The following is a 57,671-nucleotide window of genomic DNA, read 5'->3' on the forward strand; positions in this document are numbered from 1 at the left end:
CGTGGGTGGGCCGCCCACGTGGCGAGATCGGCCCCGACCCGATCGTGATCGACTCGGACAACTACGGCGGCGGGGTCCTCGCCGCGCGGGCGCTCGTCGAGCATGGGCGTCGCAACATCGGCATCATCACGGGCCCCCTCGACATGGAGCAGGCACGCGAGCGCACCCGCGGATGGACCGACGAGCTCGCGCGTCACGGCATCGAGCCCGGCCCCATCGTCCACGGCGACTTCACTCTCGACAGCGGCACGGCGGCGATGGCGCGCCTCCTCCAGCGCGTCCCGACCCTCGACGGGGTGTTCGCCTGCTCGGATCTCATGGCCGCCGGAGCCATGCGCGTGCTCCAGGCCGCCGGTCGGCGGGTCCCCACCGACGTCTCACTCGTCGGGTTCGACGACATCCTGCTCGCCGCGGCGAACGACCCCCCGCTGACGACGGTACGCCAGCCGCTCGAGGAGATGGGTCGTGCTGCCGCCGACACCCTCATCGGCGCGATCCGGGGGGACGACGTCGAGCGCGTGCAGGTGCTTCCCACGTCGCTCGTGCACCGGGAATCGCTGTGACCTCGGCCCCGACGTGACCGCGCGACCCGACCTGATCTTCCGCAGCAGAGAGCCCGCCGGCTCGTGGGAGGACGGCCTCATCGTCGGAAGCGGGCGGGTCGGCGCCGTGCTCCACGGACCCGGCGACGAGCTGCGCATCTCGATGGCGCACGAGCGGTTCTTCCTGCCCGCCAACCCGCGGCCGGCCGCTCCTCTGCTGCATCCGTCGCTGCCGCGGCTCCGAGCGGCGCTCGCGGCTGGAGACTCCGGCTCGGCCGCCGAGATCCTGGGCGCCGCGCTGACCGACGCCGGGTTCACCGATCTCGTCTGGACCGACCCCCTCGCGCTCTGCGGCTCCCTCACGGTGACGACCCCCGGTGGATGCACCGAGACCACGCGCGAGATCGACCTCGTCCGTGGCGTGGCCACGGTCATCTGGCGCGACGATTCGGGTGCCTCCCACCGCGTCGGTGTCGTCGCCCCGCGCGGGAGCGACACGATCGAGCTCGCCCTCGAAGCCGCGGCCGACACCGAGATGCGGATCCGCCTCGCGCTCGCTCCCGTCGATGACGCCCCCGCCGCGTCGTTCGCCCCCGACTACACCGGAACCGTCACGGGGCGCCTGCGCGCGGGCGACACCGGATGCCTCGAGGTCATCGACGCCGACGGTCAGCTTCTCGCCACCGCGACCGCAGCGATCCCCGAGCCCGGCGTCGTCTGGCGGTCGGACGGGGACGCGCTCGAGGCCGGCATCCTCGTGCCCGCGGGGGTGAGACGGACCGTGCGCGTCGATCTGTCGGTCGTCGGGCGGCCGTTCGCTCCCGCGTCCGCTGCCGACGGGGACGGGCGTCTCCGCTCGCAGGAGCGCGCTCATGGCTCGCTCGTCACGACATCGCTGCTCGACCTCGACGGCGCATCCGACACGGTCGCCTCGACGACGGAGCGACTGTGGCACGAAGCCCGCTCGGGGAACCCGCACGCCGTCCGACGCGCGATCGAGATCGCGTACGTTTCGGGCCGGGCGAACGTCATCTCGTCGACGGGCGAGCTGCCCCCGACCCTCCAGGGCGTCTGGCAGGGCACCTGGAGGCCGGCATGGTCGGCCGACTACACGATGAACGGCAACCTGCAGAACGGGGCCCTCGCCGGTGCCGGCGTGACGGGAACGCCCGAGCTCGCGCTCTCACTCCTCAGCCTCGTCCTCCCGCACCTCGACGACTACCGGGAGAACGCGCGCCGGGTCTACGGCGCCGGCGGGATGCTGCTGCCCTCGCGCATGTCGACGCACGGCATCGCCAATCATGTCGATCGGGCCTTCCCCCATGTCTTCTGGACCGGCGCCGGCCCCTGGGTGCTGCGGATCGCGGCAGACATCCTGGCTCTCACGGGCGACCGTTCGATCGTCGACGACCGGCTCTGGGAGCTGGTCGAGGGCGTGCTGGCATTCGGTGAGACCGCGACGGTCGTCGTCGACGGCATCCGTCACTTCTCACCGAGCTACTCGCCCGAGAACACTCCCGCCGGCTCGGCCACGCCGCTCGCGATCGATGCGGCCATCGATGTCGCCGCGTACCGCGATGCCGCCCGCGCGGCCCGTCTGCTCGGGCGCGCCCGGGGCGACGGCTCGCTCAACGACCGCTGGCAGGCGCTCGCGAGCAGCTTCCCCGACCTCGCCGTGGCCCCCGAGGGAACGCTGGCCGAGTGGCTCGACCCGGCTGCGCAGGAGAACGCCGCGCACCGGCACGTCTCGCAGCTGTATCCGCTCTGGTACGAGACCGACGAGATGTTCACGGCTGACACACCGTCGGCGTCCGCGCTGCGGCAGGCCGCCCGACGCACGATCCACGCGAAGATCGCATGGCGTGCCCACGATCCCGCTCCCCCGCCCGGCCGGATGGAGATGGCATTCGGGCTCGCGCAGATCGGTCTGGCCGCGGCCGCACTCGGTGACGCCGAGGCGGCCGTGCAGTGCGTCGAATGGCTCTCGCTCCTGCACTGGCGCCCGTCGCTCACCACGACCCACGACGCCGGCAGCATCTTCAACCTCGATGCCAGCGGCGGGCTGCCCGCCGTCGTCGCGTCGATGCTCAGCCGGTCGACGATGGACTCGCTCCACCTGCTGCCCGCGCTTCCGGCGCGGTGGCCGCGGGGTCGGATCACGGGGCTCCGCGCGCGTGGCGGCATCGTGATCGACAGCCTGGCCTGGGACGAGGTGTCGGCGACGGTCGAGGTGCGCAGACTCCCGGAGGCGTCGTGGCTGTGTCCATCCGGCAGCACGACGGTGCATACCGGATCGGGGTTCACATGGGCGGACGAGCAGCCCGACGCGGACGGTGACGCGCGCATCGTCGAGCTGGGCGAGCACCCCGTCACCCTGCGGATGCGGCGGAAGGCGAGCACCGCGGCCGAGGGCACGACGTCGACATCGTAGGCTGAACGGATGCCCGACCTCGCCTCGCCGCTCATCGCGTGGTACCGAGACAACGCGCGCGACCTGCCCTGGCGACGGCCCGGATTCGGCGCCTGGGGCACCCTGGTGAGCGAGTTCATGCTGCAGCAGACACCCGTGGCTCGGGTGATCCCGCTGCTGGAGGCGTGGCTCGAGCGATGGCCGACCCCGGCGGATCTCGCCGCTGCGGCCCCCGCCGATGCTGTCCGGCAATGGGCCAACCTGGGGTACCCGCGACGTGCGCTCTGGCTGCACCGCGCCGCCGTCGAGATCCGGGACCGCCACGCCGGGGTCGTGCCCCGCGACGTCGACGATCTGCTCGCGCTGACAGGCATCGGCGACTACACGGCACGCGCGGTCGCGGTCTTCGCCTACGGCGATCGGCACCCCGTCGTCGACACCAACACCCGGCGGGTTCTGGCGCGAGCCGTCCAGGGCCGTTCGCAGCCGGGTCCGGCAGCCAAACGCGACCTCGTCGACATGACCGAGATCCTGCCCGACGACATCGCTGCGTCTGCTGTCGTGAACGCGGCGGCGATGGAGCTGGGTGCACTGGTGTGCACGGCGCGGGTACCGCGGTGCGACGCGTGCCCGCTGGCCGACCGCTGCGCGTGGCGTGCCGCGGGCTATCCCGACACCGGCGACACCCGCGTGAAGCAGGCACGCTACGAGGGCAGCGACCGGCAGGCGCGAGGCGCGATCCTGCAGGTCCTGCGCGCCGCGACGACGCACGACGTCGCCGCGGCGGACGTCATCGGCGACTGGCCCGACGCCGCTCAGCGCGACCGTGCGATCGATTCGCTCGTCGTCGACGGCCTCGTCGAAGCCGTCGACGGCCGGCTGCGCCTGCCGCGCTGACGAGACGGAAGAGGGATGCCGCTGTGCCGCGGCATCCCTCTCTCTCAGTCCTCGTCCTCGTCGACCTCACGAGGCTTGACGTACGGGTCGGGCTCCCCCGCGTAGGTGGCGCCGGTCGCGGTGGCCGCGGTGGCGGCATCCCGCTCGCGCGCCTCCCGGAGCAGGTGCTCGATGTGGCCCGCGTTCTCGGGAATGGCGTCGAGGATGAACTCGAGCGTCGGGGTGACCCGGACGCCGAGCTTGCGGCCGACCTCGCTGCGGAGCATGCCCGTCGCCGCGCGCAGGGCGTCGGCCGAGTCGGCGCGCTCCTGGTCGGATCCGTACACGGTGTAGAACACCGACGCGTGCTGCAGGTCACCCGTGACCCGCACGTCGGTGATGGTCACGAAGCCGAGGCGCGGGTCACGCAGCCCCTTCTCCAGCCGCTCCGCGACGAGCACGCGGATGCGATCGGCCAGACGCGACTGACGTTCGCTGGACATACCTTCTTCTCCTTCTTCCCCTCCGCCAGCTCGGCGGATGGATGCAGCGAAGGCGTTGGATGCCTCCTCGATAGTCGGGGTCTCGGGGGTCCTGTTATCGAGGAGGCATCCAACGCCGTAGCGTCTGACGAAATCAGCCGCGCGGCTTCTCCACCATCTCGGTCGTCTCGATCTCGTCGCCGATCTGGATGTCGTTGTACTTGCCGAGGCCGATACCGGCTTCGAAGTCCGTGCGGACCTCGGTGACGTCGTCCTTGAACCGGCGGAGCGACTCGATGGCCAGGCCATCGGCGATCACGACGCCGTCGCGGATGACGCGCGCCTTGGCGTTGCGCGTGATCGTGCCCGAGCGGACGATGACACCCGCGATGTTGCCGAACTTCGAGGAACGGAACACCTCGCGGATCTCGGCCACACCCGACTGGACCTCTTCGTACTCCGGCTTGAGCATGCCCTTGAGCGACTGCTCCACGTCGTCGATCGCGTTGTAGATGACCGAGTAGAACCGGACGTCCACACCCTCGCGGGCGGCGCGCTCACGAGCCTTCGTGTCGGGACGGACGTTGAAGCCGATGACGATCGCGTTGTCGATCGTCGCCAGGTTGATGTCCGACTCGGTGATGGCGCCGACGCCGCGGTGGATGATCCGCAGCTGCACGGAGTCGTCGACCTCGATCTTGAGCAGCGACTCCTCGAGGGCCTCGACGGCACCCGAGACGTCACCCTTGATGATGAGGTTGAGCGACTCGACCTTGCCCTCTTCGAGAGCGCGGGTGAAGTCCTCGAGCGAGATGCGCTTGCGGGCCTTGGCCAGCTGGGCGTTGCGCTCGGCGGCCTCGCGCTTCTCGGCGATCTGACGGGCGGTGCGGTCCTCCTCGGTGACGATGAACACGTCGCCGGCTCGGGGCACCGAGTTCAGACCCTGCACCTGAACGGGGCGCGAGGGGTAGGCCTCCTCGACCGGGTCGCCGTTCTCGTCGATCATGGCGCGGACGCGGCCGTAGGCCGTTCCCGCGACGATCGCGTCGCCGACGCGGAGCGTTCCGGACTGGATGAGCACCGTGGCCACGGAACCGCGGCCCTTGTCGAGCTTCGCCTCGATCGCGACACCGCGCGCCGCCTTGTTCGGGTTCGCCGTGAGGTCGAGACCGGCATCGGCGGTGAGCAGGACGGCGTCCAGGAGCTCCTGGATGTTGGTGCCCTGTCGCGCCGACACGTCGACGAACATGACGTCGCCGCCGTACTCCTCGGCGACCAGACCGTACTCGGTGAGCTGCTGACGGACCTTGGCCGGGTTGGCGTCGGGCTTGTCGACCTTGTTCACCGCGACCACGATCGGCACGTTGGCGGCCTGAGCGTGGTTCAGGGCCTCGACCGTCTGCGGCATGATGCCGTCGTCGGCCGCGACCACGAGGATCGCGATGTCGGTCACCTGCGCACCACGGGCACGCATGGCGGTGAACGCCTCGTGACCCGGGGTGTCGATGAAGGTGATCGCGCGCTCGATGCCCTCGTGCTCGGTCCAGACCTGGTACGCACCGATGTGCTGCGTGATGCCACCGGCCTCGCCCGCGACCACGTTGGTCTGACGGATCGCGTCGAGCAGTCGCGTCTTACCGTGGTCGACGTGGCCCATGACGGTGACCACCGGAGGACGGATCTCGAGGTCTTCGTCGCTCTCGGCTTCCAGCTCGGCGTCGAGGTCGAGACCGAAGCCCTCGAGGAGCTCTTTGTCCTCGTCCTCGGGCGAGACCATCTGGATCTTGTAGCCGAGCTCCTCGCCGAGCACCTCGAAGGTGGCCTCGTCGAGCGACTCCGTGGCCGTGGCCATCTCGCCCAGGTTGAACAGGATCGTCACGAGCGTGCCGGGCTGCACGGTGTAGCCGCGCAGCGCCTCGAGCTTGTCCGCGAAGTCGGCGATCGATGCGCCGCGGCGCAGGCGGATGATCTCGCCGTTGCCCTTCTGAACGTTGACGCCGCCGACGACCGGCGCCGACCGCATCTCGAACTCCTGCCGCTTCGCCCGACGCGACTTGCGCTGCTTGGACTTGCCGCCACCCTTTCCGAACGCACCCGCGGTTCCGCCGCCGGGGCCGCGACCGCGACCACCGCCGCCACCGGGACGACCGGCGAAGCCGCCGCCGGGAGCACCCGGACGCTGGAAACCGCCGCCGGCACCGCCGGGACGACCGGGACCGCCGGGACGCTGCTGGAAGGGCGCGCCGGGACGACCGCCGCCACCGGGACGGCCGGCGCCGCCGGGACGCGGAGCGCCGGGGCGCGGCGAACCGGGACGCGGAGCCTGCGGACGCGGGATGTTGCCGGGCGTGGGCCGCTGGCCCATGCCCTGTGCCGACGCGAAGGGGTTGTTGCCCGGACGCGGACCGGCGGGACGCTGGCCCATGCCCTGCGAGGGGGCGAAGGGGTTGTTGCCGGGGCGCGCGCCACCGGGACGCGGCGGCTGCGAGCCACCGGGCGTCGGGCCCGCGGGCTTGGCCGGACCGGGCTTGCCGGCCCCGGGCGTCGGAGCCGACGGTGCCGAAGGCGCGGCCGGGGTCGCCGACGGCGCGGCCGGAGCCGCGGGAGCCGCCGGGGCGGACGCCGCAGGTGCAGCGGGAGCAGCAGGTGCAGCGGGCTTGGCCGGACCGGGCTTGGCGGCCGGGCCGGGCTTGGCGCCGGCGGGACCGGGCTTGCCGGCAGCCGGACGGGCTGCACCGGGCTTGGCGCCGCCCGATGCCGCGGGAGCGGAGGCCGCAGCGGCGGAGCCGCCCTCAGCCTCGAGCGCAGCCCGCAGCTTGCGAGCCACGGGGGGCTCGATGGTGGACGAGGGGCTCTTGACGAACTCGCCGAGCTCCTTCAGCTTCGCGAGCGCGACTTTGCTGTCGACGCCGAGTTCGGAAGCGATCTCGTGTACGCGTGGTTTTGCCACAATTCTCCTGTCTGAAGGCCCACCCTCGGACAGGGCGGACCGCTTAAGCGCGGACGGGTCTCATTTCGAGCCGTTCACTTCGTGTCCATAGCCGTTCAGCCTTTGCGCTGGTGATCAATCGGGAAATCCTGCGTGTCCAGTGGGCCGGACACCCGCAGGGCTCGTCCGAACGCGCGGCGCCGCAGAGCGGCATCCATGCATTCGCGCGTCTCGTGCACCCACGCGCCCCTGCCCGGCAGCGACGCGGCTCGATCTGCGATCAAGACGCCGTCGCGGGCCACGACTCGCAGGAGTGAGGACCGGGAGGCACGCGCGCGGCAGCCCACGCACGTTCGAACAGGTTCCATTCTACCCCCTCGACCGACTTCCCGGTTTCGTCAGGACTCCAGGATCGAGTCGGGCTGGATGTCGATCTTGGCGCCGGTGAGCTTCGCGGCGAGGCGGGCGTTCTGGCCCTCCTTGCCGATGGCGAGCGACAGCTGGTAGTCGGGGACGAGCGCCCGGACGGCCTTCGTAGCCGCGTCGAGCACGAAGCTCGAGGTCACCTTGGCCGGCGACAGCGCGTTGGCCACGAAGGTCGGCAGGTCGGCGTTGTAGTCGATGATGTCGATCTTCTCCCCGCCGAGCTCTTCCGTGACGGCGCGGACGCGGCGGCCCAGCTCGCCGATGCAGGCTCCCTTGGCGTTGATCGAGGGGTCGTTGGCCTTGACCGCGATCTTCGTGCGGTGACCGGCTTCACGAGCCAGCGAGGTGATCTCGACGAGACCGTTGGCGATCTCGGGCACCTCCATGGCGAAGAGCTTGCGGACGAGTCCGGGGTGGGTGCGCGACACGGTGATGGAGGGGCCCTTCGTGCCCTTGGAGACCGAGGTCACGTACACGCGCAGGCGCGAACCGTGACGGTACTCCTCGCCCGCGACCTGCTCCTCGGGCGGGAGGATGGCCTCGATCGTGCCGAGGTCGACGTGCACCATGCGCGGGTTCGGCCCCTGCTGGATGACACCGGCGACGATGTCGCCCTCCTTGCCCCGGAACTCTCCCAGCACGGCGTCGTCGGCGATGTCGCGCAGGCGCTGGCTGATGACCTGCTTCGCGGCGAACGCGGCGATGCGGCCGAAGTCGTCGGGAGTCGACTCCTCCTCGCCGATGACGGCGCCGTCCTCATCGCGCAGCGGCACGTAGATGGCGACGTGACCGGTCTTGCGGTCGAGCTCCGCACGAGCGCCCTCGGGCAGCTCGCCGTCGGGCGAGGTGTGCTTGGCGTACGCCGTGAGGACCGCCTGCTCGATGATGCGGACGAGTTCGTCGAAGGGGATCTCCTTCTCTCGCTCGACGGTGCGCAGCAGTGAGAGATCGATGTCCATGGGGGCCCTCCATATTCAGCTCTTGTCCGGGCGCGTTTCGCGCTCCCGGCATCCATCCCACGTTACCCGATGGGGCCGTGAACGTGTTTGCCCGGCCCCGACGAGACCGCGGTCGGCGGACGATCTCGCGATACTGGGGGCATGACCGAACGCGCTCCCCGCCTCGCCGACCCCGGACTGATCGGGCTGCTCGGTTTCGTCATCGCCACCCTCACGGCGCAGCTGGAGCATCTCGGACTGCAGAACGAGAGCCCGGTGTTCTGGGTCGGCGCCGTCTTCGGAGGCGTGGTCCAGGTCACCGCAGGGATGCTCTCCTACTTCGCGGGCGACGACTTCCACTTCATCGTCTACAACGCCTTCGGGTGGTACTGGATCTGCATGCCCGGATTCCTGCTCGGCGGCGAGCTCGGGTTCTTCGAGGTCGAGGGCCCCGCACGCGGCGTGTTCACGCTGATGTTCTCCATCCTGGCGCTCGTGTTCGCCCTCTCGGCGGCATCGCGCAACACCGTGCTGCCCGTGACGCTGCTCGCGGTCGCGGTCGGCCTCGGACTGCAGACGATCACGGCGTTCGGCGGGCCGGCGGCCGTCGGTGCGGCAGGCTCGGTCGCGCTGCTCGTGGCGTCGGCGCTCGCAGCGTACATGCTTCTCGAGAAGTTCTACACGCGGACGCTGGGCCGCAGCGTGCTGCCTCTGGGCCCCGCGTGGTTCCGGCTCGCCTCACCTGTATCGATTCAGGCGCATACTGTTTGAGGACCGGGCGGCCCGCGCTGCGGGAGACGACGCCCGATCGTGACATCGGTCGCGACGACGGCTCTGCCGCCGCGACCGCAACGCGAAAGGAACCTCTCACATGACCACCAACGCGCACGCCGCCGTTCTGCACGGCCAGGACGCCCCGTTCACCTTCGAGGAGATCACCCTCGACGACATCCGTCCGAACGAACTGCTCGTGAAGGTCGCCGCCACCGGCCTGTGCCACACCGACCTCGCCGTCCAGCACGGTCACATCCGCGCGGCGTTCCCGTTCGTCCTGGGGCACGAGGGCGCTGGCACCGTCGAGCAGGTCGGCGATGCCGTCGTCGGCTACGCCGTCGGCGACAAAGTCGCGGTGTCGTTCGCCTCGTGCGGCCGCTGCACCAACTGCCTCACGGGACGCGAGGCCTACTGCCGCAACTTCATGGCGCTCAACTTCGGCGGAGCCCGCGAGGACGGCTCGGTCACCATGACCGCTGCCGACGGCTCCGCCGTGCACGGCTCGTTCTTCGGACAGTCCTCGTTCGCCAGCCACGTCATCGTCGAGGCCCGCAACGCGGTGAAGCTGCCCGCGACCGCCGACGTCGAGATCGCCGGCCCCCTCGGCTGCGGCGTGCAGACCGGAGCCGGCACCGTGCTCAACTCGCTCGACGTGCCCGCCGGCGCGTCCGTCATCGTGACCGGCACCGGCGCCGTGGGCCTGTCGTCGATCATGGGCGCGAAGGTCGCCGGAGCCACGACGATCATCGCGGTGGACATCATCCCGGAGCGGCTCGAGTTCGCAGCGAAGCTCGGCGCCACGCACACGGTCAACAGCAAGGACGAGGACGCCGTCGCACGCATCCTCGAGATCACCGGCGGAGTCGGCGCGGACTACGCCGTCGACACCACCGCCGTCCCCGCCGTCGTCGACACGATCGTCGCCGCCACCGCATTCGGCGCGAAGATCGCGCTGGTCGGTGTGCCGAAGCCGGGCACCGAGATCGCGCTCGCCTCGATCTCGGGCTCGGGCAAGACCTTCGTCGGCGCGATCGAGGGCGACGCGGTGCCGCAGAAGTTCATTCCCGAGATGCTCGCGCTGCACGAGGCCGGACGCTTCCCGTTCGACCAGCTCATCACGAAGTACCCGTTCTCGGAGATCGAGCAGGCCATCGCCGACACGCAGTCGGGCAAGGCGGTCAAGGCCGTTCTCGTCATGGACTGACGCACCGCATACGCCGATCGGGCCGGAGCACGCGCATCGATGCGCGCTCCGGCCCGATCCGTCTCGCCGGGCGCGGAAGGCCGTAGGCTCGCGGGATGGCCGAACACGGGGTGCACGACGCGGCGAGCGCCGTCGAACGGCATCCCGCGGCACGTGCGCTGGCTCGGGGCGGCTACGTCGCGAACGGTTTCGTGCACCTGTTGATCGGGTCGCTCATCGTCGCGGTGGCCTTCGGCGGCGAGCGCGACGCCGATCAGACGGGGGCGTTCCGCGCGGTCGCTGAGCTTCCGCTCGGTTTCGTCGCGCTGTGGGCTGCGGCCGCGCTCCTGACCGCGCTGGGCGTGTGGCATCTCGCGGAGGGCATGCTCGCCTCGCGGCGCCGGCGGGGCGCGGCCGTCTGGGGGCTGCGGGTCTCGGAGTGGGGACAAGCGGTCGTGTTCCTGTTCTTCGGCGGCCTGTCCGCCGCGGTGGCGCTCGGCGCCCGCCCGCAGGCCGACGAGTCCGCGCGCGACGCGAGCCGCGGCATCCTCGCGCTTCCCGGCGGTGTATTCGCGATCGTGCTCGTCGGAATCGGCGTCGCGATCGCCGGAGTGGTCTTCGTCGTCATGGGCGTGCGCCGTTCGTTCCACACGAAGATGACGCTCCCCGGCGGTGCCGTCGGCCGCGCCGTCGAGGGCCTCGGGGTCGTCGGCTTCATCGCGAAGGGCATCGCCCTCGGCTCGCTGGGCGGGGTGCTCATCGTCGCCGCCGTGCGTTCCCGCGCCGACGAGGCCGGCAGCCTGGATGCCGCCATCCGGGCGCTGCTCGACCTGACGTTCGGCCCCGAGATCGTGGTCGTCGTGGGGGCCGGGCTCATCGCCTACGGCGTGTTCACGGTCTTCCGCGCGCGCTACGCCGACCTCTGAACCCGCGGTCTTCCCGACGGCTGCCCACCTTCGGGCGCACGTCGGCACGTCGAGCGCAGCAAGAAGTGCGCCGGATGCCGCGAACTGCGCGGCATCCGGCGATGAACGCTGAGATCAGCGGGCGGTGAGTCGCGCGACGGCGTCGGCGACCGCGACGGTCTCGCGCTCCCCCGTGCGGCGGTCCCACAGCTCGACCTGGCCGTCGGCCGCGCCGCGCCCGACGATGACGATGCGCGGCACGCCCACCAGCTCGGCGTCGCCGAACTTCACGCCGGGCGACACCTTCGGGCGGTCGTCGTAGACGACCTCCAGGCCCGCTGCCTCGAGCTCGCTCGAGAGCTGCTCGGCCAGCTCGAAGGCCGCGGCATCCCGGCCCGTCGCCACGACGTGCACGTCGAAGGGAGCGACCGATGCGGGCCAGATCAGTCCGCGCTCGTCGTTGTTGAGCTCGGCGATGATCGCGAGGATGCGGGTCACGCCGATGCCGTACGAGCCCATCGTGACCGTGACGAGCTTGCCGTTCTCATCGAGGACCTTCAGCCCCAGCGCTTCGGCGTACTTCCGGCCGAGCTGGAAGACATGGCCGATCTCCATGCCGCGCGCGATCGAGACCGGACCCGAGCCGTCGGGAGCCGGATCGCCCTCGCGCACGGTGGCGACCTCGACGAACGCATCGGCTGTGAAGTCGCGGCCAGCGACGAGCGAGTGCACGTGCTTCTGGTCGATGTTCGCGCCGGTGATCCACGAGGTGCCGTCGACGACGCGCGGGTCGAGGACGTAGCGGATGCCGGTCGCCGACTCCTCGCCCAGCACCGGGCCCTCGGGCGACCAGGGGCCGATGTAGCCCTTGACCAGCAGCGGGTTCTTGGCGAAGTCCTCGGCCGTCGCCGGCTCGACCTCGGCCGGCGCGAAGGCGACCTCCACGCGCTTGTCGTCGACGTCGCGGTCGCCGGGCAGGCCCACGACGACGAGCTCCCGCGTGCCGTCGAGGTGCGTGAGGGCGAGCACGACGTTCTTGAGCGTGTGCGCCGCGGTGAACTCGCCCTCGAGGTTCGCGTTGACGTGTGCCACGAGCGTCTCGATCGTGGGGGTGTCGGGCGAGTCGAAGATGACCGGCTCCGGCAGCCCGTCGATCGGCCCCGCCTCGGGGACGACCGTCGTGAACGCCTCGACGTTCGCGGCGTACCCGCCCGCGGAGCGCACGAACGAGTCCTCGCCGACCGGGGTCGGGTGCAGGAACTCCTCCGAGCGCGACCCGCCCATGGCTCCGGCATCCGCCTGGACGATGACGTACTCGAGACCGAGACGCTGGAAGATGCGCTCGTACGCGTCGCGCTGGGCCTGGTAGCTCGCCTCGAGCCCGGCGTCGTTCGCGTCGAACGAGTAGGCGTCCTTCATCGTGAACTCGCGGCCGCGCAGCAGACCGGCGCGGGGGCGCGCTTCGTCGCGGTACTTGTCCTGGATCTGGTAGATCGTCAGCGGCAGGTCCTTGTACGACGAGTACAGGTCCTTCACGAGCAGCGTGAACGCTTCTTCGTGCGTGGGGGCGAGCAGGTAGTCGCCGCCCTTGCGGTCCTGCAGACGGAACAGCAGGTCGCCGTACTCCTCCCAGCGACCCGTCGCCTCGTACGCCTCGCGCGGCATCAGCGCCGGGAAGTGCACCTCCTGGGCGCCGGCCGCGGCCATCTCCTCGCGCACGACGCGCTCGATCTTGGCCTTGACGCGCAGGCCGAGCGGCAGCCACGCGAAGATGCCCGCCGCCTGCGGTCGGATGTAGCCGGCGCGGATCAGCAGCTTGTGACTGGCGACCTCGGCGCCCGCGGGGTCTTCACGGAGCGTGCGGAGGAACAGGTGCGACATACGGGTGACCACGAGTCGAGTCTACGGATGCCGCGGGGCCACGACGTGCGCACGAACATTCGTCACCCCGTCGCGTCTCGCATCGCCGACAACACGCGCTCGGCGGCATCCACGACGTCCGGCGCCTCCATGATCTCCACGACATTCACGCCGTCGGTCGCGAGGAGGTAGGAGCTGTCGGGACGGATAGCACCGACACCCCGCACGGCTTCGGTCGCGCCCGCGACGTCGACCGGCACCGGGACGTCGCGTCGGCCGTCACCTGCCGCGAGTCGGTCCCATTCCCACGCGCCGCCGGGGTAGATCGTCACGATGACCGCGTCGAGACGCGATGAGTTCGGCGTGTACCAGCGACAGACGGTGCCGAGCCCCGCGTCGCGCGCGATCTCCATGTGAACGTCCGTGCCGAAACCCGACGGGTACCCCTCGACGAAATCTGTCGTGCCGAGGACGTCCGCCACCGAGACCCGTTCCAGCAGCTCATCACACGTCGTCGGAGACCACCACGAGGAAGTGCGCGCGGCCGGCATCGGACGACCGGCAGCGGGCAATGCATCTCGGAACTCCGGGACGACGGCGTCGAGACGACGAGTCGTTGCTGTCTCATCGACTCCGTACCCCGACTCGTTGAATACCGCACTGACCGTCACCAGAACCCAGGTATCACCGTCCGAGACGGCACGACGACACCCGGACCCGTCATAGAGGAACCCTTCGCAAACAGTGCTCTCGTATCGGGCAGCAACCTCACCGGGCACGACGCTGGAAGGCAGCGCGTAGGCAAGAACGCTGTCGCCGCTGCTCGGCGAGTACCAGCGACAGTCGATACCGCCGAGCAATGCGACCTCGGGAATCGCCAGATCCGCCGCTTCGTCGAAGTCTTCGCCGAAAACGCTCGAGAGGAACACCCGGTCTGCCACCTGCGTGCAGTCGCCGCCGAAGGCGATCACCGGCGCCGTGAGCTGCTGCTCGGCGTCGGGGGTCGAGGTCGCCGTGGGCATCGGCTGCGGAGTCTGGGAGGGCGTGGGTGTCGGGGTCGGCGTCGGCGTGGACGTCTCGACGGGAGTCGCGATGCGGTCGTCGGGGCGGAGGGCCGCGAAGGCGACGCCTGCGACGACGACGGCCACGAGGGCGGACGCGGCCGCTCCCGCGACGATGCGCGAGCGGCGCGCGCGGGCGGCGCGCAGCCGTTTCACGCCACCGATGACGCGATCACGCAGATCGCCGTGCTCGTCCGGGGTGAGCTGATCGTTCAGGTCCACGATGCCTCCAACGCCGTCATCTCGTCTCGTAGCCGGCTCTTCGCCCGTGAGAGGCGTGACTTGACCGTGCCGACGGGGATCCCCAGCGTCTGAGCGACATCGCGCTCGGGGTAGCCCTCGAGCACGCTGAGGACGACGACGCTCTGCTCACCGGCCGGCAGCTGCTTGAGCGCCGCGAGCACGCCGCTCTCGTCGTGGGCCGACGGCGCCGCGGATGCGGACGCCGCTGGGGTCTTCGCCAACAGCGCTCGGTAGCGCCGTCCCGATCGCTCGAGATTGCGCGCCGTGTTCGCAACGGTCGTCAGCAGCCACGGCAGCGGCGATCCGTCGACCAGGCGCACACTCGCGCGCTTGCGCCAGAGTTCGAAGAACGCGATGGCGACCGCATCCTTCGCGTCCTCGCGATCGGTCAGCAGCCGGGTCGCGTGCCGGAACAGCCGCGACTCGTATCTGTCGAACAGGTCTCCCAGCGCGGACTCGTCGCCCGCCCGCAGTCGCTGCCATGCAGCGGCTTCATCATCTCCCACACCCTGTAGTGTCCGGCACCGCCGCAAAGGTTCGCGGCCGCGCGAACTAATCTGAGCGGATGACGACCGTGCTGCTGACCGGGTTCGAGCCATTCGCGGGAGACGCGACCAACCCGTCGGGCGATGCCGTCCGTCGAGTGGCCCGGGAGTGGGACGGCCCCGAGAATCTCGTCACCGCCGTGCTTCCCGTCGAGTTCGACGGCGCTCGCCGCAACCTCCTCCAGCTCATCACGGCCCACGAGCCGGATGTCGTCGTCGCCACGGGGCTGGCCGGCGGACGCACCGGCGTCACGATCGAGCGCGTCGCCATCAATCTCATGGACGCGCGCATCCCCGACAACGCCGGCGACCAGCCGGTCGACGTCCCGTCATCGTCCGGCGGGCCAGCCGCCCATTTCGCGACCCTGCCCGTCAAGGCGATCACGGCCGCGATCACGGGTGCCGGCATCCCCGCCACCGTCTCGCACTCGGCCGGCACCTTCGTCTGCAACCACGTCATGTTCACCGCGCTCGATGTCGACGGTTCCCGGCTCCGCCGGGCGGGTTTCGTTCATGTGCCCTACGCGACCGAGGACGCCCCCGCCGGTCAGCCCTCGCTTCCGCTCGCCGACATCGTGAGTGCCCTGCGAATCGCGCTGCGAACCGCACTCGATACCGAGGTGGATGCGTCCTACGCCGCTGGCACGATCGCCTAGTGCGATTCCGCTTCAGCTGGAGAGTGCGGTGAGCATCCGAGACAGCACCTGAGCTGCCAGGTCAATGTCGCTCTCGTAGATGCTCACGACATTCGTCCCGTCGGTCGCGAAGACGCGCACCGTTCCGTGACCCCGATCGACGCCGAACGAGTCCGCGGCGCCGGCGACCTCGACGGCGACCGCCGCCTCGGCGTTACCCGCACGAAGTTGCTTCCACTGCCAGCCGAGACCAGGGGCGACGAGAGGGGCGAGGATGCGGAACTCGTGCGTGTCGTAGTCGAGCCGCTCACCGTCGGAGAACATCGGGCAGGTTCGCGCGATACCGGACGAGGCGAACAGGACGTCCTCGGGTTGCTCCGACCCCTCCCAGTAGCCATGTCGATACGGTCCGACCATGTCCTCGAGACCGATGGCCTCCCCCAGCTCGACGCAGTCGGGGATGGACCAGGTCTGGTCGATGCGGTCGACGGGGCGTGGCTTCGTCGCCGACGCGAGGTTCCGCGACACCGCCTCGACGGCTCCGCTCAGAAGCTCTTCCGGCGCTTCATGGACCTCGGAGCCGACGATTGCGCTGACCCAGTCGTCTCCCACGCGGACGCCGAAACGACAGGCGCTCGAATCGTAGTTCGGTTCGCAGAACGCGACCGAGTAGGCGGCGGCGATCTCGTTGGTCACCGCCGCGGCGGGTAGCACCATCGTGGTGAGGTTCCTGACACCCGCGGCGGGCTCGACGCCCTCCGCCGCAAACCAGGTGCAGGCGAGACCTCCCACGGTGCCGACGGGGTCGGGCTCCACGGGAACGGGACGCTCCGGCTCCCACAACGCGATCTGCTCGGCGACGGTGATCGAGCCCGCACCGAGAAGCTCGTCGCGCTGCTCGACCGTGAGCATCTGGTCGCAGTCGGCGTCGAACGCCCGGACGGGCTCGAGGTTCGGTGTCGGCGTGGGTGTCGAAGAGGGAGCGGCCGTAGACGGGGTGGCCGGCGCCGGTGTCTCGGCCGCACGTTCGACGGGAGCGCATCCCACCACGAGAGCGGCGGCGAGCGCGAGGGGCAGGAACGCAACAGGGCGACGGAGCACGCCCCCAGCCTGGCAGGACCGGCATGCCGGCCCCGGCATCCGCCGTCGAAGCGTTATGGAACCGATCTCAGGCGGTGACGACCTGTGCCGTACCGAGGGGCGCGTCGGGGCCGAGCTCGTCGGCGATACGGCGGGCCTCTTCGATGAGCGTCGCGACGATCTCCGATTCGGGCACGGTCTTGATGACCTCGCCCTTGACGAAGATCTGTCCCTTGCCGTTGCCCGATGCGACGCCGAGGTCAGCCTCGCGAGCCTCACCCGGTCCGTTCACCACACAGCCCATGACCGCGACGCGCAGCGGCACGGTGACATCCTTGAGGCCCGCGGTGACGTCGTCGGCGAGCGTGTAGACGTCGACCTGCGCCCGCCCGCATGACGGGCACGAGACGATCTCGAGCTTGCGCTCCCGCAGGTTGAGCGACTGCAGGATCTGGTGTCCGACCTTGACCTCTTCGGCCGGCGGCGCCGACAGCGAGACACGGATGGTGTCGCCGATCCCCTCGCCCAGCAGGATGCCGAACGCGGTGGCGCTCTTGATCGTGCCCTGGAAGGCGGGACCGGCCTCGGTCACGCCGAGGTGCAGGGGCCAGTCGCCGCGCTCGGCGAGCTGCCGGTAGGCCTTGACCATGACGATCGGGTCGTTGTGCTTGACCGAGATCTTGAAATCGTGGAAGTCGTGCTCCTCGAAGAGCGAGGCCTCCCAGACGGCGCTCTCGACGAGCGCCTCCGGCGTCGCCTTGCCGTACTTCTCGAGCAGGCGCCGGTCGAGAGAGCCGGCGTTGACGCCGATGCGGAGCGAGACGCCCGCGGCCTTCGCCGCGTTCGCGATCGCTCCGACCTGGTCGTCGAACTTCCGGATGTTGCCCGGGTTCACGCGCACCGCGGCGCATCCGGCGTCGATCGCCTGGAAGACGTACTTCGGCTGGAAGTGGATGTCGGCGATGACGGGGATCTGGCTCTTCTTGGCGATGATGTGCAGTACATCCGCGTCGTCCTGCGAGGGAACGGCCACGCGCACGATCTCGCAGCCGGATGCCGTGAGCTCGGCGATCTGCTGGAGTGTCGCGTTGATGTCGGTGGTCGGCGTCGTCGTCATCGACTGCACGCTGACGGGGGCTCCTCCCCCGACGAGCACCTTTCCGACGCGGATCTGCCGGCTCTTGCGGCGAGGGGCGAGGACGTCCGGAACCTGGGGCATCCCGAGATTGACAGCTGGCACGGGCACAGCCTACGCGGCACCGCCGCAGACGGGCTGGGAGCCGCGCGACGCCGCATCCCCGACGCGGGTGTGATAATTTCGCCCCATGCGCACGCGCCTCTCCTGGTGGCACACCGCCTAGGCGGTGTGTTCGACGTGCACACGTTTCAGACCGCCCGGCGTTGAAGGCCCGGCGGTCTTCTTCGTGGGGCGGGCGCTCCGACGAAGAAAGACGACGATGACCGGTTCCCTCCCGACCCTGACCGATCTCGCCGCGAGCGGTGAGCCGTTCGCGCTCATCGCGCGCGACGGGGCGAGCGTCGAGGTGCTCCGCGGCGACGTCGTCGACGTGGACCGGCTCGCCGACATCCCGCTGGACGATCCCGACGGCACGCCGCGCGAAGTGCTCGCCCTCGTGCCGTTCCGTCAGGTCGTCGAACGCGGCTTCGTCTGCCACGACGACCGGGCACCGCTGCGCTGCCTGCGCGTCGCCGACCACGATTTCCTGCCCCTGGCCGAGGCGCTGCGCCAGCTGCCGTCGGAGCGGGTGCCGCTCGAGGACGCCGGGTTCGACATCTCCGACGACGATTACGCCGACATCGTCCGCCGCGTCATCGCCGACGAGATCGGCCGCGGCGAGGGCGCCAACTTCGTCATCCGGCGCGACTTCACCGCAACGGTCGAGACGGATGCCGTCACCGCCGGCCTCACCTGGTTCCGGGCGCTGCTGCAGCACGAGCGGGGCGCTTACTGGACCTTCCTCGTCGTCACCGACGGTCATGTCGCGGTCGGCGCCAGCCCGGAGGCCCACGTCAGTGCGCGCAGCGGGGCTCCCGCCGAGCCGGGCACCAGCATCGTGACGATGAACCCGATCTCCGGCACCTTCCGGCACCCCCGCGGCGGCGCGACGGCCGAGACCCTGACGGAGTTCCTCTCCTCCACCAAGGAGACCGAGGAACTGTTCATGGTCGTCGACGAAGAGCTGAAGATGATGTCGGCCGTCTGCTCGGACGGAGGCCGCATCACCGGCCCCCACCTGAAGGAGATGTCGCGCCTGACCCACACCGAGTACATGCTGCGCGGCTCGAGCACCATGGACCCCCGCGACATCCTCCGCGAGACCATGTTCGCCCCCACCGTCACGGGGTCGCCCATGCAGAACGCGTGCACGGTGATCGCACGGCACGAGCCCACACCCCGCGGCTACTACTCCGGGGTCGCCGCCTTGTTCACGCCCGCGGCGGGCGGCGGGCACGATCTCGACGCGCCCATCCTGATCCGCACGGCCTATCTCGTCGACGGCCGGCTGCGTGTTCCGGTCGGCGCGACGCTCGTGCGGCACTCCGACCCGGCGGGCGAAGTGGGCGAGACCCACGGCAAGGCGGCCGGCGTCCTGGGCGCGATCGGCGCCGTCGACCGCGACGAAGCGCCCGCGGCGATCGCCGACACGACGGCGGTCGACGAGGACGCACCGGCCGCGCACCGCCCGCGGCTCGGCGACGATCCGACGATCGCGGCCCTGCTCTCCTCGCGCAACGCGCGCCTCGCCCAGTTCTGGCTCGACCCGCAGGCCGCCGAGGGTGGACCCTACGCGGGCCGCGAGGTGCTGGTCGTCGATGCCGAGGACCGCTTCACCACGATGCTCGGGCACCAGCTGCATCATCTCGGGTTCGCCGTTCGCATCGCTCCCTGGCACGAGGTCACGGATGCCGCGGTCGACGAAGCCGGCCTCGTCGTCTTCGGTCCCGGCCCGGGTGATCCGCGCGACGGCGCCAGCCCCCGCATCGCCCGCATGCGCGAGCTCGTCGGCCGACGCGCCGATGCGGGCAGCCCGCTGCTCGCGGTGTGCCTGAGCCACCAGATCCTGGCCGACCGGCTCGGCATCGCGCTCGCCCCTCTCGCGTCGCCCCACCAGGGCCTGCAGAAGAGCGTGGATGTGTTCGGACAGCCGGCATCCATCGGGTTCTACAACACATTCACGGCGCGCGTCGCCCCGGGCACCGCCCGCCTCGGCGACACCGAGATCGCGGCCGACCCGTCGTCGGGTGACGTGTACGCGCTGCGCGGCCCCGCGTACGCGTCCGTGCAGGGGCACCTCGAGTCGATCCTGTCGCGAGATGGCCTGCCGACGCTCGAGCGGCTCATCGGATTCGCCCTCAAACCCGTCCCCGCCTGATCGCCGCCGCACCGGCGGCGAGGGCGTCAGCCGAGGATCGAGATCGGGTTGAAGACGTCGGCGAGGATCAACGTCCCGCCCATGACGATGAGCCCGATCACGACGACGAAGGTGACGGGCACGAGCTTCGTGGCGTCGACCGGGCGCGGACGCGGGCGGCGGAAGAGCTTCGCCCAGGCGCGCTTGATCCCGTCCCACAGGGCCACCACGACGTGTCCGCCGTCGAGAGGCAGCAGGGGCAGCAGGTTGAAGATGAACAGCGCGATGTTGAGCGAGCCGAGCAGGCTCAGCACCTGGAAGGCACGGTCCTGAATCGGCGCGTCGGTCGCGGCAACCTCGCCCGCGATACGCCCCGCGCCGACGACCGACAGCGGCCCGTTGGGATCGCGCTCCCCACCGGTCACGAGAGCGACGCCGGTTTCGTAGACCTTGACCGGCAGCTGCCAGATGACGCTCGCGACGGCGCCGAGCCGCTCGACCGCCGCCTGCGGTCCGGTCCAGATCGGCTGCGGCTCGTTGACCCGGGTGCCGGTCATGCCGACGAACCCGACCTCCTTGACCTCGGTCGCGCCGTCCGCCGTGGTCACGGGACGCTCCGCGGCGATCGGGGTGACCTCGAGCGTGACGCGGTCGCCGTCGCGCTCGACGACGATCGGGATCGTGCGTCCCGGCGACGCCTGGATGATCGCGGTCGCCTCGACATAGCCCGACACCTCGGTCCCGTCGACGGCGACGATGACGTCCCCGGGACGGATGCCGCCTGCCGCGGCCGGTGAGACGGGATCGCCGGGCTCGCATGTCGTGCGCTCGACGCCGGCCGGAACGACGCACTCGTTCACACCGGCGATCGTGGTGGAGACGCTCGGCAGCCCGATCGCGCTCAGCGCGATGCCGAAGAGCACCATCGCGAGCACGAGGTTCATCAGCGGCCCGCCGACCATGATGACGATGCGCTTCCACACCGAGAGCTGGTAGAACGCCGGACGCGTGTCGTTCTCGACGAGGGTCTCGGCGTTGGCGAGACGGGCGTCCTGCACCATCGCCCCGAAGAAGCGACCACTGCGCCGGGTGGCGGCGTCGGGCTCGTCGGGTGCCGGCGGGTACATGCCCGACATCGAGATGTACCCGCCGAGAGGCAGCGCCTTCACGCCGTACTCGGTCTCACCGAAGCGCCGCGACCAGAGCGTCGGCCCCAGGCCGATCATGTATCGGCCGACGCGCACGCCGAACAGCTTGGCGGGCACGAGGTGGCCGACCTCGTGCAGCGCGATCGACACGGCGAGCCCGACGACGAGCAGGACGACGCCGATGACGAAAGCGAGGACGGTCACGACCGCTCAGAGTACCCGCCGAGTCTTTGAATCGGCCCAGGCCGTAAACTCCCACCATGGAGCGGGCGCAGAGTGCGACAGTGCGGCGTGCTCGCGCGCTGCGGGGAACCGCCTCGGCCGCGATCGCCACCGTCTTCGCTGCCACCGCCCACACCATCTCGGGCGGGCTCGCGCCGCTCTGGCTCATCGTCGTCGCGACGCTGCTCGCGGCCCCAGCAGCCGTCTGGCTCGTCGGCCGCGCCCCGTCGGCCTGGCGGACGGGCCTCGTCGTCCTCGCCAGCCAGGGCCTGTTCCACACCTTCTTCTCGATCGCGGGCACCGCTGATCCGACGGCACCGGTCCCGCACGCCCACGGCGGGGCGCTCCCCGCCCTCGCGCCTCTCGCGCACACGCACGCCGTGAGCTCCGGGATGACGGCGACGCACGTTCTCGCCGCCCTCGTGACCGTCGCGACGCTGGTCGCCGGCGAACGCCTGGTGCGCATCATCCATCGCGGTATCCGGCGGTTCGTGCGGCTGATGTCACCGTCGGTCCGTACGCGGACGCCCCTGCTCCGTCCCGTCCCGCGCCGCGAGCGCGTCGCGGCGGCACGTCGTCTCCGTTCCTCTCTGTCTCTGCGGGGTCCGCCGGTCGCCACCGCGTGACCTTCCCTTCCCGCCGCGGGACGGCACGACGCCGCCCGCATGTTCTGAGAGACGACAATGACCCGCACCATCACCGCGCGCCGCCGCGCGCGCCTGGCCGTCGGCGTGACCGCCGGCGCCGCCCTCGCCCTCGCCCTGCCGCTCGCCGCGTCCGCACACGTGCACGTGACGCCGGAGGAGGTCGCCGCCAACGGCTCGACCCGCATCGACTTCTCGTTCAGCCACGGCTGCGACGGGTCGCCCACGACGGCGCTCGTCGTCGACATCCCCGCCGAGGCACAGGGAGCGACCCCCGTCATCGACGGGGCGTGGACCATCACCACCGAAGCGGGCGAGAACGGCATCCCCACACGCGTGACATACACGGCGGTCGCGCCCATCCCCGACGCCTACGCCGCCTCTGCCGGCATGAACGTGATCTTCCCCGGCTCGGCCGAGGGCGAGAGCTTCGCCTTCCCCGTGACGCAGCAGTGCGAGGCCGGCGAGGCCGCCTGGGTGCAGGTCGCCGAGGACGGCCAGGACCCGGACGACCTCGAGTACCCGGCTCCCGTCGTGGTCGTCGGGGCGGCAGCGACCGACGCGCACGGCGGCCACTCGGAGGGCGGCCACTCGTCCGCCGGCGCGGCGGATTCCGGTGCCGAGACCGCCGCGGCATCCGCTCCCGCGGCCGACCCGCTGCCGATCTGGCTCTCGGCCGGGGCTCTGGTCGTCGCGGCCGCGGCGCTCGTCCTGGCCATCACCCGCCGACGCGCGTGAGCACACCCGGGGCGGGCGCGTCAATCGCCGCGGCCGCCCCGGGACCGGGGTGAGACAATGGTGGCAATGCCTACCGACGCCCCGAACCTCCCTCCCGTCCTCCGCCCCGAGAGTCCGCCGCGCCGCTCCCTCACCGAGCTCGCTGCGCACGTCGGCGGCCGGATCGTCGGCGGCGCCTCCGACGTCGCCGTCACGGGCATCACCCTCGCGACGGCCGACCTGCGGCCGGGCGAAGCGTTCGTCGCGATCCAGGGCGCGGTGCGGCACGGCGCCGAGTTCGCGGCGCAGGCCGCCGAGACGGGCGCCACCGCGATCGTCACCGACGCCCGTGGGGCCGAGCTCGCCGTCGATGCCGGCCTGCCCGTCGTCGTCGTCGACGACCCTCGAGCCCGGCTGGGCGATCTCTCGGCCTGGGTCTACGGAACCGGCCGCGAGGATCACCTCCCGCTGCTGTTCGGCACGACCGGGACGAACGGCAAGACCAGCGTGTCCCACCTCATCGAGGGGATCCTCGGTCAGCTCGGCGTCGTCACGGGTCTGTCCTCGACGGCGGAGCGCCACATCGCGGGCGAGGTCATCGTTTCGCGGCTCACGACCCCCGAGGCGTCGGAGTTCCACGCCCTGCTCGCCCTCATGCGCGAGCGCGGCGTCGAGGCGGTCGCCGTCGAGGTGAGCGCGCAAGCGCTGACCCGGCACCGCGTCGACGGAGTGGTCTTCGACGTCGCCGGGTTCACCAACCTCACCCACGACCACCTCGACGACTACCGAGACATGGCGGAGTACTTCGAGGCGAAGCTGCCGCTCTTCCTCGCGGACCGGGCGCGACGCGGGGTGGTGTGCCTCGACTCCGACGCCGGCGCGCAGATCGTGGCGCGTGCTGAGATCCCCGTGACGACGATCATCACTCCGGCGATCGCCGAGACCCCCTCGGCGACGGCGGACTGGACCGTCGAGGTCGTCGAGGAGCGGCAGGACGGCACCGAGTTCCGTCTGGTCGGGCCCGGCGGGCGACAGCTCACGACGACGGTTCCGGTCATCGGGCGGCACATGGCAGCGAACGCAGGTCTCGCGATCGTCATGCTGCTCGAGGGCGGCTACGCGTGGGATGAGCTCGTGCGCGTGCTCGACGGGCAGCGCATCGACGCTCACCTGCCCGGCCGCACGCAACGCGTCTCGGGCGATCGCGGCCCGGCCGTGTACGTCGACTTCGGGCACTCCCCCGACGCGTTCGAGAAGACCCTCGCCGCCGTGCGGCGCGTGACCCCCGGGACCGTCGTCATGGTCTTCGGGGCCGACGGCGATCGCGACAAGACCAAGCGGCACGACATGGGGGCGACGGCCGTCCTCGGCAGCGACATCCTGATCGTGACCGACCACCACCCGCGCTTCGAGGATCCCGATGCGATCCGGGCCACCCTGCTCGAGGGCGCTCGGCGAGCGCGACCGGATGCCGACATCCGCGAGTCGTCGCCGCCGGAGAAGGCGATCGTCGAAGCCGTCTCGCTCGTGGGCGAGGGCGACGCGATCCTGTGGGCCGGCCCGGGACACCAGGACTACCGCGACATCCGCGGAGTCCGCACGCCCTACTCGGCTCGCGAACTCGCTCGTCGAGCGCTTCGGGATGCCGGCTGGCCGGTGCCCGAGCCCAGTTGGGCCGTGCCCTACGCCGATTGAGCGTGTTTGTGGTCGGACCACTGTGAAAAATCAGCGGTCCTGCACCGTCCTGTCGCTCCCGTGCACGATTGCCTCACCCTCTGCGGGCCGGGCGTAACGTCGGCCGCAGGCACGCCGCGGCAGGCACGACCAGCGCCTTCCCCGCTCCCCGGCGGGCCTTCCGACAGGACGAAGGACCCACGATGAGCACAGTCATCCCGACCACGACAGCACACGACGACGACGCGGTCCCCGCCGCGTGGGAGGGCTTCGCCCCGGGACCGTGGCAGGACGACATCGACGTCCGCGACTTCATCCAGCGCAATTACGAGCCTTACACCGGCGACGCGTCGTTCCTCGTGGGACCGACTTCCCGCACGACCGGGCTCTGGCAGACGCTCAGCGAGATGTTCCCGGCGGAGCGCGAGCGCGGCGTGTACGACGTCGACGCTCTCACCCCCTCGACGATCACGTCGCACGCTCCGGGCTACATCCGGCGAGAGGACGAGCTGATCGTCGGTCTGCAGACCGACGCGCCGCTGCGTCGCGCGATCATGCCGAACGGCGGATGGCGCATGGTCAAGGGGGCCCTCGAGACGTACGGCTATCCGGTCGACCCGACCCTCGAGACGATCTTCACGCGCTACCGCAAGACCCACAACGACGGTGTCTTCGACGTGTACCCGCCGGCTGTCCGCCGCGCCCGCAGCAGCCACATCATCACCGGCCTTCCCGACGCCTACGGCCGCGGCCGGATCATCGGCGACTACCGGCGCGTCGCCCTGTACGGCACCGACGCGCTCGTGGCGGCGAAGAACGTCGAGCGGGCGGAGCTCGACATGCACCCCTCGACGGAGAACATCCTGCGCTCGCGCGAGGAGAACGCCGAGCAGATCCGCGCCCTGCACGAGCTCGCCGAGATGGCCGCCTCGTACGGCTTCGACATCACGCGGCCCGCCGCCACCGCCCGCGAGGCGATCCAGTGGCTGTACTTCGCCTACCTCGGCGCGGTGAAGGAGCAGAACGGCGCCGCGATGAGCTTCGGGCGCAACACCGCGTTCCTCGATGCGTACATCCAGCGCGACATGGCCCGCGGCATCCTCACCGAGGTGGAGGCGCAGGAGCTCGTCGACGACCTCGTCATCAAGCTGCGCATCGTGCGATTCCTTCGCACGCCCGAGTACGACGCACTGTTCTCCGGCGACCCGACCTGGGTGACCGAGTCGATCGGCGGCGTCGGCGAGGACGGACGCACGCTCGTGACCAAGACCGCCTTCCGGTTCCTGCAGACGCTCTACAACCTCGGCCCGGCACCCGAGCCCAACCTGACGGTGCTGTGGACCGACGCGCTGCCCGACGGCTTCAAGGAGTTCTGCGCGCAGGTCTCGATCGACACCTCGTCGATCCAGTACGAGTCCGACGACCACATCCGCGCGCTGTGCGGTGACGACGCGGCCATCGCATGCTGCGTCTCGCCGATGACGGTCGGCAAGCAGATGCAGTTCTTCGGGGCTCGGGTCAACCTCGCCAAGACTCTCCTGTACGCCATCAACGGCGGACGCGACGAGGTGAGCGGCAAGCAGATCGCACCGGCCGCCGCCCCCGTCTCGGGAGACGTGCTCGGGTACGACGACGTGCGCGAGCGCTTCCGGGTGATGATGGAGTGGCTCGCCGAGACGTACGTCGACGCGCTCAACTGCATCCACTTCATGCACGACAAGTACGCCTACGAGCGTCTCGAGATGGCACTGCACGACGGCAACGTCCTGCGCACCATGGCATGCGGCATCGCCGGCCTCTCGGTCGCCGCCGACTCGCTCTCGGCCATCAAGTACGCGAAGGTCGAGCCGGTGCGCGATGCATCGGGGCTCGTCGTCGACTACCTCGTCCACGGCGACTTCCCCACTTTCGGGAACGACGACGACCGCGTCGACGAGATCGCCCGCGAGCTGGTGTCGGACTTCATGTCGATGATCCGCAAGCACCAGACGTACCGCGATGCGGTGCACACCCAGTCGGTGCTGACGATCACGTCGAACGTCGTGTACGGCAAGGCCACGGGCAACACCCCGGACGGTCGCCGTGCCGGTCAGCCCTTCGCTCCGGGCGCGAACCCCATGAACGGGCGCGACACGCACGGGATGCTGGCGGCGGCGCTGTCGGTCGCGAAACTGCCCTTCGACCAGGCCCAGGACGGCATCTCGTTGACCACGACGGTGACGCCGAGCGGTCTCGGGCGCACGCCCGACGAACGGGTGCGCAACCTCGTGGGGCTGCTCGATGCGCAGATGGCGTCGGACGGCTACCACCTCAACGTCAACGTGCTGACGCGCGAGACGCTCGAGGATGCGATGGTCAATCCCGACAAGTACCCGCAGCTGACCATCCGGGTGTCCGGCTACGCGGTCAACTTCGTGCGGCTGACCCGCGAGCAGCAGCTCGACGTGCTCAGCCGTACCTTCCACGCGGGGGTCTGAGTCCCGTGTCCGCCATCCTGGTGCCGGGTGCGGCCTGCACCGCCGATCTGAGCGACCCCCGTCACGACCGTCTCGCCGCGCGGCGGTCCGGGCATGTCGCGAGCGTGCACTCCTGGGAGCTCGTCACTTCCGTGGACGGCCCCGGCACCAGGATGACCCTCTTCCTCGCGGGATGCCCGCTGCGCTGCCAGTACTGCCACAACCCCGACACGTGGCGTCAGCGCGACGGCGAGCTCACCGCGCTCGATGACATCGTCGCCCGGCTGCGCCGGTACCTGCCGGTCTTCCGGGCGACGGGAGGAGGGCTGACGATCTCGGGCGGCGAGCCGCTGCAGCAGGCGGCCTTCGTGGCGCGCCTGGCCCGAGCCGCCGCCGAGCTGGGTGTCCACGTCGCCATCGACACATCGGGGAACCTCGGCCGCGCAGCATCCGATGCGCTGCTCGATGATGTCTCGCTCGTCCTGCTCGACGTGAAGTCGGGCCTGCCCGACACCTACCGCGAGGTCACCGGCCGAGACCTGCAGCCGACGATCGACTTCGGCGACCGCCTCGCCGCCCGCGGCACACCCGTGTGGATCAGGTTCGTGCTCGTGCCCGGGCTCACGGATGCCGCGGAGAACGTCGACGCCGTCGCCGACATCGTGGCCCGCTGGCAGAACGTCCACCGCGTCGAGGTCCTGCCGTTCCATCAGATGGGCACGTCGAAGTGGGAGCGACTCGGCATCCCCTATCCGCTCGCCGGGCGGCCGACGCCCGACGCGGAGCTGCTCGCGCGGGTCCGCGGTCAGTTCGCGGCGCGAGGTCTCACCGTCTACTGACGTCGGTCGTCATCGCGTCGCGCCGATCGCCCGGTCAGCGGCGTTCCGCGCCCAGGACTCGGCCTCCGCGAGCGACTCCCGCGTGAGCTCGCTCGGCGGACGGTGTGCGTCGACGACGCGCTCGACGGTCTCGACGATCCCGAGGAAGCTCAGCACGCCCGCGTGGAACGCCTCGACGGCCTGCTCGTTCGCGGCGTTGAAGACCGCCGGGTAGGTTCCCCCCGCTCCGCCCACGCGTTTGGCGAGGGCGACGGCCGGGAACGCGGCGTCGTCGAGCGGCTCGAAGGTCCACTCGCCCGAGCGCGTCCAGTCGAGCGGGGCGCCGACGCCCGCGACTCGGCGCGGCCAGTCGAGGCCGAGCGAGATCGGCAGGCGCATATCAGGCGGCGAGGCCTGGGCGATGGTGGAGCCGTCGATGAACTCGACCATCGAGTGCACGACCGACTGGGGATGCACGACGACGTCGATGCGGTCGTAGTCCACGCTGAACAGCAGGTGCGCCTCGATGACTTCGAGACCCTTGTTGACGAGCGTCGCGGAGTTGGTCGTGACGACGCGTCCCATGTCCCAGGTCGGGTGAGCGAGCGCCTGTGCGGGGGTCACGGCGGCCAGCTCGTCACGGGAACGTCCGCGGAACGGCCCGCCGGATGCCGTGAGCACGAGCCGACGGACTTCGTCGGGCTCGCCCGACCGCAGGGCCTGCGCGATCGCGGAGTGCTCGGAATCGACCGGAACGATCTGACCGGGCGCCGCGAGGGAGGTGACGAGCTCGCCGCCGACGATGAGCGACTCCTTATTCGCGAGCGCGAGCGTGCGCCCCGTTTCGAGGGCGGCCAGGGTGGGCCCCAGCCCGACCGACCCGGTGATTCCATTGAGCACCACGTCGGCCTCGACATCACGGACGAGGCGTTCCGCGTCGGCCGCGCCGAGTGCGGTGCGGGTCACACCGAACCGCGCCGCCTGCTCTTCCAGCATCCGGGCGTTCGACCCCGCAGCGAGCCCGACGACCTCGAACCGGTCGCGCCGGGAGTCGATGACGTCGAGCGCCTGCGTCCCGATCGAACCGGTGGAGCCGAGGATGAGGACGCGACGCATGCCGTCAGCCTAGGTGCTGCGGGTGTGCCGGGCTGGTTGCCGCGGCGGTGGGTGACCTCAGCCTGCGGCGGGCGCGGGCGTGCGCTGAACGCCGAGGATGTCGACGACGAAGACGAGCGTCTCGTTCTGGAGCTCGCTGCCCTCCTGCGCACCGTAACCCGCGGCCGGCGGGATGACGACGAGCACCTGCGAGCCGACCTGCTGCCCTTCCAGGGCCTGCTGGAAGCCGGCGACGACCCCGTTCGTCGGGAACGCCGCGGGCTGGCCGCGGTCCCAGCTCGAGTCGAACACCGAGCCGTCCGACCACTTCACACCGGTGTACTGCACGAATGCGGTGTCGCCGGGCTGGATGGTGGCCCCGTCGCCGGTCTTCAGGTTCGCCAGCTGCACCTCGGTCGGCGCATCGGTGCCGGGGAGGGTGATGGTGGGGGCGCCGTCGTCGGCCAGTTCGACCGTAGGCATCCCGTCGACGGGCGCCTGGTCGGTGCCGGTCGCCCGAGTCGGGAGCTTCTCGACGCCCTCCGCGACGACGACCACGGCCGTCCGGCCCTCGCCGAACGCCGACCCGGGAATAGCCAGAGCCGCCGTCGAGCCGAGCGGCGCGCACTCGAGCGCCGCGACGAACACCGAGTACTGCTGGGTGTCGAGCAGCACCGGCACGAGACCGGAGTCATCGGGAGAGGTGTCGCGCGACTGCTCGAGCAGCTCGCCCGTCGCGCCGTCGTAGATCGCGTACGAGCCGGAGACCAGATCGCCCGAGTGGAGCTCCTCTCCGTCGCCGCGGGTCGTGAGCGTCCGCTCGATCTCGGCGGGCTCGAGGCCCGGGTCGACCTTCGCGGTCAGCTCGGGCGCCGAACCGGAGACCTCGATGCTGTCGGAGGACTCCCCCGGCTGGGCGTTCACGAGGCACTGCTCCGATGCACCGGAAGCGTTCGGACTGGGCGACTCGGTGGCCGTGTCACCGCTCGCACAGCCGGCGAGCGCAAGCGCCGAGACGGCGACGACGGACAGAGCAGCGAACGGGCGCAGACGCACGGAGAACCTCTTCGATCGGGGAGACGGAACTGTCATCCTCTCGCACCAGCATCAGTGCGCGCTGAGAACCCGAGGCGCCTCCGTCAGAGCTGTGGAGAGTCACGGACGATGTCGGAGGTCCATGACATGATTCGAACATGCATTCGAATGGCGGGCTCGGTGGCGGGATGGGCAGCGACGCTGACGTCGCTGAGCTCGCTCAGCTGGTCGCGGATGCCGAGGGGGCGGCGGACGTGGTTCGGGCTGGCCAGGTGCGTGAGGTTCGGGTTCTCGCCGCAGCCGGGGTACTCGCGGAGAAGCAGGCTGCTGGGTCGTCGGAGAAGGTCAAGGCGCGGGAGATGGCGTTGCGGGGCATCGCCGCCGAGCTCGCCGGTGTGTTCGTCGCGACCGACCGGACGCTGCAGCGGCGCATCGACGAGGCGCGCGATCTGGTGGAGAACTATCCGGTGACGATGGCGGCGTGGGAGGACGGGCGCATCGTCCGCGGCCACGTGCGGGTTATTCAAGAGACGGGATGCCTGGTGCCTGTGGAGGAGCGGGCGGAGTTCGAACGGCTCGCGATCGAGCGGTGCGAGGGCGAAAGGCCCAACCGTGTGCTGGAAGCACTGCGGATGATCGCGGAACGGATGAACCCGCGGACGTTCACCGAGCGGCACGAAGAAGCCGCCGCCGGGCGGTGCGTACGCGTGCAGGCCGGCGCCGACGGAATGTCAGATCTCATCGCAACCCTGCCGACCGTCATCGCCGACGGGATCGTCGACCGACTCACGCGGCAGGCGCGGGAGATCATCAACGCGCGGGCACAGGCCGACGAGGCGAGCGTTGACGTTGACGCTGACGCTCGAGCCGACGCTCGAGCCGATGGCAACGGTGGCGGCCCCGATGCCGACACGACGATCGACGACGGGTCCTCGTTCGTCGGCGACGCCAGAACCATCGATCAGGTCCGCGCCGACGTATTCAGCGACCTCCTCCTCGCCGGGACGCCCGCCCTCGACCCCACCGGCACCGGTGACGGCGACGGAACGCTGGGAGCGATCCGCGCGCACGTGCAGGTCGCGGTGTCGGCACTGACCCTGATGGGTCAGGACGAGGGGCCGGCCGACCTCGCGGGGCGCTCCCCCATCGACGCCGCCACCGCGCGCGAACTCGCCGGCAACGCGTCCTCGTGGGATCGGCTCCTCACCCACCCCGTCACCGGCACCGTGCTGGAGTGCGACAGCTACCGGCCCACCGCGGCCATGGTGCGACTACTCCGGGCCCGGGACCGGCACTGCCGATTCCCCGGATGCCGGCAACCCGCCATCCGCTGCGAACTGGACCACACCATCGCCGCATCCGACGGCGGGGCGACACACGTGTGCAACCTCGCCAACCTCTGCAAAAGACACCACGACGTCAAACACCACACCCGATGGCGAGTCCGACAACTCCCGGGCGGGCGTCTGATCTGGACCTCACCCACCGGACGGGTCTACCGCGAAGACGCTCCGCCACCGCTGGTGGCATTCACGACCGCGGGACCACCCGGGCCGGGAGTTCCACCGTTCTGACGATCCGTACTCGATACGGCCTCGCCCGCCCACGTCGGTCGTGTGCGCTCGCACAACATGTCCGCGGAGTTATGCGTTCCGCAGTAGCCTCGTCTGGTGAACGCTGACGCAACCGAGCCGCAGTCCGGCGAGCCCGGCGAGCACGACGAAGCCGCAGCCGCCGTCGAAGCAGTCCCCGGAATCGGTCTCACCTACGTGATCGGCCGGTGGGTGCTCGCACCACTGGCTCGCATGATCTACCGGCCGCGCATCGAAGGCCGCGAGCACTTCCCCCGGAAGGGCGCCGTCATTCTGGCGAGCAACCACCTCTCCTTCATCGACTCCTTCGTGATCCCCATGGCGTCGCCCCGTCCGGTGCGGTTCCTCGCGAAATCGAGCTACTTCGACGGGACCGGATTCCGCGGGTGGCTGTCGCGGGAGTTCTTCTACGCCGCAGGCGCGTTCCCGGTCCGCCGCGGAGCAGGGCAGGCCGCGCTCGATGCGCTGGACCAGCAGAAGAAGATGCTCGACGCCGGATGGTCGACGGCGCTCTACCCCGAGGGCACACGCTCTCTCGACGGCCGCCTCTACAAGGGGCGCACCGGTGTCGCCTTCCTCGCGCTGCAGACCGGAGCACCCGTGATCCCCGTCGGACTCATCGGGACGAGCGACATCATGCCCGTCGGGGCGAAGTTCCCGCGGCTCCGCCCGCGCGTGACCGTCCGCTTCGGCGAGCCGCTCGACCTCAGCCACCACGGTTCGGCGGACTCCGGTCGCGCCCGCCGCAACGCCACCGACGAGATCATGGCCGCCATCCACGCCCTGTCGGGTCAGGAGCTGGCCGGCGCTTACAACGAGGCCCCGCCGCAGAACACCGTCGAGCGGATCAAGCAGGCTCTGCCGCACGAACGCCGCTGACCAGACCGGTCATTCCTCGCCCGAGACGAGGATCGTCGGCTCGTGGCGCACCGGGAAGTTCACCGAGTTCGCGATGAAGCACCAGGCATTCGCCTGAGCGTGCGCCTCGAGCGCGGCTTCTCGCATCGACGCCTCCGCGACGACGACCCGCGGCCGCAGGACGACCTCCGCGAAGGCGCCGCCACCGCGCCCGTCCTCGCGCATCGTCCCCGTCGCGTCATCCGTGTACGAGACGACGACGACCCCCACCGTCACGCACGCGTGAAGGTACGAGAGCAGGTGGCATTCGGAGAGCGCCGAGAGCAGCAGGTCCTCCGGGTTCCACCGGCTCGGATCTCCGCGGAACGGCTTGTCGCTCGAGGCCGCAAGCGACGGCTTGCCGTCGATGCTCAGCGTGACGGCTCGGTCGTACTCTCGGTAGCCGCTCGTTCCGGTACCGCGATTCCCGGTCCACTCGGCCCGCACGGAATAGCGGTGCTCACCCAACATGCGGACAGTCTGACACGCGGCACCGCGGGGCCCGCGACGGTAGGCTGTCGGGGTGCCGCAGACCTTCGCCGTTCCCGCCGCCGTCGAGCTCGCGGTCGTCGAGCGCAGCGGTTTCATCGAGTCCCGTCACGCTGGCGCAGCGGTCGTCCTGGGAGCCGACGGCAGCCCGATCCGCACCCTCGGCGATGTGGACGCACCGATCCTCCCGCGCTCGACCCTCAAGCCCCTCCAGGCACTCGCCAGCATGACCGCCGGAGCCTCGCTCGAGGGTGAACGGCTCGGCCTGGCCACGGCCAGCCACTCCGGCACCGATCGGCACGTCTCGGTCGTCCGCGGCATCCTGAACGACGCCGGCCTGGGCGAGGACGATCTCGGCTGCCCGCCGGCCTGGCCCGGCGACACCGCGACGCGCGACGAGATCGTGCGGGAACTCGGCACCCCCACCCGTATCCGCATGAACTGCTCCGGCAAGCACGCCGCGATGCTGGCTGCTTGCGTCGCGAGTGGCTGGGACACCGCCACGTATCTCGACCCCGAGCACCCGTTGCAGGTGCATACACGGGAGGTCATCGAACGGCTGACCGGCACGAAGGCCTCGGCGATGGCGATCGACGGATGCGGCGCCCCGGTCTACGCGATGAGCCTCATCGCACTCGGACGCGCGATCCAGCGCATCGGAACCGCGAGCGAACGGTCGCCGTTCGCGCTGCACCGCATGGCGGGCGCCCTCGTCCGGGCCGTTCGCGAGAACCCGTGGACGATCGATGGTCCCGGGCGACCCGACACCGTCGCGATCGAACGGCTCGGAGTGTTCGCGAAGACGGGTGCGGAGGGCGTGCTCGTCATGGTCGCCCCCGATGGGACGACGGTGGCCCTCAAGGTGCTCGACGGCAACGGCCGCGCCGCGTCGGCCATCGCACTCACCCTGCTGGTTCGGGCAGGCGCCCTGGAGGCCGCCCCGGTGGCCCGCGTGATCTCTCATCTTCCGCTGACCGTGCTCGGCGGCGGACAGAACGTCGGCATCATCCGGCCGACGGTGTAGCGGCTCCTCACGAGGGAGCGCAGAAAGGACTGCCATGCGCATCAGCGTTCCCAGCGAGGTCAAGAACAACGAGTACCGCGTCGCGCTCACGCCGTCGGGTGTGCACGACCTCGTCGTCAACGGCCATGACGTGTTCGTCCAGCGCGGCGCCGGCGCGGGCTCGTCCCTTCCCGACTCGGAGTACGCCGACGCCGGAGCTGTGCTGCTCGACGACGCCGACGAGGTCTGGGCGCGCGCCGAGCTGCTGCTGAAGGTCAAGGAGCCGATCGCGAGCGAGTACCACCGCTTCCGCGACGACCTGGTCCTGTTCACCTACCTGCATCTCGCGGCCGATCGGCCGCTCACCGAACGCCTCGTGGAGAGCGGCATGACCGCGATCGCCTACGAGACCGTGCAGCTCCCCGGCGGGGGTCTGCCGCTCCTCGCGCCGATGAGCGAGGTCGCCGGTCGCCTCGCCCCGATGGTGGGCGCCTCAACGCTGCTGCGCTCGGCCGGCGGTCTCGGCCTGCTGATGTCCGGTGTCCCCGGAACCCGGCCCGCCGCGGTCACGGTCATCGGAGGCGGAGTGGCCGGCGCGAACGCCGCCTACATCGCGGCCGGCCTCGGGGCGGACGTCACGATCTTCGACACCAACATCCAGCGCCTGCGCTTCCTCGACGACCACTTCCAGGGGCGGGTCAAGACCGCCGCCTCCAACCCGCTCGATCTCGAACGCGCGGTCGTGGCTTCCGATCTCGTGATCGGATCGGTGCTGATCCCCGGCGCCAAAGCCCCCAAGCTCGTTCGCAACGAGACCGTCGCCCGCATGCGGCCGGGCTCCGTGCTCGTCGACATCGCCGTCGACCAGGGTGGCTGCTTCGAGGACACTCGGCCGACGACCCACGCCGATCCCACTTTCCGCGTGCACGACACGGTGTTCTACTGCGTCGCGAACATGCCCGGCGCCGTGCCGAACACGTCGACCTCGGCTCTGACGAACGCAACGCTCCCCTATGTGCGGCAGATCGCCCGCCACGGCTGGCGCCAGGCGCTGCGTTCCGACCCGGCGCTCGCGGCCGGGCTCAACACCGCCGCGGGCGAGGTCGTGAACGAAGGCGTGGCGGCGGCGCACGACATCACGGCGGGTTCGCTGAGCGAAGCGCTGGGCTGAGAGGCAGCACGACCCGGCGGACGCGATCCGTCCGCGTGTCGATGACCCACGCGCGCCCGCGGCCCGGAACGGCGTAGGGCGGCAGCAGCCGGCTGCCCGTCACGAGCCGCAGTTCGGTCGCGCACGCGGCGTCGACCACGAGCTGACATCGTGTCTGCGCACCCGCCGCCGCTCCGCGCCAGCGGCCGATCCATGCCTCCGGGGTGCCCCACACGACCCTCCCCGGCTGCAGGGACGTCGTCTGTTCCACAGACGTGACCTCGAGGCCTCGACCGCGCCAGTGATCCAGCACGGCCTGCGTGGCCCCCGTGGGCGGGGCGACGAACGCTGTGGCCCAGCGCGGCTCGAACGCATCGGGGAGCGCTCCCTCGCCGCGGGGCGGAGGAACGTCGCCGGGATCGGCGAACTGGACGAGCGACCGGCCCCATCTCCCCCGACCGGCCGGTGCCGAAGGGTCGTGGTGCGACGGGTCACCGCCGAACGCGACGTGCTCCGACCGCGAGACCGCTGCGAGCACCGCACGGTCGGGCAGAAGGTCGACGATCCTCCCGACGGCTCCCGCGATCCGCTGCGCCGCGCAGACGAACTGGATGCGGCGCGCTCGAGCGCCGCGCGCGACGCGCTCCAGCATCGCCGCCGCGGCAACGCTGTAATCGTCGGGCAACGCCGCGAGCAGGCGGTCGAGATCGTCGACGACGATCACCCATCCCTCCGGGACGTCGTCGAGCGCGGTGACGACGTCCCACGCCGCTTCGAGGTCATCGGGCACCCAGCACAGCCGGTCGGCCGGCACCTGTGCGGCGATGGTCCGCAGAAGCGTCGTGCGCCCCGACCCCGCGCGTCCGAGCACCGCTGCTCCCGGCGCACGTCCGTCGAGGACCACGACGTGCCGACGCTGCTCGGCCGGCTCGTCGGCCAGGCCCAACACCAGGGTGCCCTCCCGCCGCACGTCGGCGAGCGGGACGTGATCGGGCAGCGGCGGCAGCCAGGGGCGACGGGCCGGGGGCCCTCCCGCGGCGTCTCGAGCGATGGCCGCGATCGCCTCGGGCGGGCACAGGCTCACCCGCAGCAGGTGCGGCTGCGCGTCCGTCGGACGCCTCACCAGCGCGGCACCGCGGTCCGCGCGTCCGCCCGGCAGCGCCGCAGCCTCCGCCGACCCGAGCACGGCGCGTGACTCCGCACCATCGGCCACGCGCAGGGCGATCCGCAACGGGGCATTGGCGAGCACCGCTTCGCGGAACCCCGCCGCTCGCTGCGTCGCCAGCACGAGATGCATCCCGAGCGCGCGGCCGCGTGCGGCGATGTCGGCGAACAGATCGTGCATCGCGGGGTGAGCGGCCGTGAGTGCGGCGTATTCGTCGACGACGACGACCAGCCGCGGCAGCGCGCCGGACGCCTCGGCGATGTCACGTGCCCCGAGCTGGGCGAGGACGCGCTCCCGGCGCCGCACTTCGGCGGCGAGGCTCTCGATCGCGCGCACGGCGTTCCGGTCGTCGAGATCCGTCACGACACCTGCCACGTGCGGCAACGACGTGAGCGCGTCGAAAGCGCGACCGCCCTTGAAGTCGATGAGCAGGAAATTCACGCGCGACGGCGGCAAGGCCCGCGCCAGCGCCGCGATCCAGGTCACGAGCAGCTCGCTCTTCCCGCTGCCGGTCGCCCCCACCACGACCGCGTGGGGACCGTCGTCGACGAGGTCGATGACCATCGGGTCGCCGCGGCCGGCGCCGAGAACCGCGGTGAGCCCCGCGCCGCCCGGGTGCGGAAGATCGTCGAACGGCAGCGGCCTCACATCCTCGCCGCCCACGGTGGCGGCCCGCTCGCGGAGCAGCGCGACGATCGTCGTCGCCTGGGCCCGCCCGACCGACTCGGGACGGACCGTCCAGGAGGAACCGCCATAGCCCAGCACCGCTTCATCGACCCCCGTCACGCGCACGAGGGCAGCGCATTGCGGCGGCGGGGCGACCGAGTCGACGCACACGATCGCGATGTCGGCGTCGGCGGGCGGCACCCCTCGTCCCCACCAGAGCCGCAGTCCTCCAGTCACCGACGCGTGCGGGAGCTCACGGGCCCAGTCCTCCGCCGCGGCGACGAGCGAGACCTCGCCCGGCCCGTGCACGAGGCAGATCTGCACCACGAGGGCCCGGGCGATCGACGCCGCAGGGGCCGCCGGCCCGACGATCGCGATCCCCGCCGTGAGCGGAACCGTGACCGGCGCGTTGCGCACAGTGGCGGCGGCCTGCCGGAAATCCGGCGGGGCGTCGCCCTCGACACGCGTGCGAGACGGTGCGTCGCCCGATCCCACGACCACCAGGTCGCGGGAGGGTCTCGGACGCCACAGGTCGTCGGGGGCGGCCAGGAGGCGGGCGACGTCCGGCGTCGCGCGCCAGCGATCGGCGCGCTCGTGCGCGTGCCGCTCCTCCAGCTCCGCGTGAGCCGACCGCAGGCCGGCGGCGGCGCGGGCCGCGGACCTGCGTCGTTCTCGACGGGCCACGCGCACCCCGTCGAGCACCGACGCGACCGCGACGAGGGGACCGAGCGCCGCGAACCAGAGCACCGTCGGCGACCCGGTCAGCTGCCAGAGGACGACGGCGCCCGCGACCGGGACCATGAGCGCCCACACCGGGAGAGGTGGACGCCGCGTCTCGGGGTGCGGCGTCGGCAGACGGATGGGGTCGTCGAAGGGAACGGTCGGATGCACGCGCCCGAGTCAAGCAACGCGACCGCCGTGCCACCCTCCGGCTGCGGCAGAAGGTGGAGGGCCGGGCTCAGTCCGCGTTCGGGGAGGAGGCGTCGTCGGCGCCGCGGAAGTGCGCGTCGAGCACGATGATCGTCACGTTGTCGCGGCCGCCGTTCTCGAGGGCGGCGGTCATCATCGCCGAGACCGCCGCAGCGGGATCGGGGTTCTCGAGCAGGAAATGCAGGATGCCGTAGTCCGTGAGCTCCTTGGTGAGACCGTCGCTGCAGATGACGAAGCGGTCGCCGTCGACGACATCCAGGCGGACGTAGTCGGGGGTGACGCCGTCGCTCGGGCCGACGGCGCGCGTGATGACATTCCCGTACGGGTGCTGCTCCGCCTCCTCGGGGCTGAGCCGCCCCGCGGCGACGAGCTCCTGGACGACCGAATGATCCGTCGTGACCTGAGCGATCGCCTGGTCGCGCAGCAGGTAGACCCGCGAGTCGCCGATGTTCAGGGTCGTCCACTGCGGTTCGCCGTCGACGATGTCGAGGTACACACCGGTGACGGTGGTGCCCGTTCCGTCGTCGGTCGTCTCGGGGTGATCGGCGATGTCGCCGACGGCCCGCTCGAGAGCCTCCTCGATGTCCTCGGGCGTGACGACGCCGCGATCGGCGACGCGGCGGAGACGGTCGACGGCACTCGCGCTGGCGATCTCGCCACCGATGTGTCCGCCCATGCCGTCGGCGACGATGAACAGCGGATACTGCGCGAGAACGGCATCCTGGTTGCTGTCGCGTCGACGTCCGGTGTCGGTCGCGGCGGCCCACCGGAGTTCGATCGCACCGGACGGGACGTCCACGATCCGGGATTGGGTCGTGGGGTCGGGCACGCTGTCACTCTTCTTTCGTCGACGGATGGGCGTGTCACACTCTAGTGGACGCACCCACGAAGCGGGATTTCGTCAGCCCGCAGCCGGGTCGGACGGCAACGGGAAGAGCGCATCGATCGTGGCGAGCTCCTCGGCGCCGGGATGCCACGCCGAGGCCGCCGCGGCGTTGGAGCGCACCTGCTCGGGAGAGGTGGCTCCGGCGATCACGCTGCTCAGCGCGGGCTGCGCCAGGAGCCAGCCGAAGGTCGCCTGCACCATCGTGATGCCCCGCTCGTCGCAGAACGACCGGTACGCCTCGATGGCGTCCCACGGCGCGTTCTCCCACAGGTGCCGACGTTCCCGCGCGACGCGGGAGTCGGCGGGGATGTGCTCGCGCGTGAACTTGCCGGTGAGCAGGCCGTTGTGCAGCGGGAAGTACGGCAGGAAGCCGCGCCCGAAGTGCCGGACGGCCGGCAGCACCTCGCGCTCGGCGGCCCGTGCGAGCAGGCTGTAGTGGTTCTGCGCCGAGACGAACGGCACATCGCCGCGAGCGCGGGCGACGGCCTCGGCTTCGGCGATCTGCCAACCGGCGAAGTTCGAGTGACCGATGTAACGGACCTTCCCCTCGCGGACGAGCTCCGACAGTGCGTCGAGAGTCTCCTCGATGGGTGTGTCGGGGTCGGGCGTGTGCAACTGGTAAAGGTCGATCCAGTCCGTCTGCAGGCGCTCCAGCGACGCCTCCACAGCGCGACGGATGTAGGCGCGCGAGCCCTTCGCACCGGGCAGCCCGAGGTCCACCGCGCTGTGGCCGAACTTCGTCGCCACCACGACGCCGTCTCGGCGTCCCCGTAACGCCTCGCCCATGAGGGTCTCGGACAGACCGGGCTCCCCGCCGTAGATGTCAGCGGTGTCGAAGAAGGTGATCCCGGCGTCGAGAGCGGCGTCGAGCACCGCGACCGTGCCGTCCAGGGTCTGCGTCGGTGTGCCGCGCCGCCCGAAGTTGTTGCATCCCAGCCCGACGGCCGAGACGAGAAGGCCGGAGGATCCGAGTCGGCGGGTCTGCACTGCGTCGTCCATCCCTCCACGGTAGACCCCGAGGCGGGGTGCCGGCGCCCGAGACGACGAGGAGCCCCCGTCGTGCGACGAGGGCTCCTCGGGTGTTCACTGCCGCGGGGCGTCCGGAGCGGGAGGCTCGGTGGTCGGCGGCGTGACGGGCGGCTGCGCAGCCGGCGGCGGGTAAGCACCTGCCGGGGGCGCCGGCGGCGTGGCGGGCGGCGGGTAAGCACCTGCCTGCGGGGCGCTGGGCGCAGCAGGCGGAGCGTATCCGGCGCCGGACGCACCGTAGGCGCCCGCTGCGGGAGCGGCGCCGCCATCGGGCTGCACGGGGATGCCCTGCCAGACGGTCGTGTCGCGCAGGAAGGAGGTGCGCCACGGCGAGGGCTGCACGTTGGGGTTCCACGGCGAGCTCGAGAACGCTGCGATGCCGAGCCAGATCAGCCATCCGAGGCCGGGGATGATGTACAGCAGTACGAGCGGCCAGTCCTTGCCGAGCTTCTGCCCGACACGGACGCTGGCCAGAGCCAGGGCGATGATCGAGAGGTAGCTGAAGATGAACCCGATCGCCGGGATGTTGCTCAGCACGGCCGTCGCGACGAGCGCGCCCAGCATGACCCAGGGAGAGATGTCACCGAGCTTCGCGAAGACCAGCTCGCGGTAGACCGGCACCCAGGCGCGCCACTTGCCCTGCACACCGGCCTTCTCGAAGATCTTCATGTAGAAGAACGAGCTGATGATGTAGCCCGCGAGCGTGAGGATCAGGATGATGGGAAGGATCAGCAGGATGAGGGCGAGAAGAGCGCCCGCCCCCGTGCCATCGTCGTAGTAACCCGACATGAACGACCTCCTCAGTCGTGACCTGGACGACGCGCTCGCGCCGTCGGTCGCCGCTCATGCTAGCGAAACACGGGCTGTCTCGTGGGACGATGACGGCCGGTCCACCGACGATCAGACGACGAGTTCGAGCTCGGCGGATGCCGCCCCCTCACGGAGCACCCATCCGTTCGCATCCGCCCACGCGACGAGATCGGCTCGCGACGCCACCGCCGCGGCCGAAAGCGCGAGCGCGCGGGTCAGCTCGCCCTTGGCGTGCTTGTTGAAGTGGTTCAGCGCGCGTACCGCCCCGTCGGCGCCCGCGGAGACGACTCGCACGAAGGCCGATGACATCGCCGCCGGCACCGGAGCGAGCGCGACGTAAGCCTCGGATCGAAGATCGAGGACGAAGGACGCGTTCGTCTGCCCCAGCGCGGCGGAGCCTGCGGCAGCCCAGTGGCGCCGGAGCGGCGGGATGCCGGGAAGAGACGTGCCGGCCGCGAGACGGTACGCGGGGATCGGGTCGAGTGCGGCGACAGGACCGAACGGCGCCGACTGGATGAGCACGTGCTCCGCGAGCCAGTCCCGCGCCGCGGAATCGAGACTCGCCGGGCCCAGCGCATCGAACAGCACACCCGTGTAGCGGTCGACGGCCGGCATCGTCGGAGACGTCGTCAGCTCGGCGTTGACCGCGACCTCGCCCCGCTGACGGGCGCTGAGCTTCAGCACCCGCGCCGCGGCATCCGGATCCGCCGAAAGCTCGACGAGGGCGGCGACAGCGGCGCGTCGCTCGGGCGCCAGCTGCGGCAGCGCGAGCGCGTCGATGTCGAGCGGCGTACCGGCGCCGCCGGCACGCTTGGTCTCGGACGGGGGCAGCAGCACCAGCATCCGGATGTCTCCCTTCAACGCGAGAGACCGCACCCCGGAGGGTGCGGTCTCTCGTAGACGCGATATGGGTCAGGCCAGCGCGGCGTTGCCCGCCACGATGGTGAGCTCGTCACCCTCCATCGACAGGAAGCCGTCCTGCGCGTTGGCGACGATCTTCTCGCCGCCCGGCTGCGTGATGCGCACCTGGCCCTCGGCGAGGATCGCGAGCACCGGCTCGTGACCCGCCATGAAGCCGATCTCGCCCTCGACGGTCTTGGCCACGACGAGGGATGCCTCACCCGACCAGACCTCCGCCTCGGCGGAGACGAGCGTGACCGTCAGAGCCATGTCAGCTGTTCTCCTTCTGGATCTTCGCCCACTTCTCTTCGACGTCGCCGATGCCGCCGACGTTGAAGAAGGCCTGCTCGGCAACGTGGTCGAAGTCGCCCTTGACGATCGCGTCGAACGACTCGATGGTCTCCTTGATCGGGACCGTGGAGCCCTCGACACCGGTGAACTTCTTCGCCATGTAGGTGTTCTGCGAGAGGAACTGCTGGATGCGACGCGCACGCGACACGACGATCTTGTCCTCTTCGGAGAGCTCGTCGACACCGAGGATCGCGATGATCTCCTGCAGTTCCTTGTTCTTCTGCAGGATCTGCTTCACGGCGGTCGCCACGCGGTAGTGGTCCTCACCGATGTAGCGCGGGTCGAGGATGCGGCTCGTCGAGCTCAGCGGGTCGACGGCGGGGTAGAGACCCTTCGACGCGATCTCGCGCGAGAGCTCGGTCGTCGCATCGAGGTGAGCGAAGGTCGTCGCCGGGGCGGGGTCGGTGTAGTCGTCGGCGGGGACGTAGATCGCCTGCAGCGAGGTGATCGAGTGACCGCGCGTCGAGGTGATGCGCTCCTGGAGCACACCCATCTCGTCGGCGAGGTTGGGCTGGTAGCCCACGGCCGAGGGCATACGGCCCAGCAGCGTCGAGACCTCGGAACCGGCCTGCGTGAAGCGGAAGATGTTGTCGATGAAGAGCAGCACGTCCTGCTTCTGCACGTCGCGGAAGTACTCCGCCATCGTCAGGGCCGACAGGGCGACGCGCAGACGCGTCCCCGGCGGCTCGTCCATCTGGCCGAAGACGAGGGCGGTCTTGTCGAAGACGCCCGCTTCCTCCATCTCGTGGATGAGGTCGTTGCCCTCACGCGTGCGCTCGCCGACACCGGCGAACACCGACACACCGCCGTGGTCCTGCGCGACGCGCTGGATCATCTCCTGGATGAGGACGGTCTTGCCGACGCCGGCACCACCGAAGAGGCCGATCTTTCCACCCTGGACGTAGGGGGTGAGCAGGTCGATGACCTTGATGCCGGTCTCGAACATCTGGGTCTTCGACTCGAGCTGGTCGAAGCTCGGCGCCTGGCGGTGGATGCCCCAGCGCTCGGTGACCTCGATCGTCTCGCCCTCGGCGGCGTTGAGAACGTCGCCCGTGACGTTGAAGACCTTGCCCTTGGTGACGTCGCCGACGGGGACCGTGATCGGCCCGCCGGTGTCGCGAACCTCCTGACCGCGGACCATGCCGTCGGTCGGCTTCAGCGAGATGGCGCGGACGAGGTCGTCGCCGAGGTGCTGAGCGACCTCGAGGGTGATCTCGGTCGACTCGCCGTCGATCGTGATCGTGGTCTTGAGCGCGTTGTAGATGTCGGGGATCGAGTCGTGCGGGAACTCGATGTCGACGACGGGGCCGGTGACGCGCGCAACGCGGCCGACGACCGACGTGGCTTCGGCAGTGACGGTGGTCATGTCTGTCTCTTTCGGTTGGTCTTACTTGCCCGACGCCAGAGCGTCGGCGCCGCCGACGATCTCGGCGATCTGCTGAGTGATCTCGGCCTGGCGAGCGTTGTTGCGCAGGCGGGTGTAGTCGGTGATGAGCTTGTCGGCGTTGTCGCTCGCCGACTTCATCGCCTTCTGCGTCGCGGCGTGCTTCGCGGCGGACGACTGGAGCAGCGCGTTGAACACGCGGCTCTGGACGTAGACCGGCAGCAGCGCGTCGAGCACCGTCTCGGGGTCGGGCTCGAACTCGTACAGCGGATAGACCGGAGCCTGGTCCGCCGTCGCGGCGTCGGCCTCGACGACCTCGAGGGGCAGCAGACGGACCGCTTCCGGCGTCTGCGTCATCATGCTGACGAAACGGTTGTACACGAGGTGGATCTCGTCGACGCCGCCGTCTTCGCCGCCCTGAGCGTAGGCGTCGAGGAGAGCCCCGGCGACCTGCTCGGCCGTGCTGAAGTGCGGCGTGTCGGTGTCACCCGTCCACTCCCCCGCAGCGCGCATCCGGCGGAACTGGAAGTACCCGACGGCCTTGCGACCGATGAGGTAGTAGTCCACTTCCTTGCCCTGCGACCGCAGCAGCTCGGCCAGCTCGAGACCCTCGCGGAGGATCTGCGAGTTGAACGCGCCCGCGAGGCCGCGGTCGGAGGCGAAGATGACGACGGCGGAACGACGGATCGTCTCGCGCTCGGTCGTCAGCGGGTGCTCGACGTCGGAGTGGGTCGCCACCGCGGAGACGGCACGCGTCACAGCCCGCGCGAAGGGGGAGGACGCGCGGACGCGTCCCATCGCCTTCTGAATGCGCGAAGCCGCGATGAGCTCCATCGCCTTCGTGATCTTCTTGGTCGTCTGAGCAGAGCTGATCTTCTGCTTGTAGACCCGGAGTTGTGCGCCCATAAGTGTGTGTCGTCCTCCGCGTCAGCCGCGGCGGCCCTTGACGATCTGCTCCTGGTTCACGTCATCGGCCTCGGCGGCGGCGGTCTCCTCGTGGCCCGGCTTGTTGATGGCCTGGCCCTTCCCGCCCTGGAACTCGAGCACGAACTCGTCGACGACCTTCTCGAGCTCGGCGACGGTGTCGTCGCCGAGAACGTTGGTCTCGCGCAGCGTGTCGAGGATCGACGTGTTGCGCTTGAGGTAGTCGAGCAGCTCGCGCTCGAAGGTCAGGACGTCCTCGACCTCGATCGTGTCGAGCTTTCCGTTGGTTCCGGCCCAGATCGAGACGACCTGCTCCTCGACGGGGTACGGCGAGTACTGCGGCTGCTTGAGCAGCTCGGTCAGACGCGCACCACGCGCCAGCTGACGACGCGACGCGGCGTCGAGGTCGGACGCGAACATCGCGAACGCCTCGAGCGAGCGGTACTGAGCGAGCTCGAGCTTCAGCGTTCCCGAGACCTTCTTGATCGACTTGACCTGAGCGTCACCGCCGACGCGCGACACCGAGATGCCGACGTCGACCGCCGGACGCTGGTTGGCGTTGAACAGGTCGGACTGCAGGAAGATCTGGCCGTCGGTGATCGAGATCACGTTGGTCGGGATGTACGCCGAGACGTCGTTGGCCTTGGTCTCGATGATCGGCAGACCCGTCATCGATCCCGCGCCCAGGTCGTCCGAGAGCTTCGCGCAACGCTCGAGCAGACGCGAGTGCAGGTAGAAGACGTCACCGGGGTACGCCTCGCGGCCCGGCGGACGACGCAGCAGCAGCGACACGGCGCGGTAGGCCTCGGCCTGCTTCGACAGGTCGTCGAAGATGATCAGGACGTGCTTGCCCTCGTACATCCAGTGCTGGCCGATGGCCGAGCCGGTGTACGGAGCGAGGTACTTGAAGCCGGCGGGGTCGGATGCCGGAGCCGCGACGATCGTCGTGTACTCCATGGCGCCGGCGTCCTCGAGCGCGCCCTTCACCGAAGCGATGGTCGAGCCCTTCTGACCGATGGCGACGTAGATGCAGCGAACCTGCTTGTTGACGTCGCCCGACTCCCAGTTGGCCTTCTGGTTGATGATCGTGTCGATCGCGATCGCCGTCTTGCCGGTCTGGCGGTCGCCGATGATCAGCTGGCGCTGACCGCGGCCGACGGGGATCATGGCGTCGATCGCCTTGATACCGGTCTGCATCGGCTCGTGGACCGACTTGCGCTGCATGACGCCGGGAGCCTGGAGCTCGAGGGCGCGGCGCCCGGTCGTGGCGATCTCGCCGAGACCGTCGATCGGGTTGCCGAGCGGGTCGACGACGCGGCCGAGGTAGCCCTCGCCGACACCGACGGAGAGAACCTCGCCGGTGCGGGTGACCTTCTGGCCCGCCTCGATGCCGGCGAAGTCGCCGAGGATGACGACACCGATCTCGTGCTCGTCGAGGTTCTGCGCGAGACCCTCCACGCCGTTGTCGAAGCGGACGAGCTCGTTCGCCATGACGCCGGGCAGACCCTCGACGTGGGCGATGCCGTCGGCCGCGTCGACGACGGTGCCGACCTCGGTCGCGGCGGCCCCGGTGGGCTCGTACGCGGCGACGAAGTCTTTCAGCGCGTCACGGATGACATCCGGGCTGATGGACAGTTCTGCCATGGTGTTCCTTCGGTCCTGAGTCTGAGGGTCCGGATGCATCCGGCCGGTGCGCCCCTGCGGGCGGTGAGGTGGGTCAGCCCGCCAGTCGCTGGCGGAGATCGGAGAGGCGGGAGGCGACGGTCGCGTCGATCACGTCGTCGCCGATCTCGATGCGCAGCCCGCCGACGACCGCGGGGTCGACGACGAGGTTGAGCGCGACGGGCGTGCCGTAGCGGTTCGAGAGGGTCTCGGCGAGGCGGGCGCGCTGCTGGTCGTTGAGCGAGGTCGCCGTGCGGACGCTCGCGACGACGCGGCCGCGCTGATTCGAGACGATGCGGATCGCCCGCTCGAGCAGCTGACGCACGCGGCGCTCGCGCGGACGCTGCACGATGGCCGACGCGATGAGCCGCGTGGCGGCGCCGGCGCGACCCTCGAGAAGACGATCGACGAGTGCCCCCTTGGCCGAGGCCTCCCCCAGCCGGCTGCCGAGGGCGAGCTCGAGCTCGGGGTTGGCCGAGACGGTGTGCAGCACGCCGAAGAGCTCGTTCTCGAGGTCGCCCTGGTCGGCGACCGCCGCGGCGCGGATCGCCAGTTCCTCGACGGCGTCGACGAAGTCGTCGACCGAGGACCAGCGCTGTGCGACGGCGGTGCGCAGCAGCGACACGGTCTGCGGCGCGAACGCCGGACCGAACACGTCGCCGACGACCTTGTCGCGAGCCTGCGGCGAGGCCGCGTTGTCCGTCAGCGCGCCGCTCAGCTGCGGCGAGTCCGCCAGAGCCCGCGCGGCGACGAACAGCTCACCGGACACGTCGAGCGTGAGCCCGGGGGTCTCGGCGATGGCCGCCGTCGTCGCGACGAGTGCCTGAGTGGTCGCGCTGCCCATCAGTTCGACGCCTTCTCGGAGGCCTCGAGCTCGCTGAGGAAGCGGTCGACGACGGCCTGAGCCTTCTGGTCGTCGGACAGGGTCTCGCCGATGACGCCGCCGGCCAGGTCGAGGGCCAGCGTGCCGACCTCGCTGCGCAGCGAGACGACGGCCGCTTGACGCTCGGCCTCGATCTGCGTGTGCGCGGCCGTGGTGAGGCGCTCGGCTTCGGCCGATGCGTTCTGCTTCGCCTCGGCGACGATCTTGCGACCGTCCTCGCGAGCGGCGTCGCGGATCTCGCCGGCCTCCTTGCGGGCCTCGGCCAGCTGAGCGGTGTACTCCTCGAGTGCCGCCTCGGCCTTGCGCTGGGCTTCATCGGCCTTGGCGATGTTGCCCTCGATGGCCGCGCTGCGCGCATCGAGCACGGTGTTCAGGCGCGGCATCGCGTAGCGCACCACCACGAAGATGATGACGAGGAAGCAGACAGCCGACCAGATGATGTCGTAGGCCGCCGGGAGGATCGGGACCTGGTTGGATCCCTCCTCCGCCGCAAGCGTGACAAGAGCGTTCAGCATCCTGTCTCCTTATCTGTGGGTCGCGTCGGGATCAGAGCGCGTTGAAGATGAACGGCGTGACGATGCCGATCAGCGCGAGGATCTCGATGAACGCGACACCGATGAACATGGTGCTCTGCAGGCGGCCGGCGAGCTCGGGCTGACGGGCGGTCGACTCGATGGTCTTGCCGATCATGATGCCGAGGCCGATGGCCGGGCCGATGGCCGCGAGGCCGTAACCCACGGTCGCGATGTTGCCGGTGACCTGGGCGAGAACCGTCGTTGCGTCCACTGGTGTTTTCCTTTCGTAGGGCGAGCAGCCGGTCAGCTGCTCGTCAGTGCTCTTCCGCGACCGCGAGCTGGATGTAGACCGCGGTGAGGATCGTGAAGACGTAGGCCTGGAGGATCGAGACGAAGATCTCGAAGAGGGTGAAGGCGAAGCCCATCGCGAGCGTTCCCGCCGCGAGCGGCGTGAAGGCGTTGAGGCCCAGCAGGAAGAACTGCGTCGCCGCGAAGAACAGGACGAGCATGAGGTGGCCGACCATCATGTTCAGCAGCAGTCGCAGGAACAGCGACACCGGGCGAGCGATGAAGGTCGAGATGAGCTCGACGAGCGCGATGATCGGCAGCAGGTAGACCGGCACGCCGCTCGGCACGAGCGAGTTCTTCAGGAAGTGTCCGACACCGTGCTTGCGGATGCCCGCGTAGATGAACATGACGTACGCCACGAGCGCGAACACCAGCGGCGCACCGGCCACCGAGGTTCCCGCGATGTTCATGCCGGGGATGACGCCGGTGAGGTTCATGAACAGGATCGTGAAGAACATCGCCGTCAGCAGCGGGAGGAAGCGGCGCCCGTCCTTCTCGCCCAGGACCTGGTACACGACCTGGTCGCGGACGAAGCCGAAGCCGAATTCGACCACGCTCTGGAACCGGCCCGGCACCACCGAGAGTCGGCGCGTGCCGAGCACCAGGAAGATCACCAGCGCCACGGTCGCGATGACCTGGACCATGCTGATCCGGGTGAATTCGAAGGGCGTGCCTTCGAACAGCAGTGCCGGCGGGAAGAAGTCGGAGATGGACGGCGGGTGGAACTCGTTGTCCGATGCCGCCGCTGCGACAATCGTCGTCGCTTGAGTCAACGTATTGGCTCCAGCTTCTCGGGCCAGCCAGGACTAGCTCGGTGAGGGTTAGAAGGGGAACAACTCCAGCGGGGCCTCAGTGTCGCCACTGCACACCAGCCGCAGAGTGTACTCCCACACTACCAAAGGTTACGGCTCGACCTAATCCTGGATCGTGTCGCGCGTCGGAAGCGCGACATCCGATGCCCCGGAGAGCCGCATCCGGCTCAGCACGACCAGATCGACGACGAGCGACGCGATCGCCGCCACGATGACCGCGAGGGCGAAGATCCCCCGCTCGAGCCACTCCACCTGGAACAGCAGGAGCAGCGCGACGATCACGAGGACGAACTTCAGCAGCCATCCGCCGAGCACGACGGCGAAGAAGATCTGGAGCCACTGCGGGTGCCCGTACCAGTGGTTCCCGATCAGGATGCTGAGCGCCGTGAACGCCGGGAAGACGATGCCGACCAGCGCGCCCAGCACGCCGCTCCACGCGCCCTCCGCGCCCGCGACGAGTCCGCCGACGAGCGCGAGCGCCGCCGCGACGACGACGCCGACGATCAGCCCCCAGGTGAGCGCTGCGCGCAGGATGGGCGTGCTGGAGATGCGGCGGCGAGCGGCGGGATCGGGGATGTTCGCAGTCACGAGGAGGGCTCTTTCACGGGGGCGGTCGGGCGCTGAGGGCGCGCGGGGATGAAGGTCACCACGAGGCACGCGGCGACACCGAGGACGAGGAAGCCGAGGCCGAAGAGGTAATCCCCCGGCCAGGCGGCGGTGGTGCCGATGTACATCAGCAGCACGGAGAGGCTGACGACCGTCGTCCACGCGTAGAAGATCAGCACGGCGTCGCGGTCGCTGTGTCCCATGTCGAGCATGCGGTGATGCAGGTGCTTGCGGTCGGGTGAGAACGGCGACTTTCCCCGCGACATGCGGCGGATGACCGCCATCCCGAAGTCGAGCAGCGGCAGGAGCACGACGACGACCGGCAGCAGGATGGGGATGAACGCACCCAGCAGCTGCGAGCGGCCGAAGACGTCGTTGTCGCCCGTGGCCGGGACGAGAGTGCCGGTGACGAGGATGGCCGAGCAGCTCATGAGCAGTCCGATCATGAGCGCTCCGGAGTCGCCCATGAACAGCTTCGCGGGGTTCCAGTTGAGGGGCAGGAAGCCGGCGCAGACCCCGAGGAGCACGACCGCGAGGAACGACGCCAGGTTCGCGTAGCTGCTCGCGCCGAAATCGCGCCCGAGCAGGTAGGTGTAGGTGAAGAAGACGCCGTTCGCGATCAGCGCGACGCCCGCCACGAGGCCGTCGAGGCCGTCGATGAAGTTGACGGCATTCATCACGACGACGATCGAGAACACCGTGATGGTGAAGCTCGCGGCGCTCGACACGACCGTCTGTCCGCCGAGCGGGATCGTGTACATCTGCACTCCCCCGAAACCGACGACGATGGCCGCCGCGGCGAACTGCGCACCGAGCTTGATGAGCCAGTCGAGGTCCCACAGGTCGTCGGCGACGCCGATGACGACGATGAGGGCGGTTGCGGCGAGGATGGCCCAGATCGGTTCGGGCTTGGCCCAGAAGATCGCGAAGAACGGGATCTGCGACGAGGTCAGGATGACCGCCGTGGCACCGAGGAACATCCCGACGCCGCCGAGCCGCGGCGTCGGCGTCTTATGGACGTCGCGGTCGCGGATCTCGGGGTAGAGCTTGTACCGCAGGCTCACCTTGAGGACGAGCCACGTCAGCCCGAAGGTGACGAGGGCCGTGACCACGAAGGTGGCCAGGTAGAGCCTCACGCGACGCTGCCGCCGGCGGCCTCGCCGGTACCGCTTCCGGAGCCGGGCTCCATCGGCGTGCGGTTCGCCGCCTCGGCGTGCTCGGGCTCCGGGTCGGGCTCGAGCAGGTCTCCGAGCACGTAGCGCAGCGCCTCACGGCTGACCGCTCCCTCGCGCAGCACGCGCACGGGAGCGGGGTCGGAGCCCACCAGCGTCGTCGCGTCGATGATCGTCGAGGCGATGCCGGTCGCGGCCGGGCCCCCGTCGAGGTAGACCGAGACGCTGTCGCCCAGCATCCGCACCGCGTCATCGATCGTGACGGCGGCGTTCATCTTCGTGCGGTTCGCGCTCGAGACCGCCAGAGGCCCGCATTCCTCGAGAAGCTCGAGGGCGAAGCGGTCGGCGGGCATCCGCACGGCCACGGTTCCTCGGGTCTCCCCCAGATCCCACGACAGCGACGGCTGGGCCGGCAGGACGATCGTCAGGCCGCCGGGCCAGAACGCTTCGACGAGCCGTTCGACCGGTTCGGGCACCTCGGCCACGAGCGCGCGCATCGTCGCGATGCCGGCGACGAGCACGGGGGGCGGCGACTGGCGACCCCGTCCCTTCGCGGCGAGCAGCTTGGCGACAGCCGAGGCGCTGAAGGCGTCGGCGGCGACACCGTAGACGGTGTCGGTGGGCAGGACGATGAGATCGCCGCGACCGATGGCCTGGCGCGCCTGGCGCATGCCGGGGAGGACCTGGGTCTCGTCGCGGCAGTCGAAAACGGGAGACATGACCGCTCCAGTGTACGGCGGACCCCGACCGCTCTCAGGAGCGGACGGCCGTCGTGGTGCGGTCGCGCATCGTGAGGTCGGGATGCGTGGCCGTCGCCGACCACCCGTCGGAAGCCAGGATGCCGCGGATCGCGGCCCCCTGCAGCTCGCCGTGCTCGATGACGATGCTCCCCCCGGGATGCACCAGCCGGAGCCCGACTCGCGACAGGGTCCGCACGACGTCCAGGCCGTCGGCGCCGCCGTAGAGCGCTGCCGGCGGGTCCCACAGCCGCACTTCGGGATCGCGCGGGATCGCGTCGTCGGGCACGTACGGCGGGTTCGACACGAGCACCGAGACGGTGCCGTCGAGCTCCGGGAACGCGTGCTCCAGATCGATGAAGGCGAGGCGGGCGTTCGGAGCCCCGACGAGGGCGAAGTTCTCCTTCGTCCAGATGAAGGCGTCGACGGAGTTCTCGGCTGCGTGGACCCGGGCGTGGGGGACCTCCGTCGCCAGCGCCAGGGCGATCGCACCCGACCCGGTGCCGAGGTCGACGGCGACGGGCTCGGGACCGGCGGCGGCACGCAGCAGGTCGATCGCGATCTGCGCGACCGACTCCGTCTCGGGACGCGGCACGAAGACACCCGGGCCGACGCGGAGCTCGAGATGGCGGAACGGCGCGACGCCGGTCAGATGCTGCAGGGGCTCGCGCGCCGCGCGGCGCGCCACGAGGTCGGCCAGTCGCGCGGCCTCCTCCGCGCCGATCGAGTCACCGCGGAAAACCGCGGCCGACAGCTCGCCCCGTCCGATGCCGAGGACGTGCGCGGCGAGGAGCTCGGCGTCGACCTGCGGGGTCGGAACGAAGGCGGCCTCGAGCTCGGCGGTCGCGGCACGCAGGACCTCGGTCAGGGTCGATGCGGGTGGGGGCGCGGTGCTCATGGCGCCGACAAGCCTAATCACGAGTGCGGATTCGTCACATTCGGCTCCCTCGGCGAGGGGCGACAATAGGCTGGGGCGACGATCCCGCCGCGACGCGGCATCCGCTCGAAAACCCGAAAGGCAGACATGTCCGACCCGGTCACCCACGGCATCCACCCCGACATCACCACCGCGTACGGCAACACGCCTCTCGTGCGGTTGAACCGCGTCAGCGAAGGCCTGCCGGGCACGGTGCTCGCCAAGCTCGAGTTCTACAACCCCGCGTCATCGGTCAAGGACCGCCTCGGCATCGCCATCGTCGACGCCGCCGAGAAGGCCGGCGCTCTCCAGCCCGGCGGGACGATCGTCGAGGGTACGAGCGGCAACACCGGCATCGCGCTGGCGATGGTCGGCGCGGCCCGTGGCTACCGCGTCATCCTCACGATGCCCTCGTCGATGTCGATGGAGCGCCGCCTGCTGCTCAAGGCCTACGGCGCCGAGCTCGTGCTCACCGACCCGTCGCTGGGCATGAAGGGCGCCGTGTCGGAGGCGGAGAAGATCGCCGCCGAGACGCCCGGCGCAGTCCTCGCGAAGCAGTTCGCCAACGAGGCCAACCCCGACATCCACCGCCGCACGACGGCCGAGGAGATCCTCCGCGACACCGACGGTCAGGTCGGCTACTTCGTCGCGGGCATCGGCACGGGCGGCACGATCACCGGCGTCGGCCAGGTGCTGAAGGAGCGCATCGCCGATGTGAAGGTGGTCGCCGTCGAGCCGAAGGACTCCCCGCTGCTGACCGAGGGGAAGCCCGGCCCCCACAAGATCCAGGGCATCGGGCCGAACTTCATCCCGCCGATCCTCGACCAGGGCGTCATCGACGAGGTGCAGGACGTCACCTTCGACGACGCGATCCGCGTCGCGCGCGAGGTGGCGCAGAAGGAAGGCATCCTCGTCGGCATCTCGTCGGGTGCGGCCGTCTGGGCCGCGCTCCAGGTCGCGGCGCGCCCCGAGGCCGAGGGCAAGAACATCGTCGTGATCATCCCGTCGTTCGGTGAGCGCTACCTCTCGACCCCGCTGTTCGAGGACCTGCGCGAAGACTGATGGGATCGCTCCGAGCACGCATCCGCGAAGACCTGGCCGCCGCGAAGCTGCGCGATCCCGCGGCTCGCAGCGGCCTCGAGATCGCGGTGCTGTACCCGGGGCTGCACGCGGTCTGGTCGTACCGCATCATGCACCGGCTGTGGCTCCGGCGCGCGCGCTTCCTCGCGCGCGCCGGGTCGCAGCTGACGCGGTGGCTCACGGGCATCGAGATCCACCCCGGAGCGCGGATCGGCAGGCGATTCTTCATCGACCACGGCATGGGCGTCGTGATCGGCGAGACCGCCGTCGTCGGTGACGACGTCATGCTGTACCACGGGGTGACTCTGGGCGGCCGCACCCGTCACGCCGGCAAGCGGCATCCCACCCTCGAAGACGGCGTCGCCGTCGGCGCCGGCGCGAAGATCCTCGGTCCGATCACGATCGGCGCCCGAAGCGTCGTCGGCGCCAACGCGGTCGTCACGAAGGACGCCCCCGCCGACTCGGTGCTCGTCGGCGTGCCCGCCCGGCCCCGTGCCCGCCGCGAGGGCGAGGACACCCGCGCGGTCCTGACGGCCCCCGAGTACCACATCTGACCCCTGTCGCCGGCTCCCGTCGACTCGCCAGAAACGGCGGGTGCGGGGGCCGCCGGATCCGCAGATCCTGGCGAGTCGACGCGGGAGCGGGAGGTCAGTCGTCGGCGAGAGCAGCCAGCCGGGCCTCTTCGTCGGCGGCGATGCAGCTGTCGATGACGGGTCCGAGGGCGCCGTCCATCACCTGATCGAGGTTGTAGGCCTTGTATCCCGTCCGGTGGTCGGCGATGCGGTTCTCGGGGAAGTTGTACGTCCGGATGCGCTCCGACCGGTCCATCCCCCGGATCTGCGAGCGGCGGGCGTCGGATGCCGCGGCATCCCGCTCCTCCTGCTGCTTCGCCAGCAGCCGGGCGCGGAGCACGCGCATGCCGGCCTCGCGGTTCTGCAGCTGACTCTTCTCGTTCTGCATCGAGACGACGATGCCCGTCGGCACGTGCGTGATCCGCACGGCGGAGTCGGTCGTGTTGACCGACTGCCCGCCCGGGCCCGACGAACGGAAGACGTCGATCTTCAGGTCGTTCGGGTCGATCGTGATCTCCTCGGGCTCGTCGACCTCGGGAAAGACGAGCACGCCCGTCGTCGAGGTGTGGATGCGCCCCTGCGACTCGGTGGCCGGCACACGCTGCACGCGGTGCACCCCGCCCTCGTACTTCAGGTGCGCCCACACCCCCTGCGACGGGTCGGAGGACGAGCCCTTGATGGCGACCTGGACGTCCTTGTACCCGCCGAGGTCGGACTCGTTGCGTTCGAGCAGCTCGGTCTTCCATCCGCGCGAGGCGGCGTACTGCATGTACATCCGCAGCAGGTCGGCGGCGAACAGAGCGGATTCCGCTCCCCCCTCGCCCTGCTTGATCTCCATGATGACGTCGCGGGCGTCGTCGGGATCGCGCGGGATGAGCAGGCGGCGGAGCCGCTCCTGCGCCTCGCGCAGCCCCTCCTCGAGGGCCGGCACCTCCGCGGCGAACGCGTCGTCCTCACGAGCGAGCTCACGAGCCGCCGCGAGGTCGTCGGATGCCGCGACCCACGCATCGTGGGCCGCGACGATCCGCGACAGCTCGGCGTAGCGCCGGTTCACGCGCTTGGCGCGCGCGGCATCGGCGTGCACCGCGGGATCGGAGAGCTCCTCCTGAACCGCGCGGTGCTCGTCGAGCAGCCCTCGGACCGACTCGAACACGATCAGCGGATGCTGTTGTCGTGCCCGCCCGAGTGCGTGGTCGGCGCCGGGATCGACTTCTGCATCTGAACGAGGAACTCGACGTTGGACTGCGTCTCCTTGAGCTTGTCGAGGATGACGCCGAGCGCGTGCTGCTGGTCGAGCCCGGCGAGGGCACGGCGCAGCTTCCACGTGATCTTGACCTCGTCGGACGAGAGCAGCATCTCTTCGCGACGCGTCGACGAGGCGTTGACGTCGACGGCGGGGAAGATGCGCTTGTCGGCCAGCTGACGCGACAGACGCAGCTCGCTGTTGCCCGTGCCCTTGAACTCCTCGAAGATGACCTCGTCCATCTTGGAACCGGTCTCCACCAGCGCCGTCGCGAGGATCGTCAACGAACCGCCGTTCTCGATGTTGCGCGCCGCGCCGAAGAAGCGCTTGGGCGGGTACAGCGCCGACGCGTCGACGCCGCCCGTCAGGACGCGGCCCGACGTCGGAGCCGACAGGTTGTACGCGCGGCCGAGGCGCGTGATCGAGTCGAGCAGCACGACGACGTCGCGGCCGAGCTCGACGAGACGCTTGGCGCGCTCGATCGCGAGCTCGGCGACCGTGGTGTGGTCCTCGGCGGGACGGTCGAATGTCGAGGCGATGACCTCGCCCTTGACCGTGCGCTGCATGTCGGTGACCTCTTCGGGACGCTCGTCGACGAGCACGACCATGAGGTGGACCTCGGGGTTGTTCTGCGCGATCGCGCCGGCGATCTGCTGCAGCACGATCGTCTTGCCGGCCTTGGGCGGCGCGACGATGAGACCGCGCTGGCCCTTGCCGATCGGGGCCACGAGGTCGATGATCCGCTGAGTCAGCTTCTCGGGGCCGGTCTCGAGGCGCAGGCGCTCCTGCGGGTACAGGGGCGTCAGCTTGCCGAACTCGACGCGGCCGGCGGCGTCCTCGACGGAGAGGCCGTTGATCGAGTCGACCTTGACGAGTGCGTTGTACTTCTGCCGGCTCGACTGCTCGCCCTCGCGGGGCTGCTTGATCGCGCCGACGACGGCGTCGCCCTTGCGCAGGTTGTACTTCTTGACCTGGCCGAGCGAGACGTAGACGTCCTGCGGGCCGGGCAGGTAGCCCGTCGTGCGGACGAAGGCGTAGTTGTCGAGGACGTCAAGCACACCGGCGATCGGGATGAGGACGTCGTCCTCGCTGATCTCGGTCTCGAACTCGTCGCCGCCCCCGCCCTGGCCGCGCCGCTTGTTGCGCTGGCGGCCACGGCCGCTCTGGCCCGGGGCGTCGTCGTCGTCCGGACCGTTGTTGCCGCCCTGGTTCTGGCCGGCGCCCTGGTTCTGGTTGCCGCCCTGGTTCTGGCCGGCCTGGCCCTGGTTGCCCTGCGCGTTGTCCTTGTTGCGGTTGCGGTTGCGGCTGCGCGACCGGCTCCGCGAACGACCGGACGACTCGCCGTCGCCCTCTCCGGACTCGGACTTCGACGAGTCATCGGAGGATGCGTCGGCGTCCGGCGCCTGCTCGGCGGGCGTCTCGGTAGCGGCTTCTGCGGCCGGAGCGTGGGCGGATTCGGCCGGCGCGTCGGTGCTCGGGGCAGCCTCGGCCTCCGCGTCCTTCTTCGCGTTGCGGCCGCGGCCGCGGCCACGCGCCGGCTTCTTCGGCGCCTCGGGGGTCTCCGCGTCGGCAGCGGCCTCGGCGGCATCGGTGGCCGGAGCAGTCTCATCGGCCGTCGACGCGGCCTCCGCCGAGACGATGTCCGCGGCGGGTGCAGCCGTGTCGGACGCAGCCTCGGGGGCGGCGGTCTCTGCGGACGCGTCGGTCGCGACGGCGGGCACCTCGTCGGTTGCGGGGACATCGGTGCTCTTGGCACGACGGGGCGCGCGCTTGCGCGGCGCCTTCGCCGGCTTCTCGGCGGGCTCCGCCGGCGCAGCAGCCTCGGCGGTCTCGGCGGGGGCGTCCTCCACCGGGGCGGCAGTCTCGGCTGCGGGAAGGTCCGACGCATCGGATGCCGCGACCTCGGCGGGCGTCTCCTCGGCCGGGGCAGCCTCCTCAGCGGGCGTCTCGGCGACGGCATCCTGCTGCTCGGCCGCTTCCTCGGTCGGCGCGTCGACGGTCTCGTCGATCGTCAGGTTCTCGGAGTTGGACTCCACGAGTGCTCCTCTTAAACGGTGGATATGTCAGAACCGCGTCCAGCGCCGTCCACGGCGGGCGCCATCCACCTGCCACACGCGTCCGGCCGACGGCACGGGGTATGGATCAGGGGTGTTCGCGGTGATTCGCAGAATTGCGACGGAGGCTCAGATCACAAAGGTGTGGAACCCTCCGTATGGTCCCTCACCATACCACCGCGCACATCGACTGCCAGCATCCGCGCGTCCCATGGGGTGTCTGTGGTATATGCGGCGACCTCGGCGGCGGCGAGGCGCTGCCCCGGCCCGTCGGCCAGCACGAGGACGCTCGGGCCCGCGCCCGACACGACCGCCGCGAACCCCTCGGCGCGCAGCGCCCGCACGAGCTTGTCGGTCTCGACCATCGCCTGCGCCCGGTAGGACTGGTGGAGCTTGTCCTCGGTGGCGGCCAGCAGCAGATCGGGGCTCTGCGTGAGGGCCGCGACGAGCAGCGCCGAGCGCGAGAGGTTGAAGATCGCGTCTTCTCGGGTGACCTGCAGCGGGTCGAACCCGCGCGCCACCGACGTCGACATCGTGAAGTCCGGCACGAACACCAGCGGCGCGACGCCGCGGTGGACGAGGAGCTTCTTGTGCTGCGGGCCGTGCTCGTCGACCCACGCGATCGTGAGGCCGCCGAACAGGGCCGGCGCGACGTTGTCGGGGTGCCCCTCGAGCTCGGTGGCCAGGCGCAGCAGCGCATCGGCGCCGATCTCGACGTCACCCGCGAGAAGGCCCTTGGCCGCGAGGAGGCCGGACACGACCGCAGCGCCCGACGAGCCCATCCCCCGCCCGTGCGGGATCGCGTTGACCGCTTCGAGGCGCACGC

The 57,671-nt window shown here is 70.4% G+C and carries 52 protein-coding genes (2 of these 52 running past the window's edge); 19 read left to right on the plus strand and 33 right to left on the minus strand.

The annotated features are described in order from the left end of the window. The 3 genes in view from CI089_RS01710 to CI089_RS01720 are tightly spaced (at most 13 nt apart) and all read left to right on the plus strand, a layout consistent with a single transcriptional unit that may run on beyond the window. Positions 1–563, plus strand: partial view of a LacI family DNA-binding transcriptional regulator gene (locus CI089_RS01710; protein WP_094259988.1) — the 3' portion only. It extends 439 nt beyond the left edge of the window; only the last 563 of its 1,002 coding nucleotides appear in the window; its start codon lies beyond the left edge, outside the window; the stop codon is at positions 561–563. Positions 564–576: 13 nt separating this feature from the next. Then, positions 577–2,973: a glycosyl hydrolase family 95 catalytic domain-containing protein gene (locus tag CI089_RS01715; protein WP_179223199.1), complete on the plus strand. Its 2,397-nt coding sequence runs from the start codon at positions 577–579 to the stop codon at positions 2,971–2,973. A 9-nt stretch (positions 2,974–2,982) separates the two neighbouring features. Continuing rightward, positions 2,983–3,849, plus strand: coding sequence for an A/G-specific adenine glycosylase (locus CI089_RS01720; protein WP_094259990.1), 867 nt, complete (start codon positions 2,983–2,985; stop codon positions 3,847–3,849). A 44-nt stretch (positions 3,850–3,893) separates the two neighbouring features. Here the strand turns inward: CI089_RS01720 and rbfA are convergent, their stop codons facing one another. From rbfA to nusA, 4 genes are all read right to left on the minus strand, one after another. Continuing rightward, a complete protein-coding gene (gene rbfA / locus CI089_RS01725; RefSeq protein ID WP_023955127.1) occupies positions 3,894–4,331 on the minus strand; it encodes a 30S ribosome-binding factor RbfA in 438 nt (145 codons plus the stop codon). 133 nt (positions 4,332–4,464) lie between these two features. Beyond that, positions 4,465–7,260 (minus strand): translation initiation factor IF-2, encoded by a 2,796-nt coding sequence (infB, locus tag CI089_RS01730; RefSeq protein WP_094259991.1) that lies wholly within the window; start codon positions 7,258–7,260, stop codon positions 4,465–4,467. Between the two features lie 95 nt (positions 7,261–7,355). Further along, positions 7,356–7,607: a YlxR family protein gene (locus CI089_RS01735; RefSeq protein ID WP_023955131.1), complete on the minus strand. Its 252-nt coding sequence runs from the start codon at positions 7,605–7,607 to the stop codon at positions 7,356–7,358. A gap of 30 nt (positions 7,608–7,637) precedes the next feature. After that, positions 7,638–8,624: a transcription termination factor NusA gene (gene nusA, locus CI089_RS01740; protein ID WP_023955133.1), complete on the minus strand. Its 987-nt coding sequence runs from the start codon at positions 8,622–8,624 to the stop codon at positions 7,638–7,640. A gap of 141 nt (positions 8,625–8,765) precedes the next feature. Between nusA and CI089_RS01745 the strand changes: the two genes are divergently transcribed. The 3 genes from CI089_RS01745 to CI089_RS01755 all read left to right on the plus strand — a co-directional run bounded on the left by CI089_RS01745 (position 8,766) and on the right by CI089_RS01755 (position 11,486). Then, positions 8,766–9,374, plus strand: a complete 609-nt coding sequence (locus CI089_RS01745; RefSeq protein ID WP_094259992.1) for an acetate uptake transporter family protein — start codon at positions 8,766–8,768, stop codon at positions 9,372–9,374. A gap of 100 nt (positions 9,375–9,474) precedes the next feature. Further along, positions 9,475–10,581: an NAD(P)-dependent alcohol dehydrogenase gene (locus CI089_RS01750; RefSeq protein WP_094259993.1), complete on the plus strand. Its 1,107-nt coding sequence runs from the start codon at positions 9,475–9,477 to the stop codon at positions 10,579–10,581. 95 nt (positions 10,582–10,676) lie between these two features. Continuing rightward, a complete protein-coding gene (locus CI089_RS01755) occupies positions 10,677–11,486 on the plus strand; it encodes a DUF1206 domain-containing protein (RefSeq protein ID WP_094259994.1) in 810 nt (269 codons plus the stop codon). 114 nt (positions 11,487–11,600) lie between these two features. Here CI089_RS01755 and CI089_RS01760 read toward each other — a convergent pair whose 3' ends face one another. The 3 genes from CI089_RS01760 to CI089_RS01770 are packed head-to-tail and all read right to left on the minus strand — an operon-like array spanning position 11,601 to position 15,135. After that, positions 11,601–13,358 carry a proline--tRNA ligase gene (locus CI089_RS01760; protein WP_094259995.1) on the minus strand — a complete coding sequence of 586 codons (1,758 nt, stop codon included), beginning with the start codon at positions 13,356–13,358 and terminating at the stop codon, positions 11,601–11,603. 50 nt (positions 13,359–13,408) lie between these two features. After that, positions 13,409–14,608 carry a hypothetical protein gene (locus CI089_RS01765; RefSeq protein ID WP_094259996.1) on the minus strand — a complete coding sequence of 400 codons (1,200 nt, stop codon included), beginning with the start codon at positions 14,606–14,608 and terminating at the stop codon, positions 13,409–13,411. Further along, the gene (locus tag CI089_RS01770; protein ID WP_256977367.1) at positions 14,599–15,135 is read right to left on the minus strand and encodes an RNA polymerase sigma factor; all 537 of its coding nucleotides are present in this window, start codon (positions 15,133–15,135) and stop codon (positions 14,599–14,601) included. Before CI089_RS01770 ends, CI089_RS01765 begins: the two co-directional genes overlap by 10 nt. Before the next feature lie 59 nt (positions 15,136–15,194). Between CI089_RS01770 and pcp the strand changes: the two genes are divergently transcribed. Continuing rightward, positions 15,195–15,830, plus strand: coding sequence for a pyroglutamyl-peptidase I (gene pcp, locus CI089_RS01775; protein WP_179223200.1), 636 nt, complete (start codon positions 15,195–15,197; stop codon positions 15,828–15,830). A 12-nt stretch (positions 15,831–15,842) separates the two neighbouring features. Here pcp and CI089_RS01780 read toward each other — a convergent pair whose 3' ends face one another. Both CI089_RS01780 and ispG read right to left on the minus strand, forming a co-directional pair. Next, positions 15,843–16,910 carry a hypothetical protein gene (locus CI089_RS01780; protein WP_094259998.1) on the minus strand — a complete coding sequence of 356 codons (1,068 nt, stop codon included), beginning with the start codon at positions 16,908–16,910 and terminating at the stop codon, positions 15,843–15,845. 67 nt (positions 16,911–16,977) lie between these two features. Next, on the minus strand, positions 16,978–18,108 hold the full coding sequence (gene ispG / locus CI089_RS01785) for a flavodoxin-dependent (E)-4-hydroxy-3-methylbut-2-enyl-diphosphate synthase (protein WP_023955151.1): 1,131 nt from the start codon (positions 18,106–18,108) through the stop codon (positions 16,978–16,980). Between the two features lie 238 nt (positions 18,109–18,346). On the opposite strand from ispG, the gene CI089_RS01790 reads away from it, so the two are divergent. Beyond that, positions 18,347–20,284 carry an anthranilate synthase family protein gene (locus tag CI089_RS01790; protein ID WP_094259999.1) on the plus strand — a complete coding sequence of 646 codons (1,938 nt, stop codon included), beginning with the start codon at positions 18,347–18,349 and terminating at the stop codon, positions 20,282–20,284. A gap of 26 nt (positions 20,285–20,310) precedes the next feature. On the opposite strand, the gene CI089_RS01795 is transcribed toward CI089_RS01790, so the two are convergent. Then, complete coding sequence (locus CI089_RS01795) at positions 20,311–21,615, minus strand: M50 family metallopeptidase (protein ID WP_094260000.1); 1,305 nt, start codon at positions 21,613–21,615, stop codon at positions 20,311–20,313. Positions 21,616–21,671: 56 nt separating this feature from the next. Between CI089_RS01795 and CI089_RS01800 the strand changes: the two genes are divergently transcribed. The 5 genes from CI089_RS01800 (at position 21,672) to pflA (ending at position 27,963) form a co-directional block, all read left to right on the plus strand. Further along, positions 21,672–22,259, plus strand: a complete 588-nt coding sequence (locus CI089_RS01800) for a hypothetical protein (protein ID WP_094260001.1) — start codon at positions 21,672–21,674, stop codon at positions 22,257–22,259. 57 nt (positions 22,260–22,316) lie between these two features. Continuing rightward, complete coding sequence (locus CI089_RS01805; protein WP_094260002.1) at positions 22,317–23,015, plus strand: DUF1775 domain-containing protein; 699 nt, start codon at positions 22,317–22,319, stop codon at positions 23,013–23,015. Positions 23,016–23,081: 66 nt separating this feature from the next. Then, on the plus strand, positions 23,082–24,689 hold the full coding sequence (locus CI089_RS01810; protein WP_094260003.1) for a Mur ligase family protein: 1,608 nt from the start codon (positions 23,082–23,084) through the stop codon (positions 24,687–24,689). A 182-nt stretch (positions 24,690–24,871) separates the two neighbouring features. Next, positions 24,872–27,145, plus strand: coding sequence for a formate C-acetyltransferase (gene pflB, locus CI089_RS01815; protein WP_094260004.1), 2,274 nt, complete (start codon positions 24,872–24,874; stop codon positions 27,143–27,145). A gap of 14 nt (positions 27,146–27,159) precedes the next feature. Then, positions 27,160–27,963, plus strand: a complete 804-nt coding sequence (gene pflA / locus CI089_RS01820; protein ID WP_256977717.1) for a pyruvate formate-lyase-activating protein — start codon at positions 27,160–27,162, stop codon at positions 27,961–27,963. A 9-nt stretch (positions 27,964–27,972) separates the two neighbouring features. Here the strand turns inward: pflA and dxr are convergent, their stop codons facing one another. Both dxr and CI089_RS01830 read right to left on the minus strand, forming a co-directional pair. Further along, positions 27,973–29,058: a 1-deoxy-D-xylulose-5-phosphate reductoisomerase gene (dxr, locus tag CI089_RS01825; protein ID WP_094260005.1), complete on the minus strand. Its 1,086-nt coding sequence runs from the start codon at positions 29,056–29,058 to the stop codon at positions 27,973–27,975. 57 nt (positions 29,059–29,115) lie between these two features. After that, positions 29,116–30,093, minus strand: coding sequence for an FKBP-type peptidyl-prolyl cis-trans isomerase (locus CI089_RS01830; protein WP_094260006.1), 978 nt, complete (start codon positions 30,091–30,093; stop codon positions 29,116–29,118). A 137-nt stretch (positions 30,094–30,230) separates the two neighbouring features. Between CI089_RS01830 and CI089_RS01835 the strand changes: the two genes are divergently transcribed. Beyond that, positions 30,231–31,646, plus strand: a complete 1,416-nt coding sequence (locus CI089_RS01835; RefSeq protein WP_256977368.1) for an HNH endonuclease signature motif containing protein — start codon at positions 30,231–30,233, stop codon at positions 31,644–31,646. 93 nt (positions 31,647–31,739) lie between these two features. Further along, positions 31,740–32,543, plus strand: a complete 804-nt coding sequence (locus CI089_RS01840; RefSeq protein ID WP_036305910.1) for a lysophospholipid acyltransferase family protein — start codon at positions 31,740–31,742, stop codon at positions 32,541–32,543. 9 nt (positions 32,544–32,552) lie between these two features. Here the strand turns inward: CI089_RS01840 and CI089_RS01845 are convergent, their stop codons facing one another. Continuing rightward, positions 32,553–33,032: an OsmC family protein gene (locus tag CI089_RS01845; RefSeq protein ID WP_094260008.1), complete on the minus strand. Its 480-nt coding sequence runs from the start codon at positions 33,030–33,032 to the stop codon at positions 32,553–32,555. A 52-nt stretch (positions 33,033–33,084) separates the two neighbouring features. On the opposite strand from CI089_RS01845, the gene CI089_RS01850 reads away from it, so the two are divergent. After that, the gene (locus CI089_RS01850; protein WP_094260009.1) at positions 33,085–34,074 is read left to right on the plus strand and encodes an asparaginase; all 990 of its coding nucleotides are present in this window, start codon (positions 33,085–33,087) and stop codon (positions 34,072–34,074) included. A gap of 34 nt (positions 34,075–34,108) precedes the next feature. Further along, a complete protein-coding gene (ald, locus tag CI089_RS01855; RefSeq protein WP_094260010.1) occupies positions 34,109–35,224 on the plus strand; it encodes an alanine dehydrogenase in 1,116 nt (371 codons plus the stop codon). Here the strand turns inward: ald and CI089_RS01860 are convergent. The 17 genes from CI089_RS01860 to prmC form a co-directional block, all read right to left on the minus strand. Continuing rightward, on the minus strand, positions 35,190–37,925 hold the full coding sequence (locus tag CI089_RS01860) for an FtsK/SpoIIIE domain-containing protein (protein ID WP_094260011.1): 2,736 nt from the start codon (positions 37,923–37,925) through the stop codon (positions 35,190–35,192). The two genes, ald and CI089_RS01860, sit on opposite strands and share 35 nt — an antisense overlap. Positions 37,926–37,992: 67 nt before the next feature. Beyond that, positions 37,993–38,793: a PP2C family protein-serine/threonine phosphatase gene (locus CI089_RS01865; protein WP_094260012.1), complete on the minus strand. Its 801-nt coding sequence runs from the start codon at positions 38,791–38,793 to the stop codon at positions 37,993–37,995. 72 nt (positions 38,794–38,865) lie between these two features. Next, on the minus strand, positions 38,866–39,849 hold the full coding sequence (locus tag CI089_RS01870; protein ID WP_094260013.1) for an aldo/keto reductase: 984 nt from the start codon (positions 39,847–39,849) through the stop codon (positions 38,866–38,868). A gap of 84 nt (positions 39,850–39,933) precedes the next feature. Further along, positions 39,934–40,665 carry a hypothetical protein gene (locus tag CI089_RS01875; protein ID WP_094260014.1) on the minus strand — a complete coding sequence of 244 codons (732 nt, stop codon included), beginning with the start codon at positions 40,663–40,665 and terminating at the stop codon, positions 39,934–39,936. A gap of 111 nt (positions 40,666–40,776) precedes the next feature. After that, positions 40,777–41,529 (minus strand): YaaA family protein, encoded by a 753-nt coding sequence (locus CI089_RS01880; RefSeq protein WP_094260015.1) that lies wholly within the window; start codon positions 41,527–41,529, stop codon positions 40,777–40,779. Between the two features lie 69 nt (positions 41,530–41,598). After that, on the minus strand, positions 41,599–41,856 hold the full coding sequence (locus tag CI089_RS01885) for a F0F1 ATP synthase subunit epsilon (protein WP_023955192.1): 258 nt from the start codon (positions 41,854–41,856) through the stop codon (positions 41,599–41,601). 1 nt (position 41,857) lies between these two features. Continuing rightward, a complete protein-coding gene (gene atpD / locus CI089_RS01890) occupies positions 41,858–43,303 on the minus strand; it encodes a F0F1 ATP synthase subunit beta (protein WP_094260016.1) in 1,446 nt (481 codons plus the stop codon). 21 nt (positions 43,304–43,324) lie between these two features. Beyond that, on the minus strand, positions 43,325–44,227 hold the full coding sequence (locus CI089_RS01895; RefSeq protein ID WP_023955196.1) for a F0F1 ATP synthase subunit gamma: 903 nt from the start codon (positions 44,225–44,227) through the stop codon (positions 43,325–43,327). Between the two features lie 21 nt (positions 44,228–44,248). Further along, on the minus strand, positions 44,249–45,889 hold the full coding sequence (gene atpA, locus CI089_RS01900; protein ID WP_023955198.1) for a F0F1 ATP synthase subunit alpha: 1,641 nt from the start codon (positions 45,887–45,889) through the stop codon (positions 44,249–44,251). 73 nt (positions 45,890–45,962) lie between these two features. Further along, complete coding sequence (locus CI089_RS01905) at positions 45,963–46,751, minus strand: F0F1 ATP synthase subunit delta (protein ID WP_023955200.1); 789 nt, start codon at positions 46,749–46,751, stop codon at positions 45,963–45,965. Next, on the minus strand, positions 46,751–47,305 hold the full coding sequence (locus tag CI089_RS01910; RefSeq protein ID WP_094260017.1) for a F0F1 ATP synthase subunit B: 555 nt from the start codon (positions 47,303–47,305) through the stop codon (positions 46,751–46,753). The genes CI089_RS01905 and CI089_RS01910 overlap by 1 nt, the downstream gene beginning before the upstream one ends. Positions 47,306–47,336: 31 nt before the next feature. After that, positions 47,337–47,576: an ATP synthase F0 subunit C gene (atpE, locus tag CI089_RS01915; protein ID WP_023955203.1), complete on the minus strand. Its 240-nt coding sequence runs from the start codon at positions 47,574–47,576 to the stop codon at positions 47,337–47,339. Positions 47,577–47,619: 43 nt separating this feature from the next. Continuing rightward, entirely contained in the window at positions 47,620–48,426 is an 807-nt protein-coding gene (gene atpB / locus CI089_RS01920) for a F0F1 ATP synthase subunit A (RefSeq protein WP_256977369.1), read from the minus strand. Positions 48,427–48,567: 141 nt separating this feature from the next. After that, complete coding sequence (locus CI089_RS01925; RefSeq protein ID WP_256977370.1) at positions 48,568–49,053, minus strand: hypothetical protein; 486 nt, start codon at positions 49,051–49,053, stop codon at positions 48,568–48,570. Further along, positions 49,050–50,207 (minus strand): MraY family glycosyltransferase, encoded by a 1,158-nt coding sequence (locus CI089_RS01930; protein ID WP_094260018.1) that lies wholly within the window; start codon positions 50,205–50,207, stop codon positions 49,050–49,052. Before CI089_RS01930 ends, CI089_RS01925 begins: the two co-directional genes overlap by 4 nt. Next, complete coding sequence (locus CI089_RS01935) at positions 50,204–50,962, minus strand: L-threonylcarbamoyladenylate synthase (RefSeq protein ID WP_094260019.1); 759 nt, start codon at positions 50,960–50,962, stop codon at positions 50,204–50,206. Before CI089_RS01935 ends, CI089_RS01930 begins: the two co-directional genes overlap by 4 nt. A 34-nt stretch (positions 50,963–50,996) precedes the next feature. Further along, positions 50,997–51,878, minus strand: coding sequence for a peptide chain release factor N(5)-glutamine methyltransferase (prmC, locus tag CI089_RS01940; protein WP_094260020.1), 882 nt, complete (start codon positions 51,876–51,878; stop codon positions 50,997–50,999). Between the two features lie 126 nt (positions 51,879–52,004). On the opposite strand from prmC, the gene cysK reads away from it, so the two are divergent. Beyond that, positions 52,005–52,958, plus strand: coding sequence for a cysteine synthase A (gene cysK, locus CI089_RS01945; RefSeq protein ID WP_094260021.1), 954 nt, complete (start codon positions 52,005–52,007; stop codon positions 52,956–52,958). After that, the gene (gene epsC / locus CI089_RS01950) at positions 52,958–53,530 is read left to right on the plus strand and encodes a serine O-acetyltransferase EpsC (protein WP_094260022.1); all 573 of its coding nucleotides are present in this window, start codon (positions 52,958–52,960) and stop codon (positions 53,528–53,530) included. The genes cysK and epsC overlap by 1 nt, the downstream gene beginning before the upstream one ends. 94 nt (positions 53,531–53,624) lie before the next feature. Here epsC and prfA read toward each other — a convergent pair whose 3' ends face one another. The 3 genes from prfA to thrB form a co-directional block, all read right to left on the minus strand. Further along, the gene (gene prfA / locus CI089_RS01955) at positions 53,625–54,701 is read right to left on the minus strand and encodes a peptide chain release factor 1 (RefSeq protein WP_023955219.1); all 1,077 of its coding nucleotides are present in this window, start codon (positions 54,699–54,701) and stop codon (positions 53,625–53,627) included. 2 nt (positions 54,702–54,703) lie between these two features. After that, positions 54,704–56,827 carry a transcription termination factor Rho gene (gene rho, locus CI089_RS01960; RefSeq protein WP_094260023.1) on the minus strand — a complete coding sequence of 708 codons (2,124 nt, stop codon included), beginning with the start codon at positions 56,825–56,827 and terminating at the stop codon, positions 54,704–54,706. 152 nt (positions 56,828–56,979) lie between these two features. After that, positions 56,980–57,671, minus strand: partial view of a homoserine kinase gene (gene thrB, locus CI089_RS01965; RefSeq protein WP_094260024.1) — the 3' portion only. Its footprint extends 238 nt past the window's final position; 692 of the gene's 930 nt are visible here — the last part of the coding sequence; the start codon falls outside the window, past its right edge; it ends in the stop codon at positions 56,980–56,982.

It is taken from the genome of Microbacterium sp. Yaish 1 (assembly GCF_002245215.1).
GTDB lineage: Bacteria > Actinomycetota > Actinomycetes > Actinomycetales > Microbacteriaceae > Microbacterium.

Coding starts and splice junctions, on each gene's coding strand:
- CI089_RS01935 (WP_094260019.1), bottom strand. CDS start 50,962: ATGTCTCCCGTTTTCGACTGCCGCGACGAGACCCAGGTCCTCCCCGGC.
- atpA (WP_023955198.1), bottom strand. CDS start 45,889: ATGGCAGAACTGTCCATCAGCCCGGATGTCATCCGTGACGCGCTGAAA.
- CI089_RS01870 (WP_094260013.1), bottom strand. CDS start 39,849: ATGGACGACGCAGTGCAGACCCGCCGACTCGGATCCTCCGGCCTTCTC.
- CI089_RS01895 (WP_023955196.1), bottom strand. CDS start 44,227: ATGGGCGCACAACTCCGGGTCTACAAGCAGAAGATCAGCTCTGCTCAG.
- CI089_RS01790 (WP_094259999.1), top strand. CDS start 18,347: ATGACCGGTTCCCTCCCGACCCTGACCGATCTCGCCGCGAGCGGTGAG.
- CI089_RS01805 (WP_094260002.1), top strand. CDS start 22,317: ATGACCCGCACCATCACCGCGCGCCGCCGCGCGCGCCTGGCCGTCGGC.
- CI089_RS01750 (WP_094259993.1), top strand. CDS start 9,475: ATGACCACCAACGCGCACGCCGCCGTTCTGCACGGCCAGGACGCCCCG.
- nusA (WP_023955133.1), bottom strand. CDS start 8,624: ATGGACATCGATCTCTCACTGCTGCGCACCGTCGAGCGAGAGAAGGAG.
- CI089_RS01910 (WP_094260017.1), bottom strand. CDS start 47,305: ATGCTGAACGCTCTTGTCACGCTTGCGGCGGAGGAGGGATCCAACCAG.
- rbfA (WP_023955127.1), bottom strand. CDS start 4,331: ATGTCCAGCGAACGTCAGTCGCGTCTGGCCGATCGCATCCGCGTGCTC.
- pflB (WP_094260004.1), top strand. CDS start 24,872: ATGAGCACAGTCATCCCGACCACGACAGCACACGACGACGACGCGGTC.
- CI089_RS01755 (WP_094259994.1), top strand. CDS start 10,677: ATGGCCGAACACGGGGTGCACGACGCGGCGAGCGCCGTCGAACGGCAT.
- CI089_RS01880 (WP_094260015.1), bottom strand. CDS start 41,529: ATGCTGGTGCTGCTGCCCCCGTCCGAGACCAAGCGTGCCGGCGGCGCC.
- CI089_RS01800 (WP_094260001.1), top strand. CDS start 21,672: ATGGAGCGGGCGCAGAGTGCGACAGTGCGGCGTGCTCGCGCGCTGCGG.
- ispG (WP_023955151.1), bottom strand. CDS start 18,108: ATGCCCCAGGTTCCGGACGTCCTCGCCCCTCGCCGCAAGAGCCGGCAG.
- CI089_RS01735 (WP_023955131.1), bottom strand. CDS start 7,607: ATGGAACCTGTTCGAACGTGCGTGGGCTGCCGCGCGCGTGCCTCCCGG.
- CI089_RS01905 (WP_023955200.1), bottom strand. CDS start 46,751: ATGGGCAGCGCGACCACTCAGGCACTCGTCGCGACGACGGCGGCCATC.
- CI089_RS01885 (WP_023955192.1), bottom strand. CDS start 41,856: ATGGCTCTGACGGTCACGCTCGTCTCCGCCGAGGCGGAGGTCTGGTCG.
- CI089_RS01810 (WP_094260003.1), top strand. CDS start 23,082: ATGCCTACCGACGCCCCGAACCTCCCTCCCGTCCTCCGCCCCGAGAGT.
- ald (WP_094260010.1), top strand. CDS start 34,109: ATGCGCATCAGCGTTCCCAGCGAGGTCAAGAACAACGAGTACCGCGTC.
- atpD (WP_094260016.1), bottom strand. CDS start 43,303: ATGACCACCGTCACTGCCGAAGCCACGTCGGTCGTCGGCCGCGTTGCG.
- pcp (WP_179223200.1), top strand. CDS start 15,195: ATGACGACCGTGCTGCTGACCGGGTTCGAGCCATTCGCGGGAGACGCG.
- CI089_RS01845 (WP_094260008.1), bottom strand. CDS start 33,032: ATGTTGGGTGAGCACCGCTATTCCGTGCGGGCCGAGTGGACCGGGAAT.
- prmC (WP_094260020.1), bottom strand. CDS start 51,878: ATGAGCACCGCGCCCCCACCCGCATCGACCCTGACCGAGGTCCTGCGT.
- dxr (WP_094260005.1), bottom strand. CDS start 29,058: ATGCGTCGCGTCCTCATCCTCGGCTCCACCGGTTCGATCGGGACGCAG.
- CI089_RS01875 (WP_094260014.1), bottom strand. CDS start 40,665: ATGTCGGGTTACTACGACGATGGCACGGGGGCGGGCGCTCTTCTCGCC.
- CI089_RS01720 (WP_094259990.1), top strand. CDS start 2,983: ATGCCCGACCTCGCCTCGCCGCTCATCGCGTGGTACCGAGACAACGCG.
- CI089_RS01835 (WP_256977368.1), top strand. CDS start 30,231: ATGCATTCGAATGGCGGGCTCGGTGGCGGGATGGGCAGCGACGCTGAC.
- epsC (WP_094260022.1), top strand. CDS start 52,958: ATGGGATCGCTCCGAGCACGCATCCGCGAAGACCTGGCCGCCGCGAAG.
- CI089_RS01745 (WP_094259992.1), top strand. CDS start 8,766: ATGACCGAACGCGCTCCCCGCCTCGCCGACCCCGGACTGATCGGGCTG.
- cysK (WP_094260021.1), top strand. CDS start 52,005: ATGTCCGACCCGGTCACCCACGGCATCCACCCCGACATCACCACCGCG.